Annotated in this window: 56 protein-coding genes and 1 tRNA gene (2 of these 57 running past the window's edge); 25 read left to right on the top strand and 32 right to left on the bottom strand. The window is 59.9% G+C overall.

All coding sequences use genetic code 11. From position 1 onward, the window contains the following. Both ABLU95_RS12920 and ABLU95_RS12915 read right to left on the bottom strand, forming a co-directional pair. A protein-coding gene (locus ABLU95_RS12920; protein ID WP_004173862.1) for a DNA-binding transcriptional regulator crosses the window boundary here: on the bottom strand, window positions 1-97 show its beginning. 227 nt of this gene lie to the left of the window's left edge; 97 of the gene's 324 nt are visible here — the first part of the coding sequence; its start codon is at window positions 95-97; the stop codon falls past the left edge of the window. After that, on the bottom strand, window positions 81-440 hold the full coding sequence (locus ABLU95_RS12915; protein ID WP_348879700.1) for a type II toxin-antitoxin system RelE/ParE family toxin: 360 nt from the start codon (window positions 438-440) through the stop codon (window positions 81-83). The genes ABLU95_RS12920 and ABLU95_RS12915 overlap by 17 nt, the downstream gene beginning before the upstream one ends. A 211-nt stretch (window positions 441-651) precedes the next feature. On the opposite strand from ABLU95_RS12915, the gene nepI reads away from it, so the two are divergent. Further along, window positions 652-1845 (top strand): purine ribonucleoside efflux pump NepI, encoded by a 1194-nt coding sequence (gene nepI / locus ABLU95_RS12910; protein ID WP_023291433.1) that lies wholly within the window; start codon window positions 652-654, stop codon window positions 1843-1845. Here the strand turns inward: nepI and phnX are convergent. Both phnX and phnW read right to left on the bottom strand, forming a co-directional pair. Then, on the bottom strand, window positions 1842-2651 hold the full coding sequence (phnX, locus tag ABLU95_RS12905; protein WP_243806732.1) for a phosphonoacetaldehyde hydrolase: 810 nt from the start codon (window positions 2649-2651) through the stop codon (window positions 1842-1844). The two genes, nepI and phnX, sit on opposite strands and share 4 nt — an antisense overlap. A gap of 9 nt (window positions 2652-2660) precedes the next feature. After that, window positions 2661-3764 carry a 2-aminoethylphosphonate--pyruvate transaminase gene (gene phnW / locus ABLU95_RS12900; protein WP_023291431.1) on the bottom strand — a complete coding sequence of 368 codons (1104 nt, stop codon included), beginning with the start codon at window positions 3762-3764 and terminating at the stop codon, window positions 2661-2663. 140 nt (window positions 3765-3904) lie between these two features. Between phnW and phnR the strand changes: the two genes are divergently transcribed. From phnR to phnV, 5 genes are all read left to right on the top strand, one after another. Beyond that, window positions 3905-4624 carry a phosphonate utilization transcriptional regulator PhnR gene (gene phnR / locus ABLU95_RS12895; protein WP_023291430.1) on the top strand — a complete coding sequence of 240 codons (720 nt, stop codon included), beginning with the start codon at window positions 3905-3907 and terminating at the stop codon, window positions 4622-4624. 177 nt (window positions 4625-4801) lie between these two features. Beyond that, a complete protein-coding gene (gene phnS, locus ABLU95_RS12890; RefSeq protein ID WP_023291429.1) occupies window positions 4802-5815 on the top strand; it encodes a 2-aminoethylphosphonate ABC transporter substrate-binding protein in 1014 nt (337 codons plus the stop codon). Window positions 5816-5820: 5 nt separating this feature from the next. Further along, window positions 5821-6933 carry a 2-aminoethylphosphonate ABC transport system ATP-binding subunit PhnT gene (phnT, locus tag ABLU95_RS12885; protein WP_032454410.1) on the top strand — a complete coding sequence of 371 codons (1113 nt, stop codon included), beginning with the start codon at window positions 5821-5823 and terminating at the stop codon, window positions 6931-6933. Continuing rightward, the gene (gene phnU / locus ABLU95_RS12880; protein ID WP_218810497.1) at window positions 6933-7793 is read left to right on the top strand and encodes a 2-aminoethylphosphonate ABC transporter permease subunit; all 861 of its coding nucleotides are present in this window, start codon (window positions 6933-6935) and stop codon (window positions 7791-7793) included. Before phnT ends, phnU begins: the two co-directional genes overlap by 1 nt. A 2-nt stretch (window positions 7794-7795) precedes the next feature. Further along, window positions 7796-8593: a 2-aminoethylphosphonate ABC transport system, membrane component PhnV gene (gene phnV, locus ABLU95_RS12875; RefSeq protein WP_032454408.1), complete on the top strand. Its 798-nt coding sequence runs from the start codon at window positions 7796-7798 to the stop codon at window positions 8591-8593. Window positions 8594-8801: 208 nt separating this feature from the next. Here the strand turns inward: phnV and ABLU95_RS12870 are convergent, their stop codons facing one another. The 4 genes from ABLU95_RS12870 to ABLU95_RS12855 all read right to left on the bottom strand — a co-directional run bounded on the left by ABLU95_RS12870 (window position 8802) and on the right by ABLU95_RS12855 (window position 12376). After that, window positions 8802-10181, bottom strand: a complete 1380-nt coding sequence (locus ABLU95_RS12870; RefSeq protein ID WP_023291425.1) for a carbohydrate porin — start codon at window positions 10179-10181, stop codon at window positions 8802-8804. A gap of 145 nt (window positions 10182-10326) precedes the next feature. Next, on the bottom strand, window positions 10327-10629 hold the full coding sequence (locus tag ABLU95_RS12865; protein WP_004205145.1) for a PTS lactose/cellobiose transporter subunit IIA: 303 nt from the start codon (window positions 10627-10629) through the stop codon (window positions 10327-10329). Between the two features lie 98 nt (window positions 10630-10727). Continuing rightward, window positions 10728-12050 (bottom strand): PTS sugar transporter subunit IIC, encoded by a 1323-nt coding sequence (locus ABLU95_RS12860; RefSeq protein WP_023291424.1) that lies wholly within the window; start codon window positions 12048-12050, stop codon window positions 10728-10730. Window positions 12051-12061: 11 nt separating this feature from the next. Further along, a complete protein-coding gene (locus tag ABLU95_RS12855) occupies window positions 12062-12376 on the bottom strand; it encodes a PTS sugar transporter subunit IIB (protein ID WP_218810498.1) in 315 nt (104 codons plus the stop codon). Between ABLU95_RS12855 and ABLU95_RS12850 the strand changes: the two genes are divergently transcribed. After that, window positions 12369-12686 carry a hypothetical protein gene (locus ABLU95_RS12850; protein WP_124070018.1) on the top strand — a complete coding sequence of 106 codons (318 nt, stop codon included), beginning with the start codon at window positions 12369-12371 and terminating at the stop codon, window positions 12684-12686. The two genes, ABLU95_RS12855 and ABLU95_RS12850, sit on opposite strands and share 8 nt — an antisense overlap. Next, on the top strand, window positions 12670-13611 hold the full coding sequence (locus ABLU95_RS12845; protein WP_218810499.1) for a LacI family DNA-binding transcriptional regulator: 942 nt from the start codon (window positions 12670-12672) through the stop codon (window positions 13609-13611). The genes ABLU95_RS12850 and ABLU95_RS12845 overlap by 17 nt, the downstream gene beginning before the upstream one ends. Window positions 13612-13675: 64 nt before the next feature. Here the strand turns inward: ABLU95_RS12845 and ABLU95_RS12840 are convergent, their stop codons facing one another. The 8 genes from ABLU95_RS12840 to eefA all read right to left on the bottom strand — a co-directional run bounded on the left by ABLU95_RS12840 (window position 13676) and on the right by eefA (window position 24456). Beyond that, the gene (locus ABLU95_RS12840) at window positions 13676-13966 is read right to left on the bottom strand and encodes a YicS family protein (RefSeq protein WP_023291415.1); all 291 of its coding nucleotides are present in this window, start codon (window positions 13964-13966) and stop codon (window positions 13676-13678) included. Between the two features lie 106 nt (window positions 13967-14072). Further along, window positions 14073-14975, bottom strand: coding sequence for a DMT family transporter (locus ABLU95_RS12835; protein ID WP_004205129.1), 903 nt, complete (start codon window positions 14973-14975; stop codon window positions 14073-14075). A 152-nt stretch (window positions 14976-15127) separates the two neighbouring features. Beyond that, window positions 15128-16558 carry a PTS N-acetylmuramic acid transporter subunit IIBC gene (murP, locus tag ABLU95_RS12830; protein WP_086076497.1) on the bottom strand — a complete coding sequence of 477 codons (1431 nt, stop codon included), beginning with the start codon at window positions 16556-16558 and terminating at the stop codon, window positions 15128-15130. Between the two features lie 24 nt (window positions 16559-16582). Continuing rightward, entirely contained in the window at window positions 16583-17485 is a 903-nt protein-coding gene (gene murQ / locus ABLU95_RS12825; RefSeq protein ID WP_087776713.1) for an N-acetylmuramic acid 6-phosphate etherase, read from the bottom strand. Between the two features lie 162 nt (window positions 17486-17647). Continuing rightward, window positions 17648-18811 (bottom strand): multidrug effflux MFS transporter, encoded by a 1164-nt coding sequence (locus ABLU95_RS12820; protein WP_065882903.1) that lies wholly within the window; start codon window positions 18809-18811, stop codon window positions 17648-17650. Window positions 18812-18856: 45 nt separating this feature from the next. Further along, window positions 18857-20221, bottom strand: coding sequence for a multidrug efflux RND transporter outer membrane subunit EefC (gene eefC / locus ABLU95_RS12815; RefSeq protein ID WP_218810501.1), 1365 nt, complete (start codon window positions 20219-20221; stop codon window positions 18857-18859). Window positions 20222-20224: 3 nt separating this feature from the next. Next, window positions 20225-23332: a multidrug efflux RND transporter permease subunit EefB gene (gene eefB / locus ABLU95_RS12810; RefSeq protein WP_044525073.1), complete on the bottom strand. Its 3108-nt coding sequence runs from the start codon at window positions 23330-23332 to the stop codon at window positions 20225-20227. Next, window positions 23332-24456: a multidrug efflux RND transporter periplasmic adaptor subunit EefA gene (gene eefA / locus ABLU95_RS12805; RefSeq protein ID WP_032454398.1), complete on the bottom strand. Its 1125-nt coding sequence runs from the start codon at window positions 24454-24456 to the stop codon at window positions 23332-23334. The genes eefB and eefA overlap by 1 nt, the downstream gene beginning before the upstream one ends. Before the next feature lie 206 nt (window positions 24457-24662). On the opposite strand from eefA, the gene ABLU95_RS12800 reads away from it, so the two are divergent. Then, window positions 24663-24785 carry a hypothetical protein gene (locus tag ABLU95_RS12800; protein ID WP_032454401.1) on the top strand — a complete coding sequence of 41 codons (123 nt, stop codon included), beginning with the start codon at window positions 24663-24665 and terminating at the stop codon, window positions 24783-24785. On the opposite strand, the gene ABLU95_RS12795 is transcribed toward ABLU95_RS12800, so the two are convergent. Further along, window positions 24745-24861 carry a hypothetical protein gene (locus tag ABLU95_RS12795; RefSeq protein ID WP_065882911.1) on the bottom strand — a complete coding sequence of 39 codons (117 nt, stop codon included), beginning with the start codon at window positions 24859-24861 and terminating at the stop codon, window positions 24745-24747. The genes ABLU95_RS12800 and ABLU95_RS12795 overlap by 41 nt on opposite strands. Here ABLU95_RS12795 and ABLU95_RS12790 point away from each other — a divergent pair. Further along, window positions 24836-25252, top strand: a complete 417-nt coding sequence (locus ABLU95_RS12790) for a GNAT family N-acetyltransferase (RefSeq protein WP_032454397.1) — start codon at window positions 24836-24838, stop codon at window positions 25250-25252. The two genes, ABLU95_RS12795 and ABLU95_RS12790, sit on opposite strands and share 26 nt — an antisense overlap. A 536-nt stretch (window positions 25253-25788) precedes the next feature. Here ABLU95_RS12790 and ABLU95_RS12785 read toward each other — a convergent pair. Beyond that, window positions 25789-26436 (bottom strand): TetR/AcrR family transcriptional regulator, encoded by a 648-nt coding sequence (locus ABLU95_RS12785; RefSeq protein ID WP_023291407.1) that lies wholly within the window; start codon window positions 26434-26436, stop codon window positions 25789-25791. Between the two features lie 80 nt (window positions 26437-26516). Between ABLU95_RS12785 and ABLU95_RS12780 the strand changes: the two genes are divergently transcribed. Next, complete coding sequence (locus ABLU95_RS12780) at window positions 26517-28010, top strand: MDR family MFS transporter (protein ID WP_032454395.1); 1494 nt, start codon at window positions 26517-26519, stop codon at window positions 28008-28010. Here the strand turns inward: ABLU95_RS12780 and ABLU95_RS12775 are convergent. Beyond that, window positions 28007-28921, bottom strand: coding sequence for a LysR substrate-binding domain-containing protein (locus ABLU95_RS12775; protein WP_023291405.1), 915 nt, complete (start codon window positions 28919-28921; stop codon window positions 28007-28009). The genes ABLU95_RS12780 and ABLU95_RS12775 overlap by 4 nt on opposite strands. Window positions 28922-29016: 95 nt before the next feature. Here ABLU95_RS12775 and ABLU95_RS12770 point away from each other — a divergent pair, with 95 nt between their 5' ends. Both ABLU95_RS12770 and ABLU95_RS12765 read left to right on the top strand, forming a co-directional pair. Then, the gene (locus tag ABLU95_RS12770) at window positions 29017-29649 is read left to right on the top strand and encodes a pyridoxamine 5'-phosphate oxidase family protein (protein ID WP_032454393.1); all 633 of its coding nucleotides are present in this window, start codon (window positions 29017-29019) and stop codon (window positions 29647-29649) included. Then, window positions 29646-30116, top strand: coding sequence for a nuclear transport factor 2 family protein (locus tag ABLU95_RS12765; RefSeq protein WP_086075627.1), 471 nt, complete (start codon window positions 29646-29648; stop codon window positions 30114-30116). Before ABLU95_RS12770 ends, ABLU95_RS12765 begins: the two co-directional genes overlap by 4 nt. A 20-nt stretch (window positions 30117-30136) precedes the next feature. Here the strand turns inward: ABLU95_RS12765 and ABLU95_RS12760 are convergent, their stop codons facing one another. Continuing rightward, a complete protein-coding gene (locus ABLU95_RS12760) occupies window positions 30137-30673 on the bottom strand; it encodes a peroxidase-related enzyme (protein ID WP_032433699.1) in 537 nt (178 codons plus the stop codon). Window positions 30674-30791: 118 nt separating this feature from the next. Here ABLU95_RS12760 and ABLU95_RS12755 point away from each other — a divergent pair, with 118 nt between their 5' ends. From ABLU95_RS12755 to ABLU95_RS12745, 3 genes are all read left to right on the top strand, one after another. Next, complete coding sequence (locus ABLU95_RS12755; RefSeq protein WP_023291401.1) at window positions 30792-31697, top strand: AraC family transcriptional regulator; 906 nt, start codon at window positions 30792-30794, stop codon at window positions 31695-31697. Between the two features lie 127 nt (window positions 31698-31824). Beyond that, window positions 31825-32634: a lipoprotein NlpA gene (gene nlpA, locus ABLU95_RS12750; RefSeq protein WP_348879689.1), complete on the top strand. Its 810-nt coding sequence runs from the start codon at window positions 31825-31827 to the stop codon at window positions 32632-32634. 24 nt (window positions 32635-32658) lie between these two features. Then, a complete protein-coding gene (locus ABLU95_RS12745) occupies window positions 32659-33513 on the top strand; it encodes a DMT family transporter (protein WP_023291399.1) in 855 nt (284 codons plus the stop codon). On the opposite strand, the gene ABLU95_RS12740 is transcribed toward ABLU95_RS12745, so the two are convergent. Beyond that, window positions 33503-34063: an NUDIX hydrolase gene (locus ABLU95_RS12740; protein WP_072421076.1), complete on the bottom strand. Its 561-nt coding sequence runs from the start codon at window positions 34061-34063 to the stop codon at window positions 33503-33505. The genes ABLU95_RS12745 and ABLU95_RS12740 overlap by 11 nt on opposite strands. 168 nt (window positions 34064-34231) lie before the next feature. On the opposite strand from ABLU95_RS12740, the gene ABLU95_RS12735 reads away from it, so the two are divergent. Further along, window positions 34232-35011: an MBL fold metallo-hydrolase gene (locus tag ABLU95_RS12735; protein ID WP_023291397.1), complete on the top strand. Its 780-nt coding sequence runs from the start codon at window positions 34232-34234 to the stop codon at window positions 35009-35011. 21 nt (window positions 35012-35032) lie between these two features. Beyond that, window positions 35033-35986, top strand: a complete 954-nt coding sequence (locus ABLU95_RS12730; protein ID WP_086075622.1) for a helix-turn-helix domain-containing protein — start codon at window positions 35033-35035, stop codon at window positions 35984-35986. On the opposite strand, the gene ABLU95_RS12725 is transcribed toward ABLU95_RS12730, so the two are convergent. After that, window positions 35983-37032, bottom strand: a complete 1050-nt coding sequence (locus tag ABLU95_RS12725) for an NAD(P)-dependent alcohol dehydrogenase (RefSeq protein WP_044525064.1) — start codon at window positions 37030-37032, stop codon at window positions 35983-35985. The genes ABLU95_RS12730 and ABLU95_RS12725 overlap by 4 nt on opposite strands. Window positions 37033-37394: 362 nt before the next feature. Between ABLU95_RS12725 and ABLU95_RS12720 the strand changes: the two genes are divergently transcribed. Beyond that, window positions 37395-38093, top strand: a complete 699-nt coding sequence (locus tag ABLU95_RS12720; protein ID WP_023291394.1) for a winged helix-turn-helix transcriptional regulator — start codon at window positions 37395-37397, stop codon at window positions 38091-38093. A 49-nt stretch (window positions 38094-38142) separates the two neighbouring features. On the opposite strand, the gene ABLU95_RS12715 is transcribed toward ABLU95_RS12720, so the two are convergent. The 4 genes from ABLU95_RS12715 to ABLU95_RS12700 all read right to left on the bottom strand — a co-directional run bounded on the left by ABLU95_RS12715 (window position 38143) and on the right by ABLU95_RS12700 (window position 40282). Continuing rightward, on the bottom strand, window positions 38143-38433 hold the full coding sequence (locus tag ABLU95_RS12715) for a putative quinol monooxygenase (RefSeq protein ID WP_032454386.1): 291 nt from the start codon (window positions 38431-38433) through the stop codon (window positions 38143-38145). Window position 38434: 1 nt separating this feature from the next. Beyond that, on the bottom strand, window positions 38435-39442 hold the full coding sequence (locus ABLU95_RS12710) for a zinc-binding alcohol dehydrogenase family protein (RefSeq protein WP_023291392.1): 1008 nt from the start codon (window positions 39440-39442) through the stop codon (window positions 38435-38437). Window positions 39443-39554: 112 nt separating this feature from the next. Further along, window positions 39555-40022 (bottom strand): DUF3237 domain-containing protein, encoded by a 468-nt coding sequence (locus ABLU95_RS12705; RefSeq protein ID WP_032454383.1) that lies wholly within the window; start codon window positions 40020-40022, stop codon window positions 39555-39557. A 165-nt stretch (window positions 40023-40187) separates the two neighbouring features. Beyond that, window positions 40188-40282 (bottom strand) — tRNA-Sec (locus ABLU95_RS12700). 288 nt (window positions 40283-40570) lie between these two features. Between ABLU95_RS12700 and ABLU95_RS12695 the strand changes: the two genes are divergently transcribed. Continuing rightward, entirely contained in the window at window positions 40571-40762 is a 192-nt protein-coding gene (locus tag ABLU95_RS12695; protein ID WP_048335595.1) for a hypothetical protein, read from the top strand. A 31-nt stretch (window positions 40763-40793) separates the two neighbouring features. Further along, window positions 40794-41516 carry an SIS domain-containing protein gene (locus tag ABLU95_RS12690; RefSeq protein WP_023291388.1) on the top strand — a complete coding sequence of 241 codons (723 nt, stop codon included), beginning with the start codon at window positions 40794-40796 and terminating at the stop codon, window positions 41514-41516. Between the two features lie 108 nt (window positions 41517-41624). Here ABLU95_RS12690 and ABLU95_RS12685 read toward each other — a convergent pair whose 3' ends face one another. The 4 genes from ABLU95_RS12685 to ABLU95_RS12670 all read right to left on the bottom strand — a co-directional run bounded on the left by ABLU95_RS12685 (window position 41625) and on the right by ABLU95_RS12670 (window position 48082). Then, window positions 41625-43004, bottom strand: coding sequence for a glycoside hydrolase (locus tag ABLU95_RS12685; protein WP_048335591.1), 1380 nt, complete (start codon window positions 43002-43004; stop codon window positions 41625-41627). Between the two features lie 12 nt (window positions 43005-43016). Next, a complete protein-coding gene (locus ABLU95_RS12680) occupies window positions 43017-44576 on the bottom strand; it encodes a PTS transporter subunit EIIC (protein WP_048335589.1) in 1560 nt (519 codons plus the stop codon). Between the two features lie 247 nt (window positions 44577-44823). Then, window positions 44824-46539 (bottom strand): AsmA family protein, encoded by a 1716-nt coding sequence (locus tag ABLU95_RS12675; RefSeq protein ID WP_348879685.1) that lies wholly within the window; start codon window positions 46537-46539, stop codon window positions 44824-44826. Between the two features lie 151 nt (window positions 46540-46690). Next, window positions 46691-48082: a uracil-xanthine permease family protein gene (locus ABLU95_RS12670; RefSeq protein ID WP_004150226.1), complete on the bottom strand. Its 1392-nt coding sequence runs from the start codon at window positions 48080-48082 to the stop codon at window positions 46691-46693. A 283-nt stretch (window positions 48083-48365) separates the two neighbouring features. On the opposite strand from ABLU95_RS12670, the gene gltS reads away from it, so the two are divergent. Next, window positions 48366-49568, top strand: a complete 1203-nt coding sequence (gene gltS / locus ABLU95_RS12665) for a sodium/glutamate symporter (RefSeq protein ID WP_023291383.1) — start codon at window positions 48366-48368, stop codon at window positions 49566-49568. Window positions 49569-49788: 220 nt separating this feature from the next. Here gltS and glpK read toward each other — a convergent pair whose 3' ends face one another. Then, window positions 49789-51300, bottom strand: a complete 1512-nt coding sequence (gene glpK, locus ABLU95_RS12660; RefSeq protein WP_004873089.1) for a glycerol kinase GlpK — start codon at window positions 51298-51300, stop codon at window positions 49789-49791. A gap of 21 nt (window positions 51301-51321) precedes the next feature. Beyond that, window positions 51322-52173: an MIP/aquaporin family protein gene (locus ABLU95_RS12655; protein WP_012967047.1), complete on the bottom strand. Its 852-nt coding sequence runs from the start codon at window positions 52171-52173 to the stop codon at window positions 51322-51324. Window positions 52174-52615: 442 nt separating this feature from the next. On the opposite strand from ABLU95_RS12655, the gene zapB reads away from it, so the two are divergent. The 3 genes from zapB to ABLU95_RS12640 form a co-directional block, all read left to right on the top strand. Beyond that, window positions 52616-52861 carry a septal ring assembly protein ZapB gene (gene zapB / locus ABLU95_RS12650; RefSeq protein WP_086075620.1) on the top strand — a complete coding sequence of 82 codons (246 nt, stop codon included), beginning with the start codon at window positions 52616-52618 and terminating at the stop codon, window positions 52859-52861. A gap of 152 nt (window positions 52862-53013) precedes the next feature. Next, entirely contained in the window at window positions 53014-54003 is a 990-nt protein-coding gene (locus ABLU95_RS12645) for a sulfate ABC transporter substrate-binding protein (RefSeq protein ID WP_023291381.1), read from the top strand. Window positions 54004-54192: 189 nt separating this feature from the next. After that, window positions 54193-54280: the beginning of a CDP-diacylglycerol diphosphatase gene (locus tag ABLU95_RS12640; protein ID WP_072199002.1), read on the top strand. The gene runs 683 nt beyond the window's last position; the window shows 88 of its 771 coding nt (coding positions 1-88); its start codon is at window positions 54193-54195; its stop codon lies beyond the right edge, outside the window.

Here is a 54280-nt window from a genome sequence, read left to right as displayed (position 1 = left end):
TTGTTTCCTGTGGGATTGCGCCAACGCTGAATAGCCCCGACGCAGCGCTATGGATCGCTTCGAAAGCCGGGCTTTTGTATTTATTTTTTGCTGTCATCGCAAATCTCCACCAATTCTTTACTTTTAACTAAGGCCGTCGTTTTCTCTTCAGAGAGATTGGCATAGTGTTTTGCTAACTCACGAAACCCCATTAATTCGCGATGGTTGATATTGGCCATATCCTGTTTGGCATATAGAAAGGTATAAAACCAATACCCTGCGCTTTTGGTAAGGATGATTGCGCGATCGCGATTCTTGTTGAGTCGCTTTTTATAAACCCCTCCTCCTAAATCATCCACTTTGCCCTGAAGCGCAGATTTAATTGCCTGATAGAGTTCATCGTCGGAAATGCCATGAGAGCTAGCCTCTCTGGCGAACCATTTGGTTTTAAAGATACGCATTGCTGACATCCTGTCGTTAAAAGTATAGCACATAGTGCTACATTAAATTCTCCTGAGATTTGTTAAAGCGATAGCAAGCATCGTTTTTTTAAACATGCGAGCAGCTACGCATCCTCTTATGAAAAGCGAGAAGAGTTGCGAAAACGTTAAATGCGTCACAAACAAAATGTTACACTGCGCAGCTTTCCGCCACTTTCTTCGCAGGTCACTCATGAGTCATTCAAATGAAGCCAAAACCCACGCACGCGAGCTCGCGCGACCAAACTGGTCGGCAGTTTTCGCGGTTGCTTTCTGCGTCGCCTGCCTGATTACCGTCGAATTTCTACCGGTCAGTCTGCTGACGCCGATGGCGCTGGATTTAGGCATCTCCGAAGGGATGGCCGGGCAGTCGGTGACGACGACGGCGTTCGTCGCGATGTTTTCCAGCCTGTTTATCACCTCCGTTATTGGCAAAACCGATCGCCGCTACGTGGTGATCCTCTTTTCGCTGCTGCTGACCCTTTCCTGCCTGTTGGTGTCCTTTGCCGATAGCTTCACCCTGCTGCTGCTGGGACGCGCCTGTCTGGGGCTGGCGCTCGGCGGTTTCTGGGCGATGTCAGCCTCGCTGACCATGCGTCTGGTGCCGATGCGCGTGGTGCCGAAAGCGCTGTCGATTATCTTCGGCGCGGTATCCATCGCGCTGGTGATCGCCGCCCCGTTGGGCAGTTTTCTTGGCGGGCTTATCGGCTGGCGCAACGTGTTTAACGGCGCGGCGGTGATGGGCGTGCTGTGTACGATCTGGGTGCTGAAAGCGCTGCCGTCGCTGCCGGGTGAATCGGCGGCTCAGCAGCAAAAAATGTTTGGCCTGCTGAAGCGGCCGGGGGTGATGGCCGGCATGTGCGCCATTTTCATGGCTTTTGCCGGACAGTTCGCCTTCTTTACCTATATTCGCCCGGTGTACATGACCCTCGCCGGGTTTGATGTCGATGGCCTGACGCTGGTGCTGCTGAGCTTTGGTATCGCCAGCTTCATCGGCACGTCGCTCTCCTCGGTGCTGCTCAAACGCTCGGTGAAAGCGGCGCTGGCGATTGCGCCGCTGGTGCTGACCGCCTGCGCGGCGGCGCTGGTGCTGTGGGGTGAAAGCAAAATCGTCGCCTCGACGGTGGCGATCATCTGGGGCTTCGCGTTCGCCTTGATCCCGGTGGGGTGGTCAACGTGGATCACCCGTTCCCTCTCCGATCAGGCGGAAAAAGCCGGGTCGATTCAGGTGGCGGTGATCCAGCTGGCCAACACCTGCGGCGCCGCTGTCGGCGGCATTGCGCTTGACCATTTAGGCCTGCTGTCGCCGCTGGTGTTGTCCGGGGTATTGATGCTGTTTACCGGCCTGCTGGTGGCGACCAAAGTGAAGGTGAATTCACCCGCTTAAGGCCGCTCGCCTTTTGCCAGCCGGGCGTTGATATCCGCAATCACCCCCGGCAGGTCCGCCAGGGTATCAACCACATAATGCGCCCCGGCGGCATACAGCTTGCCTGCCGCCCGCTCGCGACGGGTGGCGATTTCCTCTTTCGACATCGCCTGATACGCCTCCCAGGTGGCGCCAAATTCATTTCCCGACACCGCCAGGCCGACGCTCCACATCCCGGCATGTAACCCTTCGCTGATGCCCGGCGCGGCGTCGTCGACCTTCACGCAGTGGGCCACATCGTCTATGCCCAGGGCAATCACGTTCTGCAGCGCCATCCACGGCCCGGGACGCCCGCCGGCGGCAAGGTCATCGGTGGCGACCCAGTGGTCCGGGGCATAGCCCTGGGCGGCAGCGGCTGGAACCAGTTTTTCCATCACCGGGCGCGGATAGCCCGAGCAGGAGCCGATCTTCAGTCCGTCGGCGCGCAGCGCGGCGAGGGTGTCGACCACGCCGGCGATCGGAGCGGAAAAATCGACAACCTTAGCGATTTGCAGCGGCATAAACGCGGCGTAGATCGCATCGATATCAGCGGCCGTCATCGCCCGACCAAATTTCGCCTGCCAGCGGCTGTCGACCGACGGCAGTTTGCCCAGCGCCTCAATGTGCTGCCATTTGCCAAGCCCCATCGGCACGCGGGCCTCTTCAAGGGTGATCTCCATATCGAAGGCCTGGCGGAAGGCCTCGACGAAAATTTGCGTCGGCGCGAAGGAGCCGAAGTCCACGGTGGTGCCGGCCCAGTCGAGAATGAGTGCGGTGATACGGTTCATGGCGGTTCCTTATTGTTTCCAGTACATGGCGTTGTCGATGGCCGCCAGCAGGGCGGTGATGTCGGCGTCGTAGACTTCGCCGATGTTGCCGATGCGGAAGCAGTCGCTTTGCGACACTTTGCCCGGATAGATCACGAAGCCCTGATCTTTCAGCTTCTGGTAGAAGGTGTGAAAGCGATACTGCGGCGCATCCGGTGAATAAAAGGCGGTAATGATCGGCGAGTGCAGGCTGTCGTCGAGCAGCGGCCGGAAGCCGAGCGCGCGCATTCCGGCTACCAGTCGGCGCTGATTGCGGGTATAGCGCTGATGGCGGGCGCTGACGCCGCCCTCCTGGGCCAGCTCTTTCAGCGCCTGGGCGAAGGCCAGCACGGTATGGGTCGGCGAGGTGAAGCGCCACTTGCCGTGGTTATCCTCCATACAGCGCCACTGGGCGTAAAGATCCAGCGACAGCGAGCGCGAGCGGCCTTTGCAGGCGGCCAGCTCCGATTCGCGGGCGATGACGAAGGCGAAGCCCGGCACGCCCTGAATGCACTTGTTGGCAGAGCTTATCAGGTAGTCAATATTCAGCGCGGCGATATCCAGCGGAATGCCGCCGAAGCTGCTCATCGCATCGACGATATAGCGTTTGCCATACTCTTTCGCCAGCGCGGCCACCTCTTCAATCGGGTTGAGCATCCCGGTGGTGGTTTCGCTATGTACCATCGCGATATGGGTGATCGCCGGGTCATCCTGCAGGATCCGCGCGATCGCCGCGGCGTCCGGGCGGGCGACTTCGCCGCAGTCGTAAGGGTGGAAGGCGATACCCATCCGCTGCGCCATCTCAATCATGCGCGCGCCATAGGCGCCATTGCTGACGATCAGCACTTTGCCCTGTTCGCCGATGACGCTGCCGAGCACCGCTTCGACCGCGTAGCTGCCGCTGCCCTGCAGCAGCACCGCCGTATACCCGGCGGCCGGGGTGGCCAGCTGCACCAGCTGCTGACGAATGGTCTGTACCACGCCGAGGTTGTAATCATCATCCCAGGTGCAGCTATCGAATAACATCGCCTCTTTCACCGTGCGGGAGGTGGTTAGCGGGCCGGGAGTCAGCAACAGGTAGTTCCGTGAAGTCATTTGTCTCACCATTGGTCTATACCAGATTGGTATTTATCATGGAGACAAAGCCGGGGCAGGGTCAAAGGAAATGTGGCGCTGCAACAAAAAATTCATCTGGCTATGTATAATAAGCGCACCAAAAGTGGCAGCGAGTAAACATGAAATCACCCTCTGGCGAGATGCCGCAATACCTGATGATTAAGGCGCAGCTGCAGGCACGTATTCAAAACGGCGCCCTCAAAAGCGGCGATAAATTGCCTTCCGAGCGCGAGCTGTGCGCGTTGTTCAACACGACCCGTATCACCGTGCGCGAGAGCCTGGCGCAGCTGGAGGCCAGCGGTGTGATCTACCGCGCCGACCGCCGCGGCTGGTTTGTGACGCCGGAGCGGCTGTGGCTGGATCCGACGCAGAACACCAACTTCCACAAGCTGTGTCTCGAGCAGGGACGTGAGCCGAAAACGGTGCTGCTTGATGGCCGGTTATCCGCCGTGCCGCTGGATGTGATGGCGCCGCTGGCGCTGCAGCCCTTCGATCAGGTCTACCTGCTGACCCGCCTGCGCTATGCCGACGGGCGTCCGGTGTGCTATTGCGAAAACCACTGCCTGCCGGCCCGGGTGCCGGAGCTGCTGCGCCACGATCTCAACGGCAGTCTGACCGAGATTTATCAGAGCCAGTACGACCTGATCTATACCAGTATGCATTTGTCGTTTTATCCCACTTCCATGCCGCCGCAGGCCGCAGCGGCGTTGGGGGTGATGGAGGGGCGCCCGGCGCTGCTGCTGCGCAGGCTGAATTACGATCAGCACGGGCGTATTCTTGATTACGATATCGAATACTGGCGGCATGACAGCCTGCGAATCGAAGTCGATACCCATTGATTTTATTGCATTAATCCTTCCCGTGTCCCCGGTGGCGTCAGCGTTAACCGGGGCTATGCCTCCCCCTCGTTTTAACTCTTTCGACACACTTCTTTCATCGTTTTGTCATAAACCCCCGGTAGCGTGAAGGCAAATCTGGTCTACACCAGAATAACTAACTGCGATGAGGCTAACACGATGAAACTCTCCCGACTTGCCCTGCTGTCCCTGTTCGCGCTGACCAGCTCCCCGGTTTGGGCGGACGGCGTCGTCACGGTTTACTCCGCCGACGGCCTGCATGACGGCGATAACAGCTGGTATCAGAGCCAGTTCGACGCCTTCACCAAAGCGACGGGCATCAAAGTGCAGTATGTGGAAGGCGGCTCCGGCGCGATTGTCGAGCGTCTGGCGAAGGAGCGCACCAATCCGCAGGCCGACGTGCTGGTCACGGTGCCGCCGTTTATCCAGCGCGCCGCGAAAGAGCAGCTGCTGGCCACCTTTACTCCACAGGGCAGCGCGCAGATCCCTGGCGCCAACGACCGCTATTCGCCGCTGGTGAACAACTATCTGACCTTCATCTATAACGGCCAGTTGCTGAAAACCGCGCCGGCCAGCTGGCAGGATCTGCTGGATAGCCGCTTTAAGAATAAGCTCCAGTATTCCACGCCGGGCCAGGCGGGGGACGGCACCGCGGTGATGCTGCAGGCCTTCCACAGCCTTGGCGGTAAAGACGCTGGCTTTGCCTATCTTGGCAAGCTCCAGGCCAATAACGTCGGCCCATCGGCCTCCACCGGCAAGCTGACGGCGCTGGTCAACAAAGGCGAACTGTACGTCGCCAACGGCGATCTGCAGATGAACCTGTCGCAGATGGCGCGTAACCCGAACGTGAAAATTTTCTGGCCGGCGGATGATAACGGCGAGCGCAGCGCGCTGGCGCTGCCCTACACCATCGGGCTGGTGCAGAACGGGCCGAACAGCGAAAACGGCAAAAAGCTGATTAATTTCCTGCTGGATAAACCGGCGCAATCCAGCGTCAGCGCGCGCTCCTGGGGCTTACCGGTACGCAACGACGTGGCGCCGGATGACGCTAACTTTAAGGCGGCGCAGGCGGCGCTCGACGGCGTGAAGCGCTGGGAACCCAACTGGGACGACGTTGCGCTTTCTCTCTCGGCGGATATCGCCCGCTGGCATAAAGTGACCGATAGCGAGTAAGCCTGATGTTAATGAAAACGACCGTCACGCCTTCCCCGTCGCTGGCGGGGACCTCCGGGATCACCCTGGACTCGCTGCGCGTTTCCTACCACGGCAACGTGGTCTTAAAACCGCTGTCATTGACCATTGAACCCGGTGAGGTGCTGGCGCTGATTGGCCCTTCCGGTTCCGGGAAAACCACCGTGCTGCGGGCGATTGCCGGATTTGTGCAACCGGCTGGCGGGCGCATCCTGATCGGCGACACGGACGTCACCCACCTGCCGCCTTACCAGCGCGGGCTGGCGATGGTGGTGCAGAACTACGCGCTGTTTCCCCATATGAAGGTGGAAGACAACGTCGCCTTCGGCCTGCGGGCGCAAAAGCAGCCCAGGGCGCTGATCGCCGGGCGGGTGACTGAAGCCTTAAAAATCGTTGGTATGGCGGACTACGCCACCCGCTATCCGCATCAGCTTTCCGGCGGCCAGCAGCAGCGCGTCGCGATAGCCCGCGCCATTGCCGTGCGTCCTCGGGTGTTGTTGCTTGATGAACCGCTGTCGGCGCTGGATGCGCAAATTCGTCATAACATGGTGGAAGAGATTGCCCGTCTGCACCGCGAACTGCCGGAGCTGACCATCCTCTACGTCACCCACGATCAGACCGAAGCGCTCACTCTGGCGGATAAAATCGGCATTATGAAAGACGGGTCGCTGATCGCCCATGGCGAAACGCACGAGCTGTACCACTATCCGCCGAACCGCTTTAGCGCCGAATTCCTCGGCCGCGCCAATATCCTGCAGGCGACGGCGCTGACCGATAGTCTTCAGCCGGGTCTGGTTAACGTGAGCTGCGGCGGCGGCCTGGTTAACGCCTTCAGCCGGGGCGGGCTGCATGGCAACAACAAGCTGTTATGCATTCGCCCGCAGCATATGAGCCTGGCGCCGCGATCGGCAACCAGTAATCGCCTCAACGCCACCCTGACTTCGGTACACTGGCAGGGCGATCTGACGCATCTGCTGTGCGACGTCGCGGGCGAAGCGGTGCGGATCGTCATGACTCACGTCAACCCCCTGCCGCGCGCGGGCGACAAGCTGGCGCTCTACTTCGAACCTGGCGATGCGGTTCTGATCGAGGAGCAATGATGGCGCAAACCTTAATCCTTACGCGCCCGGCGCGAAACCTGCGCCCTTACCTGTGGCTGGCGTTGCCGCTATTGGTGCTGGCGACGCTGTTTTTCTATCCGCTGTTGCTGATCGCCGAACAGGCGCTGCGCGACGCCAGCGGCAAACTGAGCCTCGAAACCTTCAGGCAGGTGATTGACTCAAAACGCTTTATTGGCGCGCTGCTCAATACCTTACAGATTGCGGTGTTCGCTACCCTTGGCTGCCTGGTGCTCGGCAGCGTTTTGGCGCTGATTCTGGTTTTTATTCCGTTCCCCGGCAGCCAGCTGATTTGCCGGGTGATCGATACTTTTATTGCGCTGCCGACCTTCCTTATCACTCTTGCGTTCACCTTTATTTACGGCTCGGCGGGGCTGCTCAACGGCGCCCTGATGGCGCTGTTCGCCTTTGAACTGCCGCCGGTGGACTTCCTCTATTCGATTAACGGCGTGATCCTGGCGGAGATCACCGTCTTTACGCCGCTGGTGATGCGCCCGTTGATGGCCGGACTGCGGCAGATCGATAAGAGTCAGCTGGAAGCGGCGAGTATTCTTGGCGCTCACCCGCTGCGGGTGATGACCCAGGTTATCTTCCCGGCGGCGCTGCCGGCGCTGATGGCGGGGGGCAGCCTGTGCCTGCTGTTGACCACTAACGAGTTCGGTATCGTGCTGTTTATCGGCGCCAAAGGGGTCAATACCCTGCCGATGATGGTCTACAGCAAGGCGATTCTGGAGTCGGATTACAGCGTGGCCTGCATGATCGCGCTGATGAATATTCTGCTGTCGCTGGGGCTGTTTATGCTCTATCGGCTGGCGGCGGCGCGCACTGGCGTAAGGAGTTAACGATGTTGATTTGGTCGCGTAAAGGCCGTGCGGCGGCGGGCGCGCTGGCGGTGACGCTCTTTGCCGGCATCTTCCTGCTGCCGCTGGCGGTGATTTTGCTCTCCAGCCTGAGCCAGCAGTGGAACGGCCTGCTGCCCACCGGCTTTACCTTTGCCCACTTTGTTAACGCTTTTCGCGGCGCGGCGTGGGATTCGCTGTTTTCCAGCCTGATGGTGGGCTTCTGCGCCAGCCTGCTGGCGCTGCTGTGCGGGATGTGGGCGGCGCTGGCGCTGCGCCAGACGGGCGCGAAGCTGCAGAAATATCTTGGGTTGATGTTTTATCTGCCCAGCGCCATCCCCTCGGTTTCCGTGGGACTGGGCATTCTGGTGGCCTTCAGCCAGGGGCCGCTGCAGATGAATGGCACCTTCTTTATCGTCCTGGCGGCGCATTTCGTGCTGATCTCGGCCTTTACCTTCAGCAACGTGACCACCGGGCTGGCGCGAATTTCCGCTGATATTGAAAACGTCGCCTCCAGCCTGGGCGCTTCCCCGTGGTACCGCCTGCGCCATGTGACGCTGCCGCTGATGACGCCATGGATGATCTCGGCGTTGGCGCTGAGTTTATCGCTGTCGATGGGGGAGTTGGGAGCGACGGTGATGATCTATCCGCCGGGCTGGACCACCCTGCCGGTAACCATTTTCAGCCTGACCGATCGCGGTAATATCGCCGATGGCTCGGCGCTGACCATCGTGCTGGTGGGCGTCACGCTGCTGTTGATGATGAAGCTGGAGCGCATCGCCCGTCGTTTGTGTCAGAGATAAAGAGTGGATGTCGTCATGCGGGGCTGGCGGCAGACTGACCGGCGGCGCTGCGCTTGCCGGGCCTAGGGGGAGATATCCCTTAGTCCGCTTCAGAAACGTAGGCCGGATAAGGCATGTATGCCGCCATCCGGCATAAATGGAGCGCACCAGTCGTAGCCCGGCTAAGCGTAGCGCCAGCCGGGAACGCTCCTTCGACAACGCTATCGCATCAGAACCACGCCTCAAACATCCCGCCGACGTTCAGCGAATCCAGCTGCTGGTCTTTGGTGCCGTTGACCTTCGCGGTATGCTCGTTGTCCACCTGACCGCCGGTCACGTAGAAGCGCAGCATCGGACGGAACTCCGGCCCCATGCCGATGGCGATGTTCTGCGACAGCGTCAGCTTCCAGCCGTGGTTATCCCCGCCCTGGTCGTAGTCCACGCGCTGGTAGCCCGCTTCCAGCCAGGTGGAGTGCACGTCGTTCCAGAAGTACATCGGCCGCACGATGGCGCCATAGTTTTTGCGGTTGTCGGTATTATCTTTGCCGTTGTCGTAGTCGTGGAAGGCCAGCAGATATTCCACCTGCGCCTGCTGGGTGAACTTATGGCTGCCCTCGAAGCTGGCGTAGACCGTGGTCAGGTCGTCGGTTTTGTTGTAGACGCTGTTATCCGAGTTGTCGGAGTAGCGCAGGATCACCTTGTTCACTCCGCTGTCGTTGGTGTGGCTCAGCACCAGGCCGCCCTGCCAGGCTTCGAGACGCGCGTCGCTGTCCACCGCCTTCGAGTCAAAGCCGTAGTTGGCGTACACCTCGACGTCGATCGGCCCGGCCTTGATGTTGTGGGTTTTGGTGGTCAGCGCGTAGTGGCCGTTGTCCCCGGTGTCGGAGCTGCCGGTACAGGTGATGCGCGACGGGTTGGTCTCATCGGCCATCACTTCCGGGCTACAGGATTTCACCTGCGACACCGCCGCCACGTCGAACTGCACGCCGCCGATATCGAAGTTTTTCACCCCGGCGCCCTGGCCGTCGTGGTTCATCCAGAAGTAGTCGTTGATCCCCTGTTGCGGACGCTGGTGGAAGTCGCGGCCGGCCCAGATATAGGCGTTGGGGTTGGATTCCAGCACGTTGGTGACGCCGACGTAGGCCTTCTTCAGGTTAACCTCGTCGCTCCAGTGGTCGAACATGACGTTGAGATCCCAGATAGCCCCCTGCGCGCTTTTGAAGGCTTTGCTGATCTGGAATTCGCCGCCGTTGCTTTCGTTGCCCAGACGGCCGATCGCCGAGGCGCCGTTATAGGAGCCGTCGACGCCGACATATTTCTGGTCGCCGGTCTGGAAATGGGCGCCATAGCGGGCATAGCCGCTGAACTTGAGGCCGAACGGAATCGCCACATCCGGCGAGGCGGCGGTGGTCTGCGGGTTGGTAATGACGTCGACCTTTTTGTCGGCCGCGGCGTCAATTTTCGCCTGGCGGTCGGCCAGCGCTTTATCAACGGCTTTGGCGACGATGGCGTCGATCTGTTCCTGAGTAAATTCTTGCGCCATTACGGAAATTGGGCACAGCGCGGCGACAACCGCCATGGCTAAAGGCAGTTTTTTCACAGTATTCATGGTTATCTCGCTTTAATAATTAATATATTTCAGATAATAACCATCCCATTCTGGCTAAAATAAATAACCAAAATAAGCTGATTTGTTTTTTTAGGGTACAGCGACGCCGGAGAGAAATATTCTCGCTGACGTTATTCCATATTAATTAACGCTGGTACAGATGGATTAATTCTTCTGAGAACTCGCGGGCCAGCAGCGAATTCATCAGATGATCCTGGGCATGTACCATAATAAGCGTCATAGGCTGACGCGCTTCACCGGCATCCTGCTCGATGAGCTGGGTCTGCATCTGATGCGCCCGGCGGGCGTAACCGTCGGCCTCATTTAAGAGTAAACGCGCTTCGTCGATATTTCCGGTTCGGGCCGCATGCAGCGCTTCAAAACATAATGAGCGTGACTGTCCCGCATTGACGATAATTTCCATTACCGCATCTTCTAATTCAATCATGTGTATTCCTGAGGTCTTTATTATTTAATAATGCAGTGAAAGTCCTTTTTCTGCATTATGACGCTGTCATCATATTATCTCTCCGGGGCGGAGAGGAATTAGCTAACGGTTTCTGCCACCGGAACGCTATTTTTGGTTTTCTCAACTTCGGTTTTCATTAAGGAACGTTCATAGGCGCGCAGGAACGGCAGGTAAATCACCGCCGACATCACCATGCAGATAAGGCACATCACTACCGGGCTCAGCGTCCAGTTGGCCGCCCACGAGGCGCCAATCGGTGCCGGCGTGGTCCACGGAGTGAGAGACACCACCTGGCTCAGCCAGCCAAGACGCGTCGCGCCGTAAGCCAGCACCGCGTTGACCATCGGTACGCAGACGAAGGGAATAAACATCATCGGGTTCATGATGATCGGCGCCCCGAACAGGATCGGCTCGTTGATATTAAAGAAGCTCGGCACGATGCCCATCTTGCCGATGGTGCGCAGATGAGTGGCCCGGCTACGCAGCAGCAGGAAGGCCAGCGGCAGGGTCGAACCGACGCCGCCAATCAGCAGATAGTGATCCCAGAAACCCTGCAGATAGACGTGCGGCAGCACCGTGCCGGCCGCCAGCGCCGCCTGGTTTGCCGACAGGTTGGCCATCCAGAACGGGTTCATAATGCCGGTGACAATCAGCGAGCCGTGGATCCCGGCGAACCAGAAAATCTGGCACATCAGAACGGAGAGCAAAATCGCCGGCAGCGAGTCGGAGGCGGAAACCAGCGGCTCCAGCAGATGCATGATCGCCTGCGGCAGGATCATCCCGGTCTGCGCTTCGATAAACAGGTTCAGCGGATGCAAAGTACCAATCACCACCAGCACCGGGATCAGGATTTCAAATGAACGGGCGACGCCGGTCGGCACCTCTTTCGGCAGACGGATGGTGATGTTGTTTTGCTTCAGCCACGCGTAGACGCGGGTGGAGTAGATGGCGGTGATCAGGGCGGTAAAAATGCCCTGGCCGGACAGATACTGAGTGGAAATTTTACCATCGGCATAGGGCGCGGCGACCAGCAGGAAGGCCATAAACGCCAGCAGACCGGACATCACCGGATCGAGCTGAAACTGACGACCGAGGCTGGCGCCAATGCCGACCGAGATAAAGAAGGTCATTACGCCCATGCTGAGGTTAAACGGCAGCATCAGCTGTTCGCGGTAGTGCTGGGAGAAATCGAGCCAGCCGCGGGCAAAGCCGTTGGTGGTATCGGGTGAAAACGGCGGAAAGATAAATACCAGCATGAAAGAGCCGATGATCATAAACGGCAATGCGGCAGTGAAGCCATCGCGGATAGCGATAACATATTTCTGCTGCCCAAGGCGTCCTGCCAGCGGAGTAATAGATTGCTCGATCACGGCAATCATGGACTGATACAGAGAACTCATTTCAACACCTCTCAGTGCGCCGCTGGCATCAGCGACAGAGCATAATTCAGGACGTTGTCTCCCCGCTGCATGCCGTAGTCCATCGTATCGATGGGCTGAACCGGAATGTTGAGGGAAGCCGCTTTGTCAGACAGGGTTTTCAACATGTATTTCACCTGGGGGCCAAGCAACACCACCTGATACTGCGGAAACTGGATGTCAAATTCGGAAACGCCATAGGCGTCAATCTGCACCGGCAGATCACGTTCATTCGCCGCCTCCACCATCTTTCTGACCAGCAGACTGGTGGACATTCCGGCAGAACAGCACAGCATAATCTTGTACATCGACGACCATCCTCAAAATGTAAAAAGTTATTGCGTGGATGATTTGATATCAGACGGAAACCGGTTTCCATTTATAAAAAGCAGAACTGTGATAGTGGTCAAGATCTCCTGCTTATGGGGCGGATTTATTGGATTTGGCTCACATTATTCTGTCGATTTGGCGATGTTTTGCGCTGAAATGGAAAATCGGTTTCCAAACAAATGGCGAAATGGATATACTGCGCTGGTCATAATTGAAGCGATTCAGGTTTACGGGATTTTAGCGGGGCGCGGCGCCCGCGCAGGGGAAAATGATGTCGACAATCAATGATGTTTCACGACTTGCCGGGGTTTCCAAAGCCACGGTGTCGCGAGTGTTGAGCGGCTCACGTGGCGTGAAGGAGGCCAGTCGTCAGGCGGTGCTGCAGGCGGCGGAAACGCTCAATTACCGGCCAAACATGATAGCCCAGTCGTTGCTTAGCCAGTCCACCGGCTGCATCGGCGTCATCTGCGCCCAGGACAATATCAATCAAACCACCAGCTATCTCTACGCCCTGGAAAAACAGCTCAGCCAGCACCAGAAGCACCTGCTGCTGCGCTTCGCCAACACCAGCAGCGGCGTGATGAACTCGCTGGAGGAGTTGACCTGCGGGCTGTGCGATAACGTGCTGATCATCGGCGCGCGTTTTCCTCTGAATATTCACCGCCCGGACGTGGTGCTGGTGGACTGCCTCGACAGCGAGGGCGAAAACAGCATTCAGTTCGATCACGCCTTCGCCGCCGAAACCGCCTGTCACTATCTGATAAGCCAGGGCAGAAGGCAGATTGCGCTGATCCATCCCCAGAGCAGCGGCTTCGCCGATCAGGTGCTGCTGGGCTACAAGCACGCGCTGGAAAAAAACTTTTTGCCGTTTAATCGCAATCTGGTGTTTTTGGATAACACCTCGCCGTCGGTGGCGGTGCAGGAGCTGGTCAATAACGCCACGACGCTGAACTTTAATGCGCTGCTGGTGAGCGATGAACAGCAGGCGCAGCGCGTGGTGCCGCAGCTGCAGGCGTTTAACCGCGCCGTTCCGCAAAATGTGATGGTGTTTAGCCTCGCCGGATCGTTACAGCTGCCCGGTATCCCGACTATCCCGGCGATTGAATATTCCATGGACGCGATGGCGTCGCGGATCGTCAACTGGTTGACCGCGAAAACGGACAACCCGGGCGGCAGCCCGCTGCGCGGCGATTTAATTATTCCGAAGCACTAAACGCAGCACTCACCGAGATCTCCCGCCGTCTGTCCACGACAGGACGGCGGTCATGCCGAGATGGCTATTTGGCCGGACAGACGATTTTGTCGATCGCGGCCTGGTAGCTTTTCTGGTTATTGCGCTCTTTCGCCAGCGTTGCTTCGCGGACCGCGTTCTTGTTGCCGTCGGTCGCCAGCACGTTATTGGCAAAATCGTTGTCGCTGAGGTGGCTTGCTGGCGCGCATTTTTCCTTCACCGCTTTAAGCACCTGCTGCTTTTGCTGTTCGAACTGCAGGCTTTGCAGCGGTGATTCAGCCCACGCCGACGTGGCGCTCAGGGCGGTGACCAGGCATACCATCCAACATGCTTTCATCAGGCTTCTCCTTCCGTAATCGCTTCCGTCAACTATATGCGCAGGCGGGCAAACACGCAAATAGCGGTTAATTTAACTTGTTGAAAAGGCGTTTGTTATCATCGCCTCAGGCGGCTCTCACCCGCCGCCGCGAGTCGATGGCGATCAGCACCACCGAGGCCAGGATCAGCAGAGTGCCCAGCCAGTCCGGCAGCGTGAAGGTGATCCCCAGCAGCAGAAGCGACAGCAGGGCGCTGCTCAGCGGTTCGGCACAGCTGAGGATCCCGGCTTTGGCGCCGCCAATCTTCTGCGCGCCGTTAAGATAAAGGCTGAAGGTCAGCGAAGTACCGATCACCACCAGGTAGAAAAAGGCTAACAGCAGGCTGCCGTTAACCACAAAATCGGTGCCCTGGCCGCCGTAAAACGGCAGCAGCATCGCGCCGCCGAACAGCATGCTCCATCCCACGATCGGCAGCGTCCCGTAGCGGGCAATCAGCGTCGAGGGATAGGTGGTATAAAACGCGGCGGCAAACGCCGAGGCGATCCCCCAGAACAGCGCCGCCGGCGAAATCGACAGCGTCGTCGGGTTGCCGTGGGTCACCAGCAGAAAGGTGCCTGCCAGCGAGGTGCAGATAGCCCCCAGCACCAGCGGAGTGGGGCGCGCTTTACGGGCAAGGGCGAACCAGGCGACGATGATCGTCGGGGACAGGAACTGCAGCACCGTGGCCGTGGCGGCATTCGATTTCTCAATGGTCATCAGAAAGGTGAACTGCACGGTTAACGCGCCAAACAGCGAGAAAAACAGCAGGCTGACGGCGTCGCGGCGGTTTTGCAGCACGCGGAAAATGCGGTCGCCGTGAACAAAGCCGAGCATCAACAGGATCAGCCCGGCGAACAGCAGACGCGTCATGGTCAGAAACGGCGACGACATCTGGCTTTCCTGCATAATAAACTGCGCGCACACCCCGGAACTGCCCCACAGCACGGCGGCAATCAGTACGTTCAGCATCCCTTTTTTGCTGGAGCCCATCTTTTCCTCTGGCGAAATATGACAAAGGGGAATCATAGCATGCGCCCGCCCGGGGCGGCGGGGCAGGAAATGGTAGTCGGGCGCGGCGGTACAACTATTTTGCAGGCCCGGTAAGGCGAAGCCGCCGCCGGGCATTAACCGACAATCGCGTTCTAACTTAAATCGACATTTTTACTGCCGAACAGCCAGGTGAGCGCAAAGCCGCACAGGTAGGAGACCGCCAGTCCGCCGGCGTAGACCGCCATCCCGGCGTAAATCCCGCTGCCGGAGGTCATCAGCGGCAGCGCCACCAGGCCGGACGGACCAAACACCGTGTTCAGGCCGACCGGCAGCCCCAGCCAGGCGATCAGCCCGACGAAGAAGCCGCCGCAGGCGCCGCCGAGGCAGGCGGTGACAAACGGCTTCATCCGCGGCAGGGTGACGCCGTAGATTAGCGGCTCGCCAATCCCGAGGAAGCCCGGAATAATCGCCCCCTTAATCTGGGTTCGCAGCAGCGAATCGCGCTTCGCCCGCCAGAACAGCGCCAGCGCCGCCCCCACCTGCCCGGCCCCGGCCATCGCCAGGATTGGGAACAGCGAGTTAAAGCCCTGGGCATCCACCAGCGCAAAATAGACCGGGACAAACCCCTGATGGACGCCGAACATCACCGCCAGTAGGAACAGACCGGCCAGCACCGCCGAGCCAAACGGATTGCCGTTAAGATGCAGGAACAGCCACGACATGCCGGTAAACAACCAGCCGCCAATCGGCATGATCACCGTAAAGGTCACCGCGCCCATGATCAGCAGCGTCACCGCCGAGGTGAGGATCATATCGAGGTTGGCCGGCATGACCCGCCGCACCTGGCGTTCAACCCACGCCCCAAGGATGGCGGCGATCAATACGCCGATGATATTGCCGCGCGGATCGATACCGTGGCCGAAGAAGGTGGAGATCCCGGCGTAGACGCCGCTGGTCGCCTCCGGGTTGTAGCCCAGCACGAACAGCGAGGCGATAATCGCGCCGTTCACGCCGGAGCCGCCGAACGCCTTCTGGGCGTTATAGCCAATCAGGATACTCAGGAAGGTGAACATCCCTTTGCTGAATACCTTCATATAGCCAATCAGCGCCACCAGGCTGGCGTTCGGATGGGCGTTCTCCAGCACGAAAACCTGTTCCGCCAGGGTGGCGAAGCCCAGCAGCAGCCCGACGGCGATAAAGCCGGGGATCAGCGGCGTAAAAATGGTGGCGAATTTGGCGAGAAACTTCTGCACCGCGCTGGTCTGCTTGCCCTTCAGCGCCTGTTTTTTCTCCGCCGCGACGTCGGCCAGCGTCGGCGCGGCGGGCGCCTCCTCCAGCAGGCCGTTCATCATCTCGGCGGCGGTTTGCGCCTTGCCGGGGCCGAGCACCACCTGGAACTGCTCGTCGCTGACGATCACCCCCATCACGCCGTCAATCTGGCGGATGGCGGCGGTGTCGGCCAGGCCTTCATCGCGCAGGGTCAAGCGCAGGCGCGTCATGCAGTTGCCCGCCTGCGCGACGTTTGCGGCGCCGCCCACGTGGCTGAGGATCCGCGCTATCATCTCTTTCGTTATTTTTGCCATTGCCCGTTACCTGTCTGTCGGCGCTCAGGTGTTGCTGAGCGCCTTGCGGATGTAGCCGTTGTTTTTCGCCAGCAGCGACTGCGCCTCTTCGGCGCTTAAGTCTGCGAGCACCATCACGATCGCCGTTTTACAGTGACGGCCGCAGGCCTCCAGCGCATTCTGGGCGGTGGGGCGATCGCAGTCGGTCGCCTCCATCACGATGGAAACCTGGCGCTCAATCAGCTTGGCGTTGGTCGCTTCGACGTCGACCATCAGGTTGCTGTAGACCTTGCCGACGCGGATCATCGCCCCGGTGGAGATCATGTTCAGCACCAGCTTCTGCGCGGTGCCGGCTTTCAGGCGGGTCGAGCCGGTCACTACCTCCGGGCCGACCACCGGGGTGATGGCGACGTCCGCCAGCTGAGCCATTTCGCCATGCGGGTTACAGCTGACGATGGCGACAAAGGCATTCTGACGATGGGCATACTCCATGGCGCCAATGACGTACGGCGTGCGTCCGCTGGCCGCCAGCCCCACCAGTACATCGCGGTTGCTGAAGTTCAGGTTCTGCAGATCCATCGCCCCCTGCGCTTTGTTGTCTTCCACGTTTTCCACGGCGCTGAGAATCGCTTTATGTCCGCCGGCGATGATCCCCACCACCTGCTCCGGGCGGGTGCCAAAGGTCGGTGGGCATTCGCTGGCATCGAGGATCCCCAGACGCCCTGAGGTGCCAGCGCCGATATAAATCAAGCGGCCACCGGCCTGCAGCGCCGTCGCGACCTTATCCACCACCTCGGCAATCTGCGGCAGATAGGGCGTAATCGCCTGGGCCACCTGCTGGTCTTCCCGGTTTATCACCGTCAGCATCTCGAGGGTGGAAAGGGTGTCAATGTTGGCGCTGTTGGCGTTGCGTCGCTCGGTCAGCAGTTTACTCAGGTCAATACTCATAGGAACCTCGTTATTCTCAGTCGTGCGCAGTATAAGGAATTATTTATTCCTTGCCTGTGAAGAGTATCACGATTAGTTCGAGGAGAATAATATGAGAATGGTAGAGATGGCGGGAAATAGTGCGGTAATCAAGGTGGAATATTTTATTACCGCACCTGGCGTTTAGCGCGCGCCGCGCGGCTGGCTGAGCCCCATCAGCAGCGCCAGCAGGTAGCAGATCGCCATCGCGAGGCTCATCTTCAGCATCGTTTCGCCGCCGAGGCCCGCCAACGGCGCGGCGATGCCGCCGAAAACAAACATCAGGGTGCCCATCAGCGCGGACGCGGTCCCGGACTGGGCGGCGTCGACGGCGCTCATCGCTTCCGCGCCGGCGACGGTACTGATGCCGCTCATCAGCGACACGGTAAAAAACAGGCCGACCAGCGCCAGAACCGGCAGCTGCAGCCAGGCAAACAGCAGCATGATCGCCGCGCAGCCCACCGCCAGCGTCAGGCCGCCGCGCAGCAGGCCTTCGGCGCTGAAGCGGCGCGCCAGACGGGAAAAGATCATCGCCGCGATAATCAGCCCGATACCGTTCAGACCAAACAGCAGGCTGAACTGCATGGCGCTCATGCCGTATTCGCTCTGCATTACGAAGGAAGAGGAGCCGATGTAGGAGAACAGCCCGGCCATCATAAACGCCTGAATCAGGCAGAAGCGCAGAAAACGACGATTCTTCAGCACCGGCTGGCCGGGCCGCTGGCGGGCGGCATGGGTCGCCGCGGCCGGGCGCGTTTCCCGCAGGATAGTCAGGCTCATGACCAGCAGCGCGCCGCCAATGGCGGCCATCGTCCAGAAGAGAATTCGCCAGTCGAAGGCGGTGATCACGTAGCCGCCCAGCACCGGGGACAGGACCGGCGCAATGCCGTTCACCGTCATCAGCAGGGCGAAAAACTGGGTCAGCAGGGTGCCCTGGTATTTATCGCGGGCGATGGAGCGCGACAGCACCGAGCCGCCGGCGCCGGCGAAGCCCTGTAAAAAGCGCCAGACAATCAGCATGTTGATATCCTGGGTCAGGGCGCACATCGCCGAAGAGAAGATAAACAACAGCAGGGACAGCGCCAGCGGTTTCAGGCGGCCAATGCGGTCGCTCAGCGGGCCGAAAAACAGCTGACCCAGGCCGAGGCCAATCAGTGCGGCGGTCAGCGACAGCTGGGTCTGAGTGCTGGTGGCCTGCAGCTGCTGAGTGATCTCCGGCAGCGCCGGCAGATAAAAATCCGTGCACAGCGGCCCAATGCCCGATAGCAGGCCGAGGATCAGCGCCCAGGAGAGGGAAACACGTGGCATAACGATTCCTTACAGAAGCCGGGCGCGGTCGCCCGGCGGGTGAAATTAACTGGCGCCGCCGCCCAGCGACTGCCAGAGGGTGATCCGGTTATTGAGGTCGGTTTGCTGCAGGGACAGCAGCGTCGTCTTCGCTGACCACAGCGTGCGCTGGGCGGTGAGCACCGACAGATAATCGCCGACCCCAGCCTGATAGCTCTTCATGGCGATATCCAGCGAGGTCTGCTCGGCGGCGACATACTGTTGCTGGGCATCGAGCTCTTCATTTAGCGTTTCCCGGCGCGCCAGCGCATCGGCAACGTCCTTAAAGGCGCTCTGAATCGATTTCTCGTAGGTGGCGATCAGCCCCTTCTTCTCCGCTTCCGTATAGCGCAACTGCGCCAGGTTGCTGCCGCCGGTGAACAGCGGCAGGCTAATGGAGGGGGCGAACGACCACACCTGCATCCCGTGGCTGAACAGCGACGACAGCGAGTCGCTGCCGACGCCGGCGCTGGCGGTCAGGGAAATCGACGGGAAGAAGTTCGCCCGCGCCGCGCCGATATCGGCATTGGCGCTCTTCAGATTATGCTCCGCTTCCTGAATATCCGGCCGGCGCAGCAGCACCGACGATGACACCCCCGCCGGCACCAGGGCGATGCAGTTATCCCCGAGACTGTCGAGGGTGCCGGGCAGCAGGCTCTCCGGCACGGTTTCCCCCGCCAGCAGGTTAATAGCGTTTTTATCCTGCGCCACCAGCGTGCGGTAGCTGGCGACGCTGGCGCGCGCCTGCTGATAGACGCTTTCCGCCGAGCTTAAATCGCCGGCGGAGGCGGTGCCCACCGCCATCTGACGGGCGACGATGTTGCGCGAGTTTGCTGCGCTGTCCATGGTCTGCTGCGCCAGCGCCAGATTGCTGTTATCCGTCGCCAGCGTCACCCAGGCGGTGGTCAAATCGGCAATCATCGTCAGCCGGGTATTCTGCGCGGTGAATTCGCTGGCAAGCCAGGTTTCGCGCGCCGCGCGCGACAAGCTCTGGTTCTTGCCAAACAGATCCAGCTCGAAGCTGGAGACCGCGCCGTCGGCCTGCGAAGCGGAGCTCAGGCCGCTGGCCACCGTTTTGCTGCGCGTATGGCTCAGCTCGGCATCGACGGTGGGAAACAGCGACGCCCGCGTCTCGCCGTACTGGGCGCGCGCGGCCTCGATATCGGCCAGCGCCTTTTGCACATCTCGGTTGCTGTTCAGCGCGATACTGACCACTTTTTTCAGCCGCGCGTCATTGACCACTTTCTGCCAGTCGCCGACCACCGCCGTCGATTCGCCGTGCGCCCCGGGCAGGGTAGCCGGCACCGGCGCGGCCGGGCGATCATAATGCGGGTCAAGCGAGACGCAGCCCGCGGTCAGGAGCGCGATAAACATAAAACTCAAACGAAACATACCTTACTCCTGAGAAGAACGTTGGCGGGTGAAGAAGCGTTTCACCAGCACGAAGAACAGCGGTACGAAGAACACCGCCAGCAGGGTGGCCGTCAGGGTGCCGCCGATGATGCCGGTGCCGATCGCCACGCGGCTGTTGGCCCCGGCGCCGGTGGCGATGGCCAGCGGCAGCACCCCGGCGATAAACGCCAGCGAGGTCATGACAATTGGGCGCAGACGGGTCTGCGCGGCGCGGATCGCCGCCCGGGAGAGCGAATAACCCTCATCCACTGCGGATTCAGCGAACTCCACGATCAGGATGGCGTTCTTCGACGACAGGCCGATGGTGGTCAGCAGCGCCACCTGGAAGTAGACGTCGTTGCTTAAGCCGCGCAGCGTCGCCGCCAGCGCCGCGCCGAGCAGGCCGAGCGGGATGACCATGATCACCGAGAACGGCACCGACCAGCTCTCATACAGCGCCGCCAGGCACAGGAACACCACCAGAATCGAGATGGCGTACAGGCTCATCGCCTGGCCGCTGGCCAGCTTTTCCTGCAGCGAAATGCCGCTCCACGCCCAGGTGGAGCCCGCCGGCAGGCTGTCGGCCAGCTTTTCCATCTTGTCCATCGCCGCGCCGGAGCTGAAGCCGGCGGCGTTTTCGCCCTGGATCTCAAAGGCGGCGGAGCCGTTGTAGCGCACCAGGCTTTCCGGGCCGTATTGCCAGTGGGTGGTGGCGAAGGCGGAGAACGGCGTCATGCTGTTATCGCTGCCGCGAACGAACCATTTGCCGAGGTCGGAGGGCACGGCGCGCGCGTCGCTCTCGCCCTGGATATAGACCTTCTTCACCCGGCCGCGGTCGATAAAGTCATTCACGTAGGTACCGCCCCAGGCGCTGGAGAGCGTATCGGTCACGTCGCTCAGCGACAGCCCCAGCGAGACCGCTTTGTTGTTATCGATATCTACCTGCAGCTGCGGCATCTGCGGCAGGTCGTTGGCGCGCACCGACTGCAGCTCGCCGCTCTGGTTGGCCGCCGCCAGCAGCTGACTGCGTAGCTTCATCAGGCTGTCGCGGTCGGTACCGCCGCTGGCCATCAGCTCGAAGGTGAAGCCGTTGCTCTGTCCGAGACCGTCCACCGACGGCGGGGTCATGGCGAACAGGGTGGCGTCGCGGATCGTCCCCAGCTCTTTATTGGCGCGCAGGGCGATGGCCTGGGCGGTATTGTCGTCGCCTTTGCGCTGCGACCAGTTGTTCAGCGACACGAAGGCCATCCCGGCGTTCTGACCGCTGCCGCTAAAGCTGAAGCCGTCGACGGTGAAAATGACGTTGGTATTGGCTTTCTCTTTGGTCAGGAACCAGTCGGTGACCTGGCGACGCACCTCGGCGGTACGCACCGCGGTGGCCCCGGCGGGCAGGGTGTACTGGACCATGATCTCCCCCTGGTCCTCCACCGGCAGAAAGCTGCCCGGCAGTTTCCACATCGCCAGCGCCATCGCCCCGCAAATCAGGACGTAAGCGCCCATCATCACCGCGCCACGGCGCAGGCCGCCGAGCACGCGGCGCTGGTAGCCCGCTTCCGTGCGTCCCCACAGGCGGTTAAACGCGCCGAAGAACCCTTTAGTATGAGGCCTGGAGTGGCTGAGCAGCGCGCCGCACAGCGCCGGGGTGAGGGTCAGGGCCACCACCACCGACAGCATCATCGCCGAGATAATGGTCACCGAGAACTGGCGATAAATGACCCCGGTCGAGCCGCCGAAGAAGGCCATCGGCAGAAAGACCGCCGACAGCACCAGGGCGATCGCCACCAGCGCGCCGGAGATTTCGCCCATCGATTTTTCGGTGGCTTCCCGGGCGGGCAGCCCTTCGTCGCGCATAATGCGCTCAACGTTCTCCACCACCACGATGGCGTCGTCCACCAGCAGGCCGATCGCCAGCACCATGGCGAACAGCGTCAGGGTGTTAATCGAGTAGCCGAACAGCGCCAGCACGCCGAAGGTGCCGAGCAGCACCACCGGGACCGCTACCGCCGGGATCAGCGTGGCGCGGAAGTTCTGCAGGAACAGATACATCACGCAGACCACGAGGATAATCGCTTCGAAAAGGGTCTGAATCACGTCTTCGACCGAGATTTTGATGAACTCGGTGCTGTCCTTTGGATAGGCGATATCGTAGCCCTGCGGCATCTGACGCTGGAATTCGGCGATTTTGCTTTTCACCAGGGTCGCGGTGTCCAGCGCGTTGGCGCCGGGGGCCATCATCACCGCGATCCCGGCGGCCGGGTGGCCGTTGAGATTGGCGGTAGCGGTGTAATCCTCGCTGCCCATCTCCACCCGCGCGACATCGCTCAGGCGCACCACCGAGCCGTCGGCCTGGCTTTTCACGATGATCGCTTTGAACTGGTCAGGGGTTTGCAGCCGCGACTGCGCGCGCACGGTGGCGGTCAGCTGCTGGGCGCTGGACGATGGCAGGGCGCCGATTTTACCGGCGGAGACCTGCACGTTCTGCGCCTCAATCGCCGACTGGACGTCGGAAGGCATCAGCGAGTAGGAGGCGAGTTTAGTCGGGTCCATCCAGACGCGCATCGCGTATTCGGCGCCGAACACCTGCAGGCTACCGACGCCCTCTACGCGCGCCAGCGGGTCCTGCAGGTTGCTGACCAGCCAGTCGGAGATATCGGAGCTGGTGGCGCGGTCGGTTTTGTCATACACCGCGAGGATCAGCAGGAAGCTGCTCTGCGATTTTTCCACCGTCACGCCGGACTGCTGGACTTCGCTCGGCAGCCGCGATTCCGCCTGCTGGACTTTGTTCTGCACCTGCACCTGGGCGGTGTCCGGGTCGGTCCCCTGCTCAAAGGTGACGGTGATGCTGACCGAGCCGTCGGAGCTGCTGGTGGAGCTGAAGTAGAGCAGATGGTCGAGGCCGGTAAGCTGCTGCTCGATCACCTGGGTGACGCTGTTCTCCAGGGTTTCGGCGGAGGCGCCGGTGTAGGTGGCGGAGATTTTCACCGCCGGCGGGGCGACGTCCGGGTACTGGCCTACCGGCAGAGTGCGGATCGCCAGCACGCCGGCGAGCATAATCAGAATGGCGATCACCCAGGCAAAGACCGGGCGACGCACGAAGAAACGGGAGAACATCAGGCGTTGCCTCCGTTATTGTTGACGGCCACGGCCTTCACCGTCTGGCCTGGGGCCACTTTACCCGTGCCTTCGACGATCAGCTTGTCGCCCGCTTTCAGGCCGCTCAGCACCAGCCATTTATCGCCGTAGGTGTCGCCGGTTTCCACGGCGCGCTGCGCAACTTTGTTGTCGGCATCGACCACCAGCGCCGTGGCGTCGCCTTTGGCATCGCGGGTAATCCCCTGCTGCGGGGCGAGGATCGCGTCGTTCATGATGCCTTCATCGATGCGCGCGCGGACAAACATCCCCGGCAGCAGGACGTGCTGCGGGTTGGGGAAGATGGCGCGCAGGGTTACCGAGCCGGTGGATTCATCGACGGCGACTTCGGTGAGCGCCAGACGCCCTTTTTCGCTGTAGGTGCTGCCATCTTCAAGGATTAACGTCACGCTGAGGGTATCGCTGTTGCTGGCCAGGCTTTGTTTGCGTAAACGCAGGAGATCGACGCTGGATCGCGTCAGATCGACATACATGGTGTCGAGCCCGCGGATCGTCGCCAGCGCGGTATCCTGATCGGCGGAGACCAGCGCCCCCGGCGTGACCGACGAGATGCCGATGCGCCCGGCAATCGGCGCGGTGACGGTGGTCCAGTTCAGGTTGATGCGCGCGCTCTCCAGCGCCGCTTTCTTCGATGCCACGCTGGCCTTGTCCTGGGCGCAGGTGGAGGCGGCGTCGTCGGCATCCTGGCGGGAGACGCCGTTATCCCGGACCAGCGACGCGTAGCGCTGAGCCTTCTGGCAATCGGAGACCACCAGCGCCTGGGCCTGTTTCAGCGCCGCCGCCGCTTCATTCCAGGTCGCGCGATAGCTGGAGGGATCGATCTGGTAAAGGGCCTGCCCGGCCTTCACCATATCGCCTTCGGTAAACAGGCGCTTCTGGATGATGCCGCCCACCTGCGGGCGTACTTCGGCGCTGAGCGAGGCGGTGGTGCGGCCGGTGAGCTGGCTGACTACCGGAACCGGCTGGCTTTGCAGAGTGACCACGCCCACTTCCGGCGTGGGTTGCTGCGGGGCAGATGTCTGCGCATTATCGCATCCGCTGAGGAGAAATAATGCTGTCGCGATGGGAGCTATGATGTATTTCATTATATTTTCTCAAGATATAAGACGTCCGCCCCGTTTATTTAAAAACGAGGGAATAGGTTGGGCGCTGAGGCATTTTCGGCTAAGCGAAAATGACAAAAAAGGAACACAGATGTTCCTGAACGTGATTGTTATTGTGTCTCCGCTGAAGCCAACCTCTTCGGCCTTCAGGAGGTGAAAAGCGCATCTCCTCTGGTTTTGTGGTGAGAATGATCATTCTCATTTTTTCCCATTATACGATCCGCCGCGATAATGGAAAGGTTTTTTTGCTTACTTTTAGAACGCAAAAAATTAAGGCAAATAATCATGGAGAAAATAAGAATTTTTTGTGAAAGTGGAGAGGAAAAATAACCTTTCGGCACAGCGATACTGGAGATAGTTAATGGCGTTAATTATTACAAAAAGCATTAATCCCGACGACCAACAAGAATTGTTTGCCGGTCTGCGGCACTATAATCAGCAGTATCTCGATGCGGCGCAGTTTGGCGATCTGGGCGTTTACTCCCGCGATGCGCAAGGGGTGATGCAGGGCGGGTTGATTGCCAAACGCAAGGGCAACTGGCTGTGCATTGAGTATCTGTGGGTCAGCGAAGCGACGCGCGGACGCGGACTGGGGAGCGAGCTGATGCAGGAGGCGGAGCGGCAGGCGCAGGCGCAGGGCTGCAGCCATCTGCTGGTGGATACCTTTAGCTTCCAGGCGCTGCCGTTTTATCAGAAATTAGGCTATCAGCTGCAGATGTCGCTGCCCGACTTCCCGCATGCGGGAATGCAGCGTCACTATTTGTCGAAGGCGCTGTAACGGTCCTGATATCGCCGGGCGGTCAGGTACCGTACCTGTGATTGTGCCGGATGGCGGCATAAATGCCTTATCCGGCCTACACAGTTCTCCCGTAGTTTCGCCCCACCCAGGACCGGCAAGCGCAGCGCCGCCGGGCAGGATATCAGGCACGGCACCTGTATTCTTGCCGGGTGGCGGCTGCGCCTTACCCGGCCTACGGTTCGTGCTGTGCCCGCCATGATGCCGAGCGGCTACCCACTTGCGCGACTGAAACTGCCGGTGCTGGCCGGAGCCCGGGGGTACAGGGGACGGCGGCGACTGGCCGCCCCCTGTGCGCTCCCTGCGCCATGCCAGGCATAACGCAGAAGAAATATCGGGAGCGCAATCTGCCCGGACATAACACGGGAGTGCTGGCCCTGCTAAGCGCAGTGCGAGCAGGGAAATTTACGGTTGTGCCGTTATTTCTGTAGCCCTGCTAAGCGTAGCGCGAGCAGGGAAAATCCCGGATGGCGGCGCGTGGCGCCTTATCCGGGCTACAAAAGCGTCAAAACCACGCCTTAACCCCCGACGCCATGGCCCATTAACGCCAGCGCGTGGCTGACGATGGTCTGGCGGTCAACCGCCTGTAAACGCGGATCGCTGTGGATGCGCGAAAACGGCACCAGCACCAGGCTAATCACCGTGGTAAACAGCAGCTCCGGCGACAGCGCCGGGTTAATCTTGCCCTCCCGCTGCCAGCGGCGCACCGCCTCCAGCATCACCTGAAAACGCTCCTCGCCGAAGCGGGCGTCCATATGCTGACGCAGGATCGGCATCTCGCCGATGATCTCCTGCATCCACAGCGGCGCGAACCAGGCGTTTTTCTCCGCCATGTGCGCCAGCGTCTCGACCATCATCGTCAGCGCCAGCACCGGGTCCTGCGGATGGTCGACAAAGATGCGGCTGATGTGGTTGCGCAGCGGCATAAAGCGCTCTTCGATCAGCTGCGTCACCAGCGCATCCCGCGAACTGAAATAGTAATGCAGCATCGCCGGCGTCACCCCGGCCTCTTTGGCGATGGCGTTCAACGACACGCGGGCCGCGCCGTCGCGGGCAAACAGCGTCAGGGCGATGTCCATCAGCTGTTCGCGGTTGGCGGTACCCGGTTTTTTACCGCGCGGCCGCCCCGGGCGGCGGGGGGTATCCTGATCCTTTTGTGCTGTCATGATATGGCGATCTCTTGACCCGACTCATTCTTTCACTAAATATTAATTATGCATTTAATTAATATCAAGCGAGTGTTGTGATGACTTCTCAAGTCGCGAACCCACCGGTGCAGTCGATACGCCTGCTGTTTAGCGCCTTGCTGCTGGTGATGCTCCTCTCCGCGCTGGATCAGACCATTGTCTCCACCGCGCTGCCGACGATTGTCGGCGAACTGGGCGGGCTGGACAAGCTTTCCTGGGTGGTTACCGCCTATATCCTCAGCTCCACCATCGCGGTGCCGCTGTACGGTAAATTCGGCGATCTGTTCGGCCGCAAAATCGTGCTGCAGGTGGCGATTGGGCTGTTTCTTGTCGGCTCCGCCCTCTGCGGGCTGGCGCAGAACATGACCCAGCTGGTGCTGATGCGCGGCCTGCAGGGGCTCGGCGGCGGCGGCCTGATGGTCATCAGCATGGCGGCGGTGGCCGACGTCATCCCGCCCGCCAGCCGTGGCCGCTATCAGGGGCTGTTCGGCGGCGTTTTTGGCCTGGCGACGGTGATCGGCCCGCTGATCGGCGGCTTTTTGGTGCAGCATGCCTCCTGGCGCTGGATCTTCTACATCAACCTGCCGCTGGGCCTCTTCGCGCTGCTGGTGATCGGCGCGGTATTCCACAGCAGCAATAAACGCAGCCAACATGAGATTGACTGGCTGGGGGCGATTTACCTCAGCATGGCGCTGCTGTGCATCATCCTGTTTACCTCGGAAGGGGGCAGCGTTCATGCGTGGAATGACCCGCAGCTGTGGTGCATTCTGGCCTTCGGCATCGTGGGGGTCATCGGCTTTATCTACGAAGAGCGAATGGCCGCCGAGCCGATTATTCCGCTGTCGCTGTTCCGCAACCGCAGCTTCCTGCTGTGCAGTCTGATCGGCTTCGTCATCGGCATGTCGCTGTTTGGATCAGTCACCTTCCTGCCGCTCTATCTGCAGGTGGTGAAGGAGGCGACCCCCACCGAGGCCGGGCTGCAGCTGATCCCCCTGATGGGAGGCCTGCTGCTGACCTCGATTATCAGCGGGCGGATTATCAGCCGTACCGGTAAATATCGCCTGTTTCCGATCCTCGGTACCCTGCTTGGCGTGACCGGCATGGTGCTGCTGACCCGGATCACCATTCACTCACCGCTGTGGCAGCTGTACCTGTTTACCGGCGTGCTGGGGGCCGGTCTGGGGCTGGTGATGCAGGTGCTGGTCCTGGCGGTACAGAACGCGATGCCGGCGAAGCTTTACGGCGTCGCCACCTCCGGCGTGACCCTGTTCCGCTCGATCGGCGGCTCCATCGGCGTGGCGCTGTTTGGCGCGGTGTTCACGCACGTGCTGCAGAGCAACCTGCAAAAGCTGTTGCCGGAAGGCGCGGTACTGCCGCCGGGAATGAATCCGGTGGCGGTGCAGCACCTGCCCGCGGATATCCGCCTCGACTATCTCGACGCCTTCGGCGCGGCGATCCACGCGGCGTTCCTCATGGCGGCCTGCATTATGGCGGTGGCGTTTGTCCTCTCCTGGCTGTTAAAGGAGGCGCCGCTGAAGACCGCGACGCACTAAGCGGCCCCGGCAATGCGCAGCAGCGCCTGACGCAGCGCCGGCGCGGCAAAATCGATAAATTTTCGCAGCTTAAGCGGCGCCAGGTCCCGGGCGGTATACAGCAAATGGACCGGCGCCGGCTCCGGCTCGACGCGCTCCAGCAGCAGACGGAGCTCACCCTGTCGCAGGCCGTCCAGCGCCTGATAGTGCAGTAAGCGAGCTACGCCCACCCCCAGCCGCGCGGCATCGGCAGCGCTCTCCGGCGTGGTGACCGATAACGCTGGCGGCAGGTTAATCAACTGGTCCTCGCGCTCAGCGGCGCGAAAGCGCCAGCCGCGATAGGGCATCGGCGATTCAATGCGGATGATCGGCAGCGCCGCCAGATCGCGCGGCCGCTGCGGCTCGCCGTATTTCGCCAGCAGCGCCGGATGGGCGCAGGCCACGATGCGCATCCTGCCGAGGCGGGTGGCCACCATGCTGCTGTCCGCCAGGTCGCCTATCCGCACCGCCAGATCGATATGGTCGCCCACCAGGTCGGCGTTACGATCGCTGAGCAGCAAACGGACGTGAATCTGCGGGTAACGGGCGATGAATTCAGCGATCACCGGGAGAACGTGCTGGCGCCCAAACATTGTCGGCGCAGAGATCACCAGCTCGCCTTTCGGTTCCTGATACTCGCCCGTCGCCTGGCGTTCGGCGTTTTCCACCTCCTCAAGGATCCGCCGCGCGGCAGCGACATAATCGACCCCGGCGTCGGTGAGCGTCAGTTTGCGGGTGGTCCGCGCCAGCAGGCGCACCCCCAGCGCGTTCTCCAGCTCGCCGATATGGCGGCTGACGGTGGTCAACGGCATATTCAGCGCCCGCGCCGCCGCCGACATACTCCCCAGCTCGGTCACTTTCACCAGCAGCGCCATCGCGCTTAATCGATCCATTATTCTCCCGATTTTTGGAAAGATGATTGCCACGAAACCAGTATTATCATTTTTTACAGTACAGTCCATGATGGCGCCAGACAACAGGAGGCGCTATGGCAGCAACCTTTCTCGATATCGCCATCACCCCGGACGTGATGGATGTGCAGCATGAAATGGGCAGCGACCAGCTGTGGCAAACGCCGCATAGTCGCCGCCAGGCCGACCGCTTCGGCGACAGCGAAGCGGGGATGATCGCCACCCGCGACAGCTTTTATCTGGCGACGGTGTCGCAGAGCGGCTGGCCCTACATTCAGCATCGCGGCGGCCCGCCGGGGTTTCTGCATCTGCTGGACGATACCACCCTGGCGATGGCGGATTTCGGCGGCAACCGTCAGTACATTACCACCGGCAACCTGCGCGGCAGCGACCGGGCCTGCCTGTTTTTGATGGATTATCCGCGCCGTGCCAGGCTGAAAATCTACGCCACCGTCGAGGTCGTGGCGGCAGAGAACCACCCGCAGCTGCTGGCGCAGGTGGCGCCGGCCAACTATCGCGCCCGCATCGAGCGCCTGTTTCTTTTTCATCTGCAGGCGTTTGACTGGAACTGCCCGCAGCACATTACGCCGCGCTACAGCGCGCAGCAGGTGGCGGAGTACAGCCAGAACCTGCAGCAACGTATTCATGACCTGGAGCAGGAGAATCAGCGCCTGCAGCAGCAATTAGCCCGCAGAGGAGAGTCAGCATGACCGAACAACGTCCCCCGTTACCGCCGTTTACCCGCGACAGCGCTATCCAGAAGGTCCGCGCCGCGGAAGATGGCTGGAACAGCCGCGATGCCGAAAAGGTCGCTCTGGCCTACACCGTGGACAGCGAATGGCGCAACCGCAGCGAGTTTGTCCACGGCAGGGGGCAAATTGTCGAATTCCTGCAGCGAAAATGGCGTAAAGAGCAACAATATCGGCTGATTAAGGAGCTGTGGGCATGGCAGGAAAATCGCATCGCCGTGCGCTTCGCCTATGAGTGGTGCGACGACAGCGGCAACTGGTTTCGCTCGTACGGCAATGAAAACTGGGAGTTTGATCAGCACGGGCTGATGCAGACGCGCTACGCCTGCATCAACGATCTGCCGATCGCCGAAAGCGAGCGCCTGTTCCACTGGCCCCAGGGGCGTCGCCCGGACGATCATCCGGGGCTCAGCGACCTGGGGCTGTAAAACCGGTGCTGCGCGACGGATTAATCGGCTTTCGGGAAGTCGACCACCGTGTCGTTAACCCGGTTCACCATATTGGTGAACAAGATTGCGCTGATGGCGCTGATAATCTCAATCACCTGCTGGTCGCTAAAACCGGCGTTGCGCAGCGCGGCGACGTCGGCTTCCGGCAGCGTGCCGGTGGTGGTCACCAGCGTCTGCGCAAATTTCACCAGCGCATCAAGCTGTGCCTCTTCCGCATACTCCCCGCGGCGCAGGGCGTGGATCTGTTCGCTGCTGAAGCCGGCTTTTTTCGCCATCAGCGTATGTGCGGCCAGGCAGTAGTCACAGCCGGTGGCTTCGCTGACCGACAGGTTAATGGCTTCCAGCTGTTGGGCGCTGAGGCTGCCTTTATGTAGCATCGCATTGTGCGCCAGCGCCTGCTGCAGCGCGGCCGGCGAGTGGCCGCCGATGGCCAGGTAGGCATTCGGCACTTTGCCCATTGCTTTTTTGATCCCGGCGAAAATATCGGCGGCTTTGCCGGTGGCGTCTTGTTCACGGATATCAGCTAAACGGCTCATGGTTAACTCCTGTTGTTTTCGAGGGTGTGTGTTGGCATTGGGGTCATCTTAGGCGGTTGCCGCATGCTAGACTGGCGGTCTTCGTCTCACCTTTTTGTCTTATCGTCTCAGGAGAAGCATGGACAGTCTCAGTCATCTGCTGGCGCTGCTGGCGCCGCGCTGCGAAGTGAACCTGCACTGTCGCTTCGGCGGCCGCTGGCAGGCCGGGCACCAGCAAATGCGCAGCGGCGTGGTGCCATGGCACGTGGTGCTGCGCGGCGAGGGGCGGCTCAACGTCGGCGGCCAGACCCATCACCTGCGCGCGGGAGATGTGGTCCTCCTGCCGCACGGTTCGCCGCACCTGATGGAGAGCCTGGTGGAGTGGGGCCAGGTGCTGCCGGTGGCGCATCGCTTTAACGGCACGGTGACGGAAATGCGCGCCGGCCCGGCGGAGGGGGCGCTGGAGATGCTGTGCGGCGAATTCTATTTTGGTCCGCACGTCAGCTGGCTGTTCACTGAGGCGTCGACGCTGATCCATCTCCATACCGATGCGCGCGAAGACTGCCCGGAGCTGCAGCCATTGCTTAACATACTGGTCCGCGAAAGTCTGGCGCAGCGTCCCGGCGGCAGCGCTATCGTGCGCAGCCTCGGCGATACGCTGCTGGTGCTGCTGCTGCGCATGCTGCTTGGCGAGCAGCAGCCGCCAGGCGGGCTGCTGCGTCTGATGAGCGATGAGCGCCTGATGCCGGCGGTGCTGGCGGTGATGGCGACCCCGGAGCAGCCGTGGACGCTGGAAACCATGGCCGCCCGCGCCTTTCTGTCGCGGGCCACCTTTGCCCGCCATTTTGCCCGCGTTTATCACCTGACGCCGCAGGCGTGGCTGTCGCAGCTGCGAATGGCGCTGGCCGCCCGGCTGCTGCGCCTGGAGCGTCAGACCAACCTCGAGGTCATTGCCGAACGCTGTGGCTTTCAGTCGCTGGCGTCCTTCTCGAAGCGCTTCAAAATGCGCTATGGCGTGACGCCGGGCGAGTGGCGACGGGGCTAGCGCTTCGCGCCTGGCGAAGATGATTTTATTTCCGGTTGCGTGGTTTGCTGTTTATTACCCCACCCGAAAGTCGCTATAGTTTTGCACGAAAAAAACAACGACAGTCAGGACGGACAGGGTGAAGAGGATGAGATTACGTTTACGTGCCGCCGCCGCGGTAATGCTGGCGGGTCTGGTGCTGGTCGGCTGCGACCAAAAGGGTAATGAAGCGAAGCACATTAAGGTCGGCGTGATTAACGGCGCTGAACAGGATGTGGCGGAAGTAGCGAAGAAAGTGGCCAAAGAGAAGTATGGTCTGGAGGTTGAGCTGGTGGGGTTCAGCGGCTCGCTGTTGCCTAACGAATCGACCAACGCCGGGGATCTGGACGCCAACGTCTTCCAGCATCGGCCTTTCCTTGAGCAGGACAACAAAGCGCATAACTACCATCTGGTGGCGGTAGGCAATACCTTCGTCTTCCCGATGGCCGGCTATTCGCGCAAGATAAAGTCAGTCGCCGAACTGAAAGACGGCGCGACGATCGCTATCCCCAACGATCCGACCAACCTCGGGCGGGCGCTGCTGCTGCTGCAAAAAGAGAAGCTGATTACCCTCAAAGCCGGTACCGGCCTGCTGCCGACGGCGGTGGATATCACCGACAACCCGCATCATCTGAAAATTATGGAGCTGGAAGGGGCGCAACTGCCGCGCGTACTCGACGATCCTAAAGTCGACGTGGCCATCATCAGCACCACCTACCTGCAGCAAACCGGGCTGTCGCCGGTTCGCGATGGCATCTTTATCGAAGATAAAAACTCGCCCTACGTGAACATCATCGTGACCCGTGAAGACAATAAAGACGCGGAAAACGTGAAGGAGTTTATGCAGTCGTACCAGTCGCCGGAGGTGGCGAAGGCGGCAGAGACTATCTTCAACGGCGGCGCGGTGCCGGGCTGGTAAGCCAACTTACAGGGAGAGGCGCGTATGGTACGCCAACGGCAGGCCGATCTGCTGCTGATTGCCGCGACGGTGATTGCCGCCTGCGGCTGGATTTTTTCCCGCGAGGCGATCGCCGGCATGCCGGTATTCGCGTTCCTTGGGCTGCGCTTTTTCTTCGCCGCGCTGCTGCTGCTGCCGTTTTGCCGCGGGTTTCGCCCGCAAAAGCAGCACTGGCCAAAGCTCATCATCAGCGGGCTATGGTTTGCGCTCAACCTCTGCCTGTGGATCTACTCGGTCTCCACGACGGCGTCGCTCGGCGAAGGGGCGTTTATCATGAGCCTGTCGATGATGTTCGTCCCGCTGACCGCGTGGGTGATGATGAAGGTGCGTCCGCCGCGGGCCTGGTGGGAGTGCCTGCCGATCGCGGTGGTGGGCCTGGGCCTGCTCAGCCTGCACATGCCGATAGTCTTCCATCCCAGCCAGGGCTGGTTTTTGCTGACGGCGCTAGTGCAGTCCATCTGGTTCTGTTACACCAGCCGCTGCGCGCGTGAAGTCCCGCTGATCCCCCTGACCACCGTCCAGCTGGCGATCACGGGTATCGTCGGGTTGACCCTCTCCGCTGCCGTTGAACGCTGGGACCAGCCGATGACCCTGCCGACCTTCGGCTGGCTGGTGGCCAGCATTGTCATCGCCACCAGCCTGCGCTTCGGTCTGCAGATGAAGGGGCAGAAGTACGCGGCGGTGGCCAGCGCGGCGATCATTATGGTGCTCGAACCGCTGCTGACGGTCATTGCCGCCGCGCTGTGGTATGGCGAACAGCTGCCGCTGCAGAAGATTATCGGCGGCGTACTGATCCTGGTTGCCCAGCTGTGGTTCCGCTGGCGGATGCTTAAGCCGTAGCCTGCCCGGTGCGCGGTTGCGCCATCAATTGCAGCAGCGGCACCAGCGACAGCCCGTCCGGCATTTCGCCGCGGGCGATCAGCTGGTTTATCTCCTCAAAGGTAAACCAGCCGGTTTCCATCACTTCATCCTGATCCGCATCCATCCCCACCCAGCGTAAACCGGTGGCCAGCCAGGTGATAAACAGCTGGTCGCTGCTGCCGTAGGAGGGGTTGAAGCGAATGATCTCCTCGACGCGTTGCGCCTGCCAGCCGGTCTCTTCCCGCAGCTCGCGCAGCGCGGCCGCCGCCGGATCTTCCCCTTCGTCAACGCCGCCTGACGGAATGGCCCACACCACCTTGTCGATCAGGTAGCGGTAGTGGCGAATCAGCAGCACTTTGTCATCCTGGATAGCCACAATCCCCACCGCCGGGCGCGGATAGTGAATGGCGTAAAAGTCGCGGCGCTCGCCGGGGGCGATATCAATACCCACCTTGCGCATGCTGAACCACGGCGTCTCGGCGATGACCTGCGGGTCGTGCATATCGGCGGCGGTCAGTTTTTTCTTCATCCTGCCACTCCTGTCAAAAATGGAGCCTTCAGAACAACATAGCCGGAGGCGGATAGCAATCGCCGCAGGTTGGCCCGATTTCATCGATCCTTGCCCAAATGCCCCTATTGCGCCAGGCTGGTACTCAGTACGATGTTCGTCAAATCACCCCCCCTGAGGAACGCCAACATGAACATCACCCATATCCGTAACGCGACCCAGATTATTGAATACGCCGGGAAAAAGTTTCTGATCGATCCGATGCTGGCGGACAAGGGCGCCTGGCCGGGTTTTCCGGGCACCGCGCGCAGCGAGCTGCGCAACCCGCTGGTGGCGCTGCCTTTTTCCCGCGATAAAATCATCGACGTTGACGCGGTGATCGTCACCCATACCCATGACGATCACTGGGACGAGGCGGCGATCGCCGCGATCCCGAAAACCCTGCCGGTGTTCGTCCAGCACGAAGCCGACGGCGCGTTGCTGCGCAGCCAGGGTTTCCAGGATATCCGCCTGCTGACGGCAGACAGCGAATTTGCCGGCGTGCGCCTGCTGAAAACCACCTCCGGCCAGCACGGCAGCGATCGCACCTACGCGGTGCCGGCGATGGCCGAACGCCTGGGCGAGGCCTGCGGCGTGCTGTTTCGCCATCCGCAGGAGAAGACGCTGTGGCTGGTGGGGGATACCATCTGGCGTGATGAAATTGCAGCCGACCTGCTGAAGCTGCGCCCGGACGTGGTGGTCCTCAACGCCGGCTACGCCCACGTCATCGGCTTTGGCCCGATTATCATGGGCAAAGAGGATCTCCTGAACGTACACTTCACCCTGCCGGAAGCGAAAATCATGGCGATTCACCTGGAAGCGGTCAACCACTGCCTGGTGAGCCGGGAAGAGATGCGCCAGTATGCGCTGGATAATCAGATAGCCGAGGTAGTGTGTATCCCGCAGGATGGGGAAACCGTGGTTTATTAACGTGCGCAAGGGGAAGGAACGATGAAACTCACCGACGTGGCGATTGTCGCCGTAGAGGGCTTTAGCCCGTTTCATTACGCCGTTCCCTGCATGCTGTTTGGCGATTCGGTCTCTGAAAGCAAACGCTTTAACCTGCACATTTGCGCCGAGCGGCCGGGGCTACTGCGCGCCCGCGACGGCTTTGCGCTGTACGCCAGCGGCGATTTCGCCGTGCTGGAACAGGCGGATATCGTGGTGGTGCCTTACTGGGGCGAGGTTGACCGGCGCCCGCCGCAGGCGCTGCTTGATAGCCTGGTGCGGGCCCGGAATAACGGCGCGGAAATCGTCGGTCTGTGCCTCGGCGCGTTCGTCCTGGGCTACGCCGGGCTGCTGGACGGGAAACGCGCGGCGACCCACTGGGAGTTTGAGCAGGATTTTCAGCGTCGGTTTCCGCAGGTGCGGCTGGATATCAACGCCCTGTATGTCGACGACCAGCGGATCATTACTTCGGCGGGCACCGCGGCGGCGCTGGACTGTTGCCTCTACATCATCCGCCAGCGTTTCGGCAGCCTCGCGGCCAACCAGATCGCCCGGCGGCTGATTGTTTCACCGCACCGCGAGGGCGGCCAGGCGCAGTTCATCGCCCAGCCGGTGCCGAAAAACACCCGCGATGCGCGAATCAACTGCCTGCTGGATTATCTGCAGCAGCATATTGCCGAGCCGCATAATCTCGATTCGCTGGCCCGGGTGGTGGCGATGAGCCGCCGCAGCCTGACCCGCCACTTCGCCCGGGCGACCGGGATGAGCATTACCGACTGGCTGACCGCCGAACGCCTGCGCCGCAGCCAGAGCCTGCTTGAGGCGGGCGATCTGCCGGTTGAGCAGGTGGCGGAGGCGGTGGGTTATCTCTCTGCCGTCACCTGGCGTCAGCAGTTTAAAGCGCGCTTTGGCGTCAGTCCGACCGAATGGCGGCGTACCTTTCGCCGCGGCGCTTAGCCGGCGAGGGTCGCGCTGTCGATCACGAAGCGGTATTTCACGTCACCCTTGACCATTCTTTCCCAGGCTTCGTTGATCTCATCGCCGCGGATCAGTTCGATATCGGCGACGATGCCGTGTTCAGCGCAGAAGTCGAGCATCTCCTGAGTTTCCGCGATCCCGCCAATCATCGACCCGGCAATCGACCGGCGGCGGATGATCAGATTGAACACTTCCGGCGACGGATGCGGCGTGGCCGGAGCGCCCACCAGCGTCATGGTGCCATCGCGCTTCAGCAGCGTGGTGAAGGCATCGAGATTATGCGGCGCCGCCACGGTGTTGAGGATGAAATCGAAGCTTTTGACGTGGGCCGCCATTTCGTCTTCGTTACGCGACACCACCACCTCATCGGCGCCCAGCGCTCTGGCCGCATTACGCTTGGATTCGGAGGTGGTAAAGGCCACCACGTGAGCCCCCATGGCGTGGGCCAACTTGATTCCCATATGCCCAAGGCCGCCGATGCCGACCACGCCGACTTTTTTACCCGGCCCGGCGTGCCAGTGGCGCAGCGGCGAGTACGTCGTGATCCCGGCGCACAGCAGCGGCGCGACGGCGGCCAGCTGCGCTTCGGGATGGGTTATCCGCAGCACGTAGTGTTCTTTAACCACGATCTGCTGTGAATAGCCGCCCAGGGTGTGGCCCGGCGCGTCCTGGGTCGGTCCGTTGTAGGTCAGCACCATATGGTCGCAGTAGTTCTCCAGCCCCTCAGCGCACTCCTCGCACTGTTGACAGCTATCGACCATGCAGCCGACGCCCACCAGATCGCCGACGGCGTAGCGCGAGACAGCGTCGCCGACCGCGGTGACCCGGCCCACAATTTCATGCCCCGGCACGCAGGGATAGAGCGTTCCCGCCCATTCCGATCGCGCCTGGTGGAGATCGGAGTGGCAGACGCCGCAGTAGGCGATGGCGATCTGCACATCCTGCGGCCCCGGTTCACGGCGGGTGATGGCCATTGATTCCAGCGGCTGGCTGGCGGAGTAGGTACCTATAGCGTTGATCAGCATAGCGAAACCTCTTGATCGAATAGAGCGGGAGATGGATGCGGGTGGTCAGTGGCATCGATAAGGGTAGCCTGGACTGGGAGAGATGCGAGGGGGAAAGCGGCATCAGGCACGGCGTAAGCGAGCGAGTCGCCGGAGTCGCAATTTATAAGACAGGTTTATCATTTAAGCGGCTAAGCCGTATAAATATTTACGAAAATTATTGTTTTTTAGTGATGGAAAATCGAGGTAAACCGCTTATGCCGATAATAATGCTTACACTCTTTTTATTATGGAAACGACTTGGTTTTTATTCATGATTGCGCGTGTTGATACTATTACCGCTGAAAATCATGCCCTTCAACCTGACTTAATGACACAACACGATGTCGAAACCTGACGCCAACGGCCAGAATTCCCGCTCATTACCCTCTTTTTTTTATGGACGACGGACAAAACCGTTACCTGCGGTGGAATCCATATTATCCGCGTTCCGGCCTGTCAGCACCCCTTTTGAACTGGCGCAGTCAAACTATTACCATTTTCCCTTGGCCCAAAGCGAATCCGGCTTCATTCTCCTCGAAGAAGGCGTGGCTTCAGTTTGCTTTGCGGAAAATCAACTGGTGATATCGACGATCCTCGCCCCGGCAATATTGGGATTAATTGATAATTATGGCGTGTTTAACGGGCTCCCGGATAAACGCCACTGTTCTCTGTTTGCTGAGACGGATTTAAGCGGGCGCTGGATAGCGCATCAGGCCGCGGTCAATATCCTGAATGAGAAAAACCTGTGGCAGGAGATGGCCCATATCCTGACGCAGCGGTTGATGGTGTTGAGCATGCGCGAGCAGGAGCTGCTGGGGGTGGACTCTTACCAGATGGTGCGCATCCTGTTAATGGAGCTGGCGGTCTATTCGGAGACGTATCGTAGACAGATCAATGTATTAAGGTTTATCCAGCGGCGTACCAACCTGTCGCGTAGCCGCATTATGTCGATTCTGTCGGAGCTGCGCAAAGGCGGTTATATTATTATCCACCGCGGGGTGTTGATGACTATCGCCCAACCGCTTCCCGCCAATTTTTGAGCCTGGCAGGCGAAGGGCGTGATTTGTCGCCCCCCACCTGCTGGTCCGCTTAGGGCTCAATCGCCGTCAGGTAGTCCAGCCGCAGCGGCTCAGCCAGCAGACGCTCCATCTGCATAACAAACGCCTGAAAATAGGGCATCTCTACATGCGCATCAAGGGCGTCCTGCCCACGCCACGCTTCGCGCATGTAGAAAGTGTCCGGCGCGTCGCGCAGCTGGAACAGCGCGTAGTCGAGATTACCCGGCTCCTGTCTTGTCGGCAGGAGCAGCTTCTGCAGGGCCTGGCGCAGCGCGTCCGTTTGGCCTGGTTTCGCCTTGAGCACGGCGAGCAGGGTTATCATCTTAAAATCCCTCCAGCACAATCTTGCCCACCGCGCGTCCGGTTTCCAGCTGGCGATGCGCTTTCTGCAGATTGTCGGCAGTGATGGCGCCGTAGTGTTCGCCGAGGGTGGTTTTGATCGTGTGGTTGTCGATCAGGGCCGCCACGCGGGTCAGCAGCTGATGCTGGGCGATCATGTCATCCGTCTCAAACATTGAGCGGGTGAACATAAATTCCCAGTGCAGGGAGAGGCTTTTGGCTTTCAGCGGCACCACGTCCAGGGTCTCCGGATCATCAATCAGCGCCAGCTTGCCCTGCGGGGCGAGGGCGTCAATCAGCGCATTGAAGTGCTGGTCGGTGTTGGTCAGGCTGGCGACATGGGTCACCGCGTTGATGCCGATACGCGCCAGCTCGTCGGCGAGCGGCTTGCTGTGATCGATAACATGGTGCGCGCCCGCCTCGCGGACCCACCGTTGACTCTCCGGACGCGAAGCGGTGCCGATCACCGTCATGGCGGTCAGTTTGCTGGCCAGCTGGGTCAGGATCGAGCCCACGCCGCCCGCCGCGCCGACGATCAGCAGCGTGTCGCCCGCGTTACCGCCTTCCGCGACGCCGAGACGGTGAAACAGCAGCTCCCAGGCGGTGATCGCCGTCAGCGGCAGCGCGGCGGCGGAGGCGTTATCGAGGGTGCGCGGTTTGTGCGCCACCAGGCGCTCATCCACCAGCTGATATTCACTGTTGCTGCCGGCCCGGCCCAGGGCGCCGGCGTACCAGACCTCATCGCCTGGCGCGAACAGCGTCACTTCCTCGCCGACGGACTGCACCACGCCAACGGCGTCCCAGCCCAGCACCCGCGGCGTGTCGCCCCGGAAGCCGGCGCGCACTTTGGTGTCTACCGGATTGACCGAGACCGCCTTCACGGCAACCAGCAGGTCACGCCCGTGGGCGGAGGGGACCGGCAGGTCGATCTCGGTTAAAAAAGGGATATTGTCGCCGTCAGCGGCGGCTTGAGTAATGGCGATAGCTTTCATAACTGCTCCGGTCTGTGAATCGGGTGAATAAAGCGATGACGCGATAGTAGACCGGTGCCGGGAGGGGAAAAACGGGTTAACGGCAATAACAGTTATATGCAGAAAGTGAAAATCAGCCCACCTGATAGAAATCGAGCATCACCCCATCCTGAGTACGCCCGCCGGCGCAGATAAACAGCGAGGTGGTTAGCCAGCTGAGCGCGGGGGTATCCACCTCGAAGGTGGGGACGGTGCGAAAATAGATATCTTCCGGCGGAATAGTGCTAAAAAAGCGCATATCGTCGGCGAACAGTTGGTCATGATAGTGGGCCGGCACCCGGCGGATACCGTTGTTTTCCACGTACACCGTCCCTTCCTCCACCTGCAGGGCATAGCGGGCGGATAGCCTGCATGTGCCGTCGGGCCCGATAATCTGGCTATCGACGCCGCCGGGCAGCACGTGGCCGCGCAGTTGACCCGAGACGCTGCCGCCGAGAATCGGGATCAGCTGGCGCTTGCCGGTCTGCGGACTGCGGGAGACTATCACCGGTTTATCAACCTGTATGGTAATGGAAAAACAGTGTCTCAGTTCGGGGGTCATCATGGCTCTCCTGTTTCGGTTGGCAACGGCACGCGGCCTTTGCGCCAGTGTAACGGGTTTGCAGGAGACAAAATAACGCAGGGTTTGGATGAAAATGATTGGCTGAGATGATGGGTTTTGCGACTCAGTTTGGTTGGGCGTGGCTGTGGGCGAGCAGAGGCAAACTGGCGGAAGATCACAGGAGTTGAACCTGCCCGGGACCGCTGGCGGCCCCAACTGGATTTGAAGTCCAGCCACCTCACCGGAGATGACGATCTTCCGCGCCTCGATTGCTACATGGAGGCGGGGCGCATTATAGCTACTTTCAGCCGTTTACCACATACCTGAACGCACTTTTTTACTGTTAAAACTGGACTTTGCAGAACAGTCTGAGACAAATCCGTTCAAAATCCATGAGTTACACTTTTTCATACTCTTTTCAGGCTAACGCGATCGCAAAATACATGAAACATATTCTGATAATGACCTAATTCATCTTCCTGCGGCAAAGGCTGATAAAAAATGTAACCGGTACCCATCTGTGGTGCCGCCAAGGGAATTGTGCCCATATGAAAGATCCTGTTTTGTCCGTCAAAGAGAAAATTGGCTACGGCATGGGCGACGGCGCCACCCTCACCATTATTCTCGCCTTGTTCACCCTCGTTCCGGCGGAGAGGGTTTTTTTATTCCATTTTTGTACAAAAAGTAACATTCATTTCAGTCTGGTGACTCAGGCCGCAGACGCTATTCCTGAACGGTGATAGCGTATGCTGCCGCTGAGAGGAGCCCGCCATGGACTTAGAAAATATCTTTCGTGACGTGAAGCTAAGCAAAACGGAAATGACCGTGCTGCGCTTTATCCAGAACGACCCGGAGCTGTGTATCCGCCAGGGGATCCGCGCCGTGGCGGAGCAGTGCTACAGTAATCCCTCCTCGCTGGTGCGGTTGGCGAAAAAGCTTAAGTTCAGCGGCTGGCTGGAGCTGGTCTATTTCATCAAGTTCAATATCACCATGCCGAAGCTCGATGTCACCAACGATATCGACTATATGAGCATTCAGCCGGCGGAGGCGCTGACGCCGCTGCTGGCAAGCCTCGCGCAGCAGCGCGTCCTGATCCACGGCAGCGGTTTTTCGCAGTTGATTGCCCAGTATATTTATAACAAGTTCCTCGTCACTGGGGTGAATGCCAGCCTGGCGCTGTGGCCGGATTACGAAATCCTTGAGCAGAAAAACGCCGCTCGCTTCGACTCCATCTGGATCATTTCTAAATCCGGGCGCAGCAGCTCGGCGCTCAACTGGGTGAAGGCCATGGAGGGGAAGGAGATCAACCTGGTCTGCTTTACCGGCGATTATCAGAGCCCGCTGGCGCAGGCTGCGGATACGGCGTTTATCATTCACGATCCGCAGAAGTTCGACGATGATATTTACTGGAGCAACCCGTTTTTCGGCTACTGCATCCTAGGCTTTGAGCGGCTACTGAAGATGTGGTTTACCCGCGCACCTGGCAATAGGTAGCTCCGCTAAGCGCAGTGCCGCCGGGCAATATATCAGGCGCCGCGCCACCATGTTGCCGGGTGGCGGCTGCGCCTTACCCGGCCTACGCCTCCAGGTCCGGTCAGTGATTTACCGCCAGGCGGCGAACTGCTTATCGTCGAGATAAGCTTCGACCAGGGTTTTCGCCAGCGACCAGGAACCGATCAGCGGGTGCGCCATCAGCGCCCGCACCGCCAGCGACTTATCCTGCTGCAGGATCGCCGCTACCGCCAGCCGCTCATACTCTTTCACGCAGGAAATCATATTCTTCTGCGCCGTCGGCACCTTCGTCGGCGTGACCGGCTTCAGGCCCTCCCGGCTCAGGTCGCAGCTGATCTCAATCACGTCGTCAGGGCGCAAAAAGTCGAGCGTGCCATTATTCTGGATCGACACCACGATCCGCTTGGTGGTGGTGCTGTTCACCGCTTCCAGAATATCCAGCGCCACCCCGGCATAGCCGCCGGTGTCCGGCTCTTCGATAAACTGCCGCAGCGTCAGCGGCTCGCGGGTATGAAATTTCTCCTGCCGGGATTCGTTCTGCATATAGCTGTTTTCCCGGCGCAGGTAGTGCTGCATCCAGATATTGAAGGCGGCTTCCGGCTGCGTTCTGGCATCCACGGTGCGCAGCGCCTGGCGCATCTCCTGATTGATACGGGCGATTTGCTCCCCGCGCGTTTCGCCTGCCCCCTGAATCGCCTTCAGCGCCTCGTCGCGATAGTAGTAATAATAGAGATATTCGTTGAGTAACTGGTTATCGCACAGCCGCACCAGCTCGGGTGAGAAGTACTGCATCGCGGTCTTCTGGTACAGCGCCGGGCTGGCGATCAGCCGCTCGGTCACCGCTTCCCCGCGCACGGTGAAGTGGGTAAACCAGGAGAAATGGTTCAGCCCATAGCATTCCACGCTCAGGTCGCGCTCCTCACAGCCGAGGATCGCCGGCAGTTCACGAATCAGCTCGGAAGGCGCATCGCAGATCCCATAGACCCGACGCTTAAAGCCGGACTTGACGATCGCTTCCGTCACCAGGCCTGACGGGTTGGTAAAGTTAAACAGAATGGCGTCTTCGGCGGCATGGGCCTCGATCAGCCGGCAATAGTCGAGGATCGCCGGGATCGAGCGCATGGCCATCGCGAAGCCGCCGGCGCCGGTGGTCTCCTGGCCGAGGGTGTTATGTTGCAGCGCAATGCGCTCGTCGCGAATGCGGCTTTCATCGCCGCCGACCCGCAGGGTGGTAATAATATAATTGGCGTTTTGCAGCGCCGCGACCGGGTCGGTGGTGGTCGTGAAATGAATATCCGGGCGAATGGTCGTAAATACATAGCGGGCGATTTCGCCGAATATCGCCAGATTATCCGCAGAGTTATCGAGAAAAACCACCTCCGTTAAACCAATGCGGTGAGCATTATAGGCCAGAGATTTCGCTAAAAATGCAGAGCGAACGCCGCCCCCGCCTAATACGGTTAATTTCATACAAACTCCTCATTAATTTTCTGCTAACCAGTTATCAACCCGGGAACGTACCTGTCCCACTTTTACGCCATAAATAACCTGAACTTCATTACGATTGCGCACCACGCCGTTGGCGCCGGTATTTTTTAATTGCGCGTCATCAACTTGCGCCATATCGCGCACGGCTACGCGCAGACGAGTAAAACAATTATCGACGGAGAGAATATTCTCCTTGCCCCCGAGGCCGCGGATAATGTCATCGGTAACCGACTGCGGCTGCGCGACTTTCTGGCGGTACTCCGCTTTGCTGTAGAGCTTCACGCTCTCGTCATCTTCCCGGCCCGGTGTTTTCAGATTCAGCCTCACCACCAGGGTGCGGAAAATCACGTAGTAGACGGCGAACTGGCCGATCCCGATAAGGACATATCCCGGCCAGCGCGTTAAGGAGACCGGCAGCGGCAGGTTATAGATCAGAAATTCGATCAGGCCCGATGCGCCCCAGGGGCGTACGGTGAAGAGGTCGCAAATGGCCTGCGAGGCGGCGGTTAACGTCGCATGGATCACCCACAGCAGCGGCGAGACAAACAAAAAGGTGAACTCAATCGGCTCGGTGATGCCGGTCAGCATGGAGGTGATAATCGCCGGCAGCAGAATCGCCTTAGCCATTACTTTTTTCTCCGGCTTCGCGGTGTGGTAGAACGCCAGCGAGGCGCCGGCGAGGCCGAAGATGGTGGTCATCCCTTGCTGTGAGAAGCGTAGGGCTTCATTCATCACCGGGGTCAGATCCGGGTGGCGCATATAGGCGAGGAAAATGGCCTGGGTACCGGAGACCACCTGGCCGTCCACGTTCAGGGTGCCGCCAATCTGGGTGAGCTGGAAGGGGGACCAGACAAAATGGTGCAGGCCGGTCGGGATAAGAAATTTTTCAAAGAAACCATAGACGAAGACCCCGGCGACCCCGGCATTTTTCATAAAGCCGGTGAGGGCGGAGATGCCGTGGGTCATAAACGGCCAAATCCAGGTAAAGGCGATGGCGTAGAAGATAACCACCGGCGTCATCGCCACCAGCGTCAGCTTGGCGCCGCCGTACATCGACAGCGCGCCGGGCAGGTCAATGGTAGAGACTTTATTGTGCACCCACGCGATGGTGCAGCCGAGAATAATGCCAAGGAAAACGCCCATATCCACCACCACAAAGCCCAGCAGCTGGGTTTGCCCGGTGCCATAATATTCACCGTTAATTTTTTCGGCGAGTCCGTGAGTGTGTTCCAGCCAGGAGTGGTTGGCGCCAAGAAACATAATGAAGCACATCACCGCAACCAGCGCGACTTCGGTTTTTTTATCTTTTGCCAGACCATAGCTAATGCCGACGCAAAATAATAAGCCGAGGTTGCCAAATAAAGGCCAAAAGGTGTCGCCGAGCATCTGCCCAAGCTGGTGCAGGAAACTGGTTTCAGCAATTAATGTCGGATTAGTTAATACTGAACTGAGGGCCAGAATTAAGCCAATGACCGGCAAGAACAATACGGCGCCGATCATGGCCCGGGAGAATTTTTGCATATTCTCCAGAATACGCTGACGTATTTCAGGCATGATTGATCCTTTTATATTTTTGTAGGGACAGGGAGCGGTTTTTTATCGACTTCCAGTATTTTGGTTATAGCAACTCTGATATTTGAAGGGAACCAGTAGCGGTAAATAGGCACAGATAGCCGCTTATTGCACACAGGTTTCAGAATGCCTGCAGACCCTCTCCCTGACAGGGAGAGGGCGTAGCCAGAGCGGCGTTTTTGCTGAGAAGCCTTCCCTCTTCCGTGGGGGAGAGGGTGATGGGATATCGCTATGGCGTGACGGGAGCGGGCGCTGGCGCGGCGGGGGCGGTATTGACCTCGCCGTTGCGCATCGTTTGCGCCACCTGCTGTTTCTCCATGTTCACGGCGCTAAGCTGTGCGTTGACCGTCGGCTTGAGCGGGGCATCGGCCTGCACGCTGCCGCTGGCGGTCAGCTGGAGATTGCCATCCCCGCTGATGGGGAGCGAAGGCCAGCCCCAGGCCTGCAGAATATTCAGCGGCACGCCGCGGCCGTTCAAGCTCAGATTGACCTGGCGCTGCGGCAGCTGGGATACCGCGGCGGTGGCCTGCAGAATACCGCGCTCGGTGAACGCGCTGAGCTCAGTGATATTGAGCGTCGACGCCGTGGCGCTCAGCTTGAGTGAAGGGCGGCGCACGTCAATTCGGTTAAAGGTTGCCGCCGCGGCGTTCAGCGTCGCGCTACCGTTCCACACCCCCCAGCTGCCGTTTTTCACCAGCTGAAGCTCGCCGCCATAGCCATCGAGAGCGGTAATTTGCCATGGGAAGGCAGGGTCCACATCGATGATCAGGTTGCGGCTGGCGCTGAATTTTTTCAGCGTCAGGCTTTGCAGCCAGGCCGGCAGCGGCGTCATCCACAGCGGCTTCCAGTTCGCCGGCAGCGTGTACTCCAGCCCGGCGAAGGCGGTGTCGTCGAGCACCAGCGCGTTACCGGCGCGCAGCCAGTTGCCGGAGGTTCGCACCATGCCGCCCTCCCAGCGCGAGGAGAACTGGCGCAGGGCAATCCCCTGGGGTGAAAATTCGGCATTCACGATCGGGTCGAAAAAGTGCAGCGAGCCGTAGATAAATTCGCTGGCATTCATCGACAGCGTGCCGTCCTGGCTCTGCCAGCCGCCGTGGCTGAGCGTCAGGTTGCGCAGGTTCAGGTCGAGGTCGGTTACCGCCCAGTCCGGCCCCTGCAGGCGGGCGTCGGTGATATCCAGGCGGCCAATCTGCAGAGAGGGGACCGTGGTTAACGGCGCGAAAAAGTCGGCCAGCGAGGCGGCGCTCTGCAGTCGGATCTCATTTAGCTGAAGGTTATCCACCAGCCAGCTGCCGTCGGCGCTGCGTTTCGCATTGCCGCTTAAGGTGCCGCGGGCGACATCGGCGCCGAGGGTGGAGAGGGTGACCTCGCCCTGATCAATCTTGCCCTGAATCAGGACGTTGCTGGCTTCGACGCCGTTGAGCGTCATTGAACCCGCGCTCATCTGGATCTGTGCCGTTTTCCCCAGCACATTGCCTGCCTCCGGCGCCCATGGGCTGACGCCGCCGGTGACGCGCTGCGCGCTGAGCGCCCAGCCGGTTTCCGGACTATTGAAAGCCATATTGCGCAACATCAGCCGGTCGGCAGCGAACGGCAGGTCGGCAGAGTGGGGGGACAGATTCAGGGTGCCGTCGTTAAGGACAATCTCATCCGCATGCAGCGGGTCGCTAAACTGGCGGGTGCTGAAACCAATATCGACCGTTTTCGCCACCAGGGTTGCCGGCTTACCTTCCCGGCCAAAGGTGACGTTTTGCAACTGCACATGCAGAGGGGAGGAGAAATCATGATCCATCGCATCGAAGGAGACCTGCCAGCCGGTGCCATTGCTGAGCCAGGCGCTGGCCTGGCGGGCGCCCCAGTGGGTTTGCAGCAGGAACCACGCGCCAACCATGACGAGCAGCAGAGCGACTAGCAGCCAGAGAATCAGCTTTCCAAGAAATTTCATGGTCTTCCACTCTGTGAGATGCACATAACCGTGTTATGCCCGATTTAGGCGCACTTCTCAAGGCAGGCGTGGTTTATTTCCGTGACGGAGCAGGCGGTGGAGGACAACAGGGGGGCGTCCCGGCCGATGGCACGACCGGGGGCGCGTTAAATCAGGCTTTTTCCGGCGGGAAAATTAAATTCAGAACAATCGCCGTGATACCGCCGGCGGCGATGCCGGAGGAGAGCAGATTCTTCAGCCAGTCCGGCGCGAACTGCAGGATCAACGGCTGTTGCGACACGCCGAGGCCCACCGCCAGCGACAGGGCGATAATCAGGATCGCCCGGCGATTCAGCGGCTCGCGGGAGACGATGCGCACGCCGGACGCGGCGATGGTGCCGAACATCACCAGCGTGGCGCCGCCGAGCACCGGCTCAGGGATATGCTGTACGAAACCGCTCACCGCCGGGAACAGCCCGAGGACGATCAGCATCAGCGCCACCACAAAGCCGACGTAGCGGCTGGCGACGCCGGTCAGCTGGATCACGCCGTTGTTCTGGCCGAAGCAGGAGTTCGGGAAGGTGTTGAAGACCGCGGAAACAAAGGAGTTGAGGCCGTTAGCCAGCACGCCGCCTTTCAGGCGTTTCATATACAGCGGACCGGAGACCGGCTGCTCGGAGACATCGGAGGTGGCGGTGATATCGCCGATGGTTTCCAGGGAGGTGATCATAAACACCAGCATCAGCGGCAGCAGCAGGCTCCAGTCGATGCCGAGGCCATAGTACAGCGGCGTCGGAACGGTGATGAGGCTGCTGTTGGTCGGGGCGGTGTTGGCCGGCAGCATATCGAGGAACCACGCCGCCAGATAGCCCGCCGCCATGGCAATCACCAGCGAAGCGATGCGCAAATAGGGATTACGCTGGCGGTTGAGAATGATGATCAGCGCCAGCACGATGCCCGCCAGCAGCAGGTTCTTCGGCGCGCCGAAGGTGTGGTCGGCCATCGCCGCGTAGCCGCCGCCGATGGAGGTCAATCCGACCTGAATCAGCGACAGGCCGATAATCATCACCACCACGCCGGAGACCAGCGGGGTAATGATGCGGCGCGCCAGATGCAGGACGCGGGAGAGAACCATTTCCGTGCAGCTGGCCAGCATCAGGGTGCCGAACAGGGCGGCCATCATTGTCGGGACGTCGGCGCCGCCGGTTTTCAGCGCGGTGCCGCCCATGATGAGTGGGGCGACAAAGTTGAAGCTGGTGCCCTGGATGGAGAGCAGTCCGGAACCGACCGGGCCCCAGGCTTTGATCTGAATAATGGAGGCCACGCCCGAGGCGAACAGCGACATGCTGATGATATGTTGGGTATCTTGCGCCGGGAGACCGAGAGCCTGGCAGATTAACAGCGCCGGGGTGATCACCGCGACAAACATCGCCAGCAGGTGCTGGAAGGCGGCGAACAGGGTTTGCGGTAGCGGTGGGCGATCTTCGAGGCGGTAGATTAATTCGCTGGCTGGTTTATGCGCAACCGGTTGCGCATTTTCTGACTCTGCGGTGTTAACGGACATCACAAGCAATCCCAAGGTGGCAAAGCGGGAATTTTATCGGACTGTAGACCAAAAGCAAACGTTTGCCAGCGTTTGCCCATAAAAATTTATGCCGTGAATATGCGCAACGAGATAATTAACATTTTGTATGCTAAATCGCATCATTCAGGATACAAAATATGTTTTTCTGTCATTTTTTCCGCCGTTCTGCGTAAAATCCCCCTCTGACTCCTCATGATGAGAAGCTAAAGACACCAGGAATATCGTCGCGTGTGAATGGATCATGCGCCATAAGGAGCTTTTTATGTTTCATCTCGATACCTTATCGACGCTCGTTGCCGCAACGCTTGTGCTGTTACTCGGCAGAAAACTCGTCCAAACCGTTCCCCTCCTCAAGCAATACACCATTCCTGAACCTGTTGCCGGCGGTCTGCTGGTGGCGCTGGCGCTGCTGGTGCTAAAAAAAAGTATGGATATCGAAATTGATTTCGATATGAGCCTCAAAGATCCGCTGATGCTGGCGTTCTTCGCCACCATCGGGCTTAACGCCAACCTCGCCAGCCTGCGGGCGGGCGGCAAGGTGCTGGGTACCTTTCTGATTGTGGTGGTTGGTCTGCTGCTGCTGCAGAACGCCCTCGGTATCGGCATGGCGAAGCTGCTGGGGCTGGATCCGCTGATGGGTCTGCTGGCCGGCACTATCACCCTTTCCGGCGGCCACGGCACCGGCGCGGCGTGGAGCAAGCTGTTCGTTGAGCGCTATGGTTTTGCCAATGCCACGGAGGTGGCGATGGCCTGCGCGACCTTCGGCCTGGTGCTCGGCGGTCTGATCGGCGGGCCGGTGGCGCGATACCTGGTGAAGCACTCTTCCTCTCCTGACGGGACGCCGGACGATCAGGTGGCGCCGACCGCCTTTGAAAAGCCGGACGTAGGGCGGGTGATCACGTCGCTGGTGCTGATCGAGAGTATCGCCCTGATCGCCATCTGTCTGACGCTGGGCAAGGTGGTTGCGCAACTGCTGGCGGGCAGCGTCTTTGAGCTGCCGACCTTCGTCTGCGTGCTGTTTATCGGCGTGATCCTTAGCAACAGCCTGGCGCTGGCGGGGTTGTATCGGGTGTTCGATCGCGCGGTGTCGGTGCTGGGCAACGTCAGCCTGTCGCTGTTCCTCGCCATGGCGCTGATGAGCCTCAAATTGTGGGAGTTGGCCTCCCTGGCGCTGCCGATGATTATTATCCTGGCGGTCCAGGCGTTGGCGATGGCGCTGTATGCGGTGTTCGTCACCTACCGGATGATGGGCAAAAACTACGATGCCGCGGTGCTGGCGGCGGGCCACTGTGGGTTTGGTCTGGGGGCAACGCCGACGGCGATTGCCAATATGCAGGCGATTACCGACCGTTTTGGCCCGTCGCACATGGCCTTCCTGGTGGTGCCGATGGTGGGGGCGTTCTTTATCGATATCGTCAACGCGCTGGTGATTAAGCTGTTTCTGCTGCTGCCGGTGTTTGGCTGATAAAAACCCGGAGGCGGTGCGCTACCTGATTATGCGGTCTGCGGGCTGTGTAGCCCGGGTAAGGCGTTTACGCCGCAACCCGGGGATACCCCGGGATTTATGCGTTGGCGCGGCTTCTCCCCGGCTCGCGCTACGCTTAGCCGGGCTACGGGGTGTGCGGCCTGCTGGTTGTATCCCGGCCAAGGCGTTTACGCCGCCAGCCGGGAATACCTCAACAATCTTACGCTTCGTCGTGCTCTTCCCACGCCAGGGCGCGTTTCACCGCTTTCTTCCAGCCGCTGTAGCGATAGTTGCGCTCGGTGGTTTCAATGCCCGGGCGGAATTCGCGCTCAATCACCGCTTTCTCCTGCAGCTCATCAAGGTTCTGCCAGAAGCCGACCGCCAGCCCGGCCAGATAGGCGGCGCCCAGGGCTGTGACTTCGCGCACTTCCGGACGCTCCACACGGGTGCCGAGGATATCGGACTGGAACTGCATCAGGAAGTTGTTGGCCACCGCGCCGCCGTCCACGCGCAGGGCGTGCAGACGGATACCGGAGTCAGCCTGCATTGCTTCCAGCACGTCGCGGGTCTGATAGGCGATGGACTCCAGCGTCGCACGGATAATGTGGTTCGAGTTCACGCCGCGGGTGAGGCCGAAAATCGCGCCGCGGGCATACGGGTCCCAGTAGGGCGCGCCAAGACCGGTGAACGCGGGCACGACATACACGCCGTTGGTGTCCTTCACTTTGGTGGCGAAGTACTCGGAGTCGAACGCATCGCTGATGAGCTTCATCTCGTCGCGCAGCCACTGAATGGAGGCGCCAGCCATAAACACCGCCCCTTCCAGAGCGTAGTTCACCTCGCCGCGCGGACCGCAGGCGATGGTGGTCAGCAAACCGTGAGTGGAGGTCACCGCTTTTTCGCCGGTGTTCATCAGCATAAAGCAGCCGGTGCCATAGGTATTTTTCGCCATCCCTTCTTTAACGCACAGCTGGCCGAACAGGGCCGCCTGCTGGTCACCGGCGATCCCGGCGATAGGAATACGGGTCCCGCCTTTACCACCGATGTTGGTCTGGCCGTACACTTCGGACGACTTGCGCACTTCCGGCAGCATGGCGCGCGGAATATCCAGCGCGTCGAGCATCTTGTCGTCCCAGTCCAGGTCGTGGATGTTGAACAGCATGGTGCGCGAGGCATTGGTGTAGTCGGTGACGTGCACGCGACCCTGGGTCATCTTCCAGATAAGCCAGGTGTCCACGGTGCCAAACAGCAGCTCACCGCGCTTCGCACGCTCACGGGAACCTTCGACATGGTCGAGGATCCATTTCACCTTGGTGCCGGAGAAGTAGGGGTCCACCACCAGGCCAGTGGCCTTGCGGATATACTCCTCCATCCCGTCACGCTTGAGCTGCTCGCAGATCTCTGCGGTGCGGCGGCACTGCCAGACGATGGCGTTATAGATCGGTTTGCCGGTCTCACGCTCCCACACCACCACGGTCTCACGCTGGTTGGTGATACCGATGGCCGCGATCTGATCGGAGTTGATATCCGCTTTGGCCAGCGCTTCGACCAGCGTCGAGCTTTGGGACGCCCAGATTTCCATCGGGTCGTGTTCGACCCAGCCTGGCTTAGGATAAATTTGTTCGAATTCTCGCTGGGAGACGCTGACGATATTGGCATCATGATCCATCACAACGGCCCGGGAGCTGGTAGTGCCCTGGTCAAGCGCAACGATATATTTTTTGTCGGTCATAGTCGGTGTCCCGTAGTCAGATTACAGCGAAGCTTTATGTTGAGTGGTGGAAGAGGAGGGGCTCTGTTGCTCTTCGTCCACGCAGGTGTCGCAAGGCAGGTGGCGGCCAATCAGCTTACGATAGCTGAACGCGCCCAGCGCCGCGCCGACCACCGGTGCGCACAGCGGCACCAGGAAATAAGGAATATCTTTGCCGCCGGTGAAGGCGACATCACCCCAGCCGGCCAGCCAGGCGAAGGCTTTCGGGCCGATATCACGCGCCGGGTTCATGGCGAAGCCGGTCAGCGGGCCCATGGAGGCGCCAATCACCGCGATCAGCAGGCCGATCAGCAGCGGCGCCAGCGGGCCGCGCGGCACGCCGTTGCCATCGTCGGTCAGCGCCAGGATGACGCCCATCAGGATAGCGGTAATCACCATCTCTACCGCGAAGGCCTGCACAAAATTGATATGCGGGTTCGGGTAAGTGGAGAAGATGCCAGCCAGATCAAGGCTTTCCACGCTGCCGCGTACCATATGGTGGGTGGTTTCATAATCGAGGAAAAGATTGTAATAAAGCCCGTAAACTAATGCCGCAGCGCAAAAGGCGCCAGCGAATTGCGAAATAATAAAAGGAACCACTTTGCGGCCATCGAAGCAGGCGAACAGCCAGAGCGCGATGGTCACCGCAGGGTTAAGGTGCGCACCGGATACCCCGGCGGTCAGGTAGATCGCCATGGCGACGCCCAGACCCCAGATGATGCTGATTTCCCATTGTCCGAAGCTGGCTCCCGCGACCTTGAGCGCAGCCACGCACCCAACGCCGAAAAAGATCAACAACCCGGTACCGAGGAACTCTGCGATGCACTGGCCTTTTAAGGTTGATGTTTGGCTCATAATCGAATCCTGAAGCGTGGTGATGATTATTGTATGTAGGGCGGTCACAGACGACCATATTGCCATGTAGGCATAGTGTTAATTTATCGTTAACGAGCAAAAACGAGAAATATCGAACTTCAAATGTGTGTACCACGTCAAGAAAATGAGCGTTTTCGCGCCATTCGCGCGCATTGAGCGCGCTGCCGGAGCGTTTCACCTCGCATTTTGTTAACCATAAAATTAACAATGGCTCATGAAGTACGAGCGAACTGCGCTGAAAGTACCAGGTAAAGACTGAAAAGTGTTGCAAACCGCAATCTGCGCGGCTTGCCGCTGGACAGGGGAGGCGGGGATTCATACAATCGACGATAACACCGCTATGTGCGCTAATTTTCGTTAAGGCGGGACCGCGTATACGAAACACCAGTTTCTATCAACGCCTTGCAAGTTCAGGAGAGGTATGACGATGTCATTAGAAGTGTTTGAGAAATTAGAATCTAAGGTTCAGCAGGCGATTGATACCATCACTCTGTTGCAGATGGAAATCGAAGAGCTGAAAGAAAAGAACAACACCCTGGCGCAGGAAGTTCAGAGCGCGCAGCATGGTCGTGAAGAGCTGGAGCGCGAAAACAGCCAGCTGAAAGAGCAGCAGCAGGGCTGGCAGGAGCGTCTGCAGGCGCTGCTGGGCCGCATGGAAGAAGTCTAATCGCTTCGCGCCCTCTCCCGCCAGGGAGGGGGTGATCCTTATCCCTTCCTTTATTCTCGCAAGTTATAGCCAATCTTTTTTTATTCTTTAATCATTGAATCGCTTTCTGGCACGCTTAGCCCATCACAACACGACATAAAGAGAGCGGTGCGATGAATAAGTGGGGCGTAGGGTTAACTCTGTTGCTGGCATCCGCCAGCGTTCTGGCAAAAGACATTCAGCTATTAAACGTATCTTATGATCCAACGCGCGAGCTGTACGAACAGTACAACAAAGCGTTCAGCGCGCACTGGAAGCAGGAGACCGGCGACAACGTGGTGATCCGCCAGTCGCACGGCGGCTCCGGCAAACAGGCGACCTCGGTGATTAACGGTATTGAAGCGGATGTGGTTACGCTGGCGCTGGCCTACGACGTCGACGCGATCGCCGAGCGCGGTCGTATCGATAAAAACTGGCTGAAGCGCCTGCCGGATAACTCCGCGCCCTATACTTCCACCATCGTGTTCCTCGTCCGTAAGGGCAACCCGAAACAGATCCATGACTGGAACGACCTGATCAAACCGGGCGTGTCGGTCATTACCCCGAACCCGAAAAGCTCCGGCGGCGCTCGCTGGAACTACCTGGCGGCCTGGGGCTATGCCCTGCATCAGAACCATGGCGACCAGGCGAAAGCCCAGGAGTTCGTCAAGGCGCTGTATAAAAACGTGGAAGTGCTGGACTCCGGCGCGCGCGGTTCGACTAATACCTTCGTAGAACGTGGGATCGGCGATGTGCTGATCGCCTGGGAAAACGAAGCGCTGCTGGCGACCAACGAACTGGGCAAAGACAAGTTTGAAATCGTGACTCCGAGTGAGTCGATTCTGGCTGAGCCGACCGTTTCGGTGGTCGATAAAGTCGTGGATAAGAAAGGCACCCGCCAGGTGGCGGAAGCGTACCTGAAGTATCTCTACTCGCCGGAAGGCCAGGAGATTGCGGCGAAGAACTTCTACCGTCCGCGCGATCCGAACGTGGCGAAGAAATATGCTAATGAATTCCCGAAACTGAAGCTGTTCACCATCGATCAGGAGTTCGGCGGCTGGACGAAAGCGCAGAAAGCGCACTTCTCCAACGGCGGCACCTTCGACCAGATTAGCCAGCGTTAAACCTCTCCAGCCCCGCTCCGGCGGGGCTTGCTGCCATCGCCCTGCAGCGGCTGTGCTTGCGCGGGCCTTCAGGCCGCCAGCGTAGCCCGGGCAACGCGCCAGACGCCATCCGGAAAAGCGCCCCGCCCGTCATCTGTTTTCATTTAGTCATCAAATTACGTTACTCTTCTGCTTCAGGCTTAACAGGGAATGAAAATGAGAAGAGTAAGATACTTTTTGCTGGCGCTGCTGGTGGCGATCCTCGCGGCGCTGGCCGGCGGCTACTACTGGCTGCACT

The sequence above is a fragment of the Klebsiella sp. GG_Kp146 genome (assembly GCF_040061975.1).
Classification (GTDB): Bacteria; Pseudomonadota; Gammaproteobacteria; order Enterobacterales; family Enterobacteriaceae; genus Klebsiella; species Klebsiella quasipneumoniae.
Note: the sequence above shows the minus strand (reverse complement) of the source record. Positions and strands in the feature narration are given on the sequence as shown.

Excerpts from the sequence above, each read along its gene's own strand:
- ABLU95_RS12915 (WP_348879700.1), bottom strand. The coding sequence starts at position 440 with ATGCGTATCTTTAAAACCAAATGGTTCGCCAGAGAGGCTAGCTCTCAT.
- nepI (WP_023291433.1), top strand. The coding sequence starts at position 652 with ATGAGTCATTCAAATGAAGCCAAAACCCACGCACGCGAGCTCGCGCGA.
- phnX (WP_243806732.1), bottom strand. The coding sequence starts at position 2,651 with ATGAACCGTATCACCGCACTCATTCTCGACTGGGCCGGCACCACCGTG.
- phnW (WP_023291431.1), bottom strand. The coding sequence starts at position 3,764 with ATGACTTCACGGAACTACCTGTTGCTGACTCCCGGCCCGCTAACCACC.
- phnR (WP_023291430.1), top strand. The coding sequence starts at position 3,905 with ATGAAATCACCCTCTGGCGAGATGCCGCAATACCTGATGATTAAGGCG.
- phnS (WP_023291429.1), top strand. The coding sequence starts at position 4,802 with ATGAAACTCTCCCGACTTGCCCTGCTGTCCCTGTTCGCGCTGACCAGC.
- phnT (WP_032454410.1), top strand. The coding sequence starts at position 5,821 with ATGTTAATGAAAACGACCGTCACGCCTTCCCCGTCGCTGGCGGGGACC.
- phnU (WP_218810497.1), top strand. The coding sequence starts at position 6,933 with ATGGCGCAAACCTTAATCCTTACGCGCCCGGCGCGAAACCTGCGCCCT.
- phnV (WP_032454408.1), top strand. The coding sequence starts at position 7,796 with ATGTTGATTTGGTCGCGTAAAGGCCGTGCGGCGGCGGGCGCGCTGGCG.
- ABLU95_RS12870 (WP_023291425.1), bottom strand. The coding sequence starts at position 10,181 with ATGAATACTGTGAAAAAACTGCCTTTAGCCATGGCGGTTGTCGCCGCG.
- ABLU95_RS12865 (WP_004205145.1), bottom strand. The coding sequence starts at position 10,629 with ATGATTGAATTAGAAGATGCGGTAATGGAAATTATCGTCAATGCGGGA.
- ABLU95_RS12860 (WP_023291424.1), bottom strand. The coding sequence starts at position 12,050 with ATGAGTTCTCTGTATCAGTCCATGATTGCCGTGATCGAGCAATCTATT.
- ABLU95_RS12855 (WP_218810498.1), bottom strand. The coding sequence starts at position 12,376 with ATGTACAAGATTATGCTGTGCTGTTCTGCCGGAATGTCCACCAGTCTG.
- ABLU95_RS12845 (WP_218810499.1), top strand. The coding sequence starts at position 12,670 with ATGTCGACAATCAATGATGTTTCACGACTTGCCGGGGTTTCCAAAGCC.
- ABLU95_RS12840 (WP_023291415.1), bottom strand. The coding sequence starts at position 13,966 with ATGAAAGCATGTTGGATGGTATGCCTGGTCACCGCCCTGAGCGCCACG.
- ABLU95_RS12835 (WP_004205129.1), bottom strand. The coding sequence starts at position 14,975 with ATGGGCTCCAGCAAAAAAGGGATGCTGAACGTACTGATTGCCGCCGTG.
- murP (WP_086076497.1), bottom strand. The coding sequence starts at position 16,558 with ATGGCAAAAATAACGAAAGAGATGATAGCGCGGATCCTCAGCCACGTG.
- murQ (WP_087776713.1), bottom strand. The coding sequence starts at position 17,485 with ATGAGTATTGACCTGAGTAAACTGCTGACCGAGCGACGCAACGCCAAC.
- ABLU95_RS12820 (WP_065882903.1), bottom strand. The coding sequence starts at position 18,811 with ATGCCACGTGTTTCCCTCTCCTGGGCGCTGATCCTCGGCCTGCTATCG.
- eefC (WP_218810501.1), bottom strand. The coding sequence starts at position 20,221 with ATGTTTCGTTTGAGTTTTATGTTTATCGCGCTCCTGACCGCGGGCTGC.
- eefB (WP_044525073.1), bottom strand. The coding sequence starts at position 23,332 with ATGTTCTCCCGTTTCTTCGTGCGTCGCCCGGTCTTTGCCTGGGTGATC.
- eefA (WP_032454398.1), bottom strand. The coding sequence starts at position 24,456 with ATGAAATACATCATAGCTCCCATCGCGACAGCATTATTTCTCCTCAGC.
- ABLU95_RS12800 (WP_032454401.1), top strand. The coding sequence starts at position 24,663 with ATGATCATTCTCATTTTTTCCCATTATACGATCCGCCGCGATAATGGA.
- ABLU95_RS12790 (WP_032454397.1), top strand. The coding sequence starts at position 24,836 with ATGGCGTTAATTATTACAAAAAGCATTAATCCCGACGACCAACAAGAA.
- ABLU95_RS12795 (WP_065882911.1), bottom strand. The coding sequence starts at position 24,861 with ATGCTTTTTGTAATAATTAACGCCATTAACTATCTCCAGTATCGCTGT.
- ABLU95_RS12785 (WP_023291407.1), bottom strand. The coding sequence starts at position 26,436 with ATGACAGCACAAAAGGATCAGGATACCCCCCGCCGCCCGGGGCGGCCG.
- ABLU95_RS12780 (WP_032454395.1), top strand. The coding sequence starts at position 26,517 with ATGACTTCTCAAGTCGCGAACCCACCGGTGCAGTCGATACGCCTGCTG.
- ABLU95_RS12775 (WP_023291405.1), bottom strand. The coding sequence starts at position 28,921 with ATGGATCGATTAAGCGCGATGGCGCTGCTGGTGAAAGTGACCGAGCTG.
- ABLU95_RS12770 (WP_032454393.1), top strand. The coding sequence starts at position 29,017 with ATGGCAGCAACCTTTCTCGATATCGCCATCACCCCGGACGTGATGGAT.
- ABLU95_RS12765 (WP_086075627.1), top strand. The coding sequence starts at position 29,646 with ATGACCGAACAACGTCCCCCGTTACCGCCGTTTACCCGCGACAGCGCT.
- ABLU95_RS12760 (WP_032433699.1), bottom strand. The coding sequence starts at position 30,673 with ATGAGCCGTTTAGCTGATATCCGTGAACAAGACGCCACCGGCAAAGCC.
- ABLU95_RS12755 (WP_023291401.1), top strand. The coding sequence starts at position 30,792 with ATGGACAGTCTCAGTCATCTGCTGGCGCTGCTGGCGCCGCGCTGCGAA.
- nlpA (WP_348879689.1), top strand. The coding sequence starts at position 31,825 with ATGAGATTACGTTTACGTGCCGCCGCCGCGGTAATGCTGGCGGGTCTG.
- ABLU95_RS12745 (WP_023291399.1), top strand. The coding sequence starts at position 32,659 with ATGGTACGCCAACGGCAGGCCGATCTGCTGCTGATTGCCGCGACGGTG.
- ABLU95_RS12740 (WP_072421076.1), bottom strand. The coding sequence starts at position 34,063 with ATGAAGAAAAAACTGACCGCCGCCGATATGCACGACCCGCAGGTCATC.
- ABLU95_RS12735 (WP_023291397.1), top strand. The coding sequence starts at position 34,232 with ATGAACATCACCCATATCCGTAACGCGACCCAGATTATTGAATACGCC.
- ABLU95_RS12730 (WP_086075622.1), top strand. The coding sequence starts at position 35,033 with ATGAAACTCACCGACGTGGCGATTGTCGCCGTAGAGGGCTTTAGCCCG.
- ABLU95_RS12725 (WP_044525064.1), bottom strand. The coding sequence starts at position 37,032 with ATGCTGATCAACGCTATAGGTACCTACTCCGCCAGCCAGCCGCTGGAA.
- ABLU95_RS12720 (WP_023291394.1), top strand. The coding sequence starts at position 37,395 with ATGTCGAAACCTGACGCCAACGGCCAGAATTCCCGCTCATTACCCTCT.
- ABLU95_RS12715 (WP_032454386.1), bottom strand. The coding sequence starts at position 38,433 with ATGATAACCCTGCTCGCCGTGCTCAAGGCGAAACCAGGCCAAACGGAC.
- ABLU95_RS12710 (WP_023291392.1), bottom strand. The coding sequence starts at position 39,442 with ATGAAAGCTATCGCCATTACTCAAGCCGCCGCTGACGGCGACAATATC.
- ABLU95_RS12705 (WP_032454383.1), bottom strand. The coding sequence starts at position 40,022 with ATGACCCCCGAACTGAGACACTGTTTTTCCATTACCATACAGGTTGAT.
- ABLU95_RS12695 (WP_048335595.1), top strand. The coding sequence starts at position 40,571 with ATGAAAGATCCTGTTTTGTCCGTCAAAGAGAAAATTGGCTACGGCATG.
- ABLU95_RS12690 (WP_023291388.1), top strand. The coding sequence starts at position 40,794 with ATGGACTTAGAAAATATCTTTCGTGACGTGAAGCTAAGCAAAACGGAA.
- ABLU95_RS12685 (WP_048335591.1), bottom strand. The coding sequence starts at position 43,004 with ATGAAATTAACCGTATTAGGCGGGGGCGGCGTTCGCTCTGCATTTTTA.
- ABLU95_RS12680 (WP_048335589.1), bottom strand. The coding sequence starts at position 44,576 with ATGCCTGAAATACGTCAGCGTATTCTGGAGAATATGCAAAAATTCTCC.
- ABLU95_RS12675 (WP_348879685.1), bottom strand. The coding sequence starts at position 46,539 with ATGAAATTTCTTGGAAAGCTGATTCTCTGGCTGCTAGTCGCTCTGCTG.
- ABLU95_RS12670 (WP_004150226.1), bottom strand. The coding sequence starts at position 48,082 with ATGTCCGTTAACACCGCAGAGTCAGAAAATGCGCAACCGGTTGCGCAT.
- gltS (WP_023291383.1), top strand. The coding sequence starts at position 48,366 with ATGTTTCATCTCGATACCTTATCGACGCTCGTTGCCGCAACGCTTGTG.
- glpK (WP_004873089.1), bottom strand. The coding sequence starts at position 51,300 with ATGACCGACAAAAAATATATCGTTGCGCTTGACCAGGGCACTACCAGC.
- ABLU95_RS12655 (WP_012967047.1), bottom strand. The coding sequence starts at position 52,173 with ATGAGCCAAACATCAACCTTAAAAGGCCAGTGCATCGCAGAGTTCCTC.
- zapB (WP_086075620.1), top strand. The coding sequence starts at position 52,616 with ATGACGATGTCATTAGAAGTGTTTGAGAAATTAGAATCTAAGGTTCAG.
- ABLU95_RS12645 (WP_023291381.1), top strand. The coding sequence starts at position 53,014 with ATGAATAAGTGGGGCGTAGGGTTAACTCTGTTGCTGGCATCCGCCAGC.